Genomic DNA, 57,671 nt, shown 5'->3' with positions numbered 1-57,671 from the left:
GCCGACGTCGTCGAGCGGATCGAGACATTCGCGGAGAGACGAAGCGAAGCGGAGCTCGACCCGGACCAGAGGTGCCCCGACGTGCGCCTGGTCGACGACCTGCAGGTCGACTTCGCCCTCAACCAGCCGCTCTCGCCGTTCGCGCTCGCCGCCTTCGACCTGCTCGACAAGGAGTCGCCGACCTACGCGCTCGACATGGTCTCGGTGGTCGAGGCGACGCTCGACGACCCCAAGCAGATCCTGCGGGCCCAGGAGAACCAGGCCCGCGGCGAGGCCGTGCAGGCCATGAAGGCCGAGGGCATCGAGTACGACGAGCGCATGGAGCTGCTCGAGGACGTGACCTGGCCGAAGCCCCTCGAGGAGCTCCTGGGCGCGGCGTTCGAGTCCTACCGCGCCGGGCACCCGTGGGTCGCCGACCACGAGCTGTCGCCGAAGTCGGTGGTCCGCGACCTCTACGAGCGCGCCATGACCTTCACCGAGTACGTCTCGTACTACAAGATCGCGCGCTCCGAGGGCCTCGTCCTGCGCTACCTCACCGACGCCTTCCGCGCCCTGCGCCAGACGATCCCCGAGGCCGCCCGGACCGAGGACCTCGACGACCTCGTCGCCTGGCTCGGCGAGCTCGTGCGCCAGACGGACTCGTCGCTGCTCGACGAGTGGGAGAACCTCGCCGGGGCGGGCGGGGACGGCACGGCGCTCGACGCCGCGGGCGACGACGCACGCCCCGTCGACCAGGGCCCGCCGCCGGTCACCCGCAACGAGCGCGCGTTCCGCGTGCTGGTGCGCAACGAGATGTTCCGCCGCGTCGAGCTCTTCGCTCGCCGCTCCCCCGCCGACCTCGCCGCGCTGTCGGAGGACGGCCCGGACGCGGCCTTCTGGACCGACGCGATCGAGGGCTACTTCGCCGAGTACGACGAGCTCGGCACCGGCCCCGACGCCCGCGGGCCGGCGTTCTTCCGCCTCACGGTCGACGGGCGGACCTGGCACGTCCGCCAGGTCCTCGACGACCCCGAGGGCGACCACGACTGGGCCATCACCGCCGACGTCGACCTCGACGCCTCCGACGAGCTCGGCGCCGCCGCGGTGCACGTCACCGCCGCAGGCCCCATGACCGCGACCTGAGCAGCCGCGCGATCAGCGACCACCACCTCACACCCCGAGCAGCAGCTCCTCGACCTTCGGCCGCGCCCGCACGGCACCGGGCGGCGTCCCCACGACACGGCGGAAGGCCCGGCTGAACGCCGCCTCCGACCGGTAACCCATCGCCGACGCCACGGCGGCGACGGTGGTGTCGCCGGCGCGCAGGCGGTCGTGGGCGACGAGCATGCGCCAGCGGGTCACGTAGGCCATGACGGGCTCGCCGACCAGCGCGGTGAAGCGCGCGGCGAAGGTCGAGCGCGAGAGGGCGAGCTCCCGCGCGAGGCCCGCGACCGTCCAGTCGCGCGACGGGTCGGCGTGGACGAGGGCGAGCGCGCGGCCGATGTCGGGGTCGGTGAGCGCGCCGAGCCAGCCGCTGCGTGCGGTCGGGTCGTGGGCGAGCCACGCGCGCAGCATCTGGACGACGAGCACGTCGGCGAGCCGGGTGATCACGGCCTCGCCGCCGGGCCGCGTCTCCTCCACCTCGAGCGCGATGAGGCGCAGGGTGTCGTGCAGGCGCGCGGTCAGCGGCGAGACGGGCACGTGGACGACGTCGGGCATCAGCTCCACGAGCCGCTCGGCCATCGGGTGCTCGAGGCGGACCGCGCCGCAGATCATGGTGGTGGGCGCGCCGTCGCCGCCGTGGGTGATCGTGGCGTAGCGGTCCCCGTACCAGGTGTGCGGCAGGTCCATGACGTTCGGCACCGAGGTCCGGGGCGGCGGGTCGACCGACCGCAGCTCGTGGCCCTCGCCCCGGGGCAGGAGCACGACGTCCGACGGCGTCAGCGTGATCTCCTCGCCGCCCACGACGAGCGTCGCGGTCCCCGAGGTCACGACGTGGAACCACAGGCAGCCCGGCGTCGGCGGCAGCACGAGGCCGAAGGGCCCGCGCAGGTCCGAGGCGCAGTAGAACGTCCCGTTCATCCGCAGGACGTGCAGGGCCTCGCCGACGGCGTCGGTGGGGGTCCAGGGCGGGGCGACGGTCGCGGTCACGCCCCCAGCGTCCGGCACGGCGTGCCTGATCGTCCACGCCCCTCGGACGATCGAGCAGGAGAAACGGCGTCGCGGCGATGGTTCGTCCGGCGCGACCGGCCCAGAGTCGGACGCACCGGAACACCGAGCACGAGGAGGGACCACGATGATCACCGTCCTGGGGGCCGGCGGGAACACCGGCGGACGGGTCGCCCGCCGCCTGCGCGAGGCCGGGCAGCCGGTCCGTGCCGTCGGGCGCGACGCCGCCCGTCTCACCGACGTCGTGGGGTTCAGCGCCGAGGCGCGCGTCGGCGACATCACCGACGCCGCGTTCCTCGCCGACGCCTTCCGCGGCGCCGACGCGGCCTACGTCCTCATGCCCCTCGACCCCACCGCCGACGGCTACCGCACCCAGCAGGAGCAGGTGGGCACCGCGATCGCCACCGCGCTGGCGCAGGCCCGCGTCCCGCGGGTCGTCGCGCTGAGCGCGGTGGGGGCCGACGTCGCGCCGCCCACCGGTCGACCTCCGTCCCGCTCCGTCTCCCGCGGCACCGGCTTCCTCGAGACCCTCCACGAGCAGGAGCAGCGGCTCGGGGCGCTGGACGCGCAGGTCACCGTCATCCGCCCGGGGCTGTTCTTCGAGTCGTTCCTGCCCTCGCTCGCCGCGATGCAGGCCGAGGGCGTCCACCACGACACGATCGACCCCGACGTCCCGCTGCCGATGGTCGCGACCGTCGACGTCGGCGACGCCGCGGCGGCGGCCCTGCTCGACCCGGCGGCGGTCGGCGTGCGCGAGGTGCTCGGCCCGGAGGACCTGACGATGGCCGACGCCGTCGCGCGCCTCGGCGCGGTGCTGGGGACGCCGCTGCGCTACGAGCGCGTGCCCGAGGACGTCCTGCGCGCGGCCCTGGTCGACGCCGGCCTGCCCGCGGACGTCGTCGCCGAGAACCTCGCGATGAACGCGGCGTTCAACGACGGCACCGTGCACAGCCTCGTCGGCCGGAGCCCGGCGACGACCACCCCGACGACCATCGAGGCCTGGGCGCGCACGCTCGTGCCCGCGTGACCCGCCGCGTGACCTACCGCCGGCGGGCGCCGCCCTTCTTCGCCCCGAGGGAGGGCGGCGGGACGACGGGGCCGAGGTCGCCGTCGGGGGCCTCGTCGAGGTCGAGGATCACCGGCGCGTGGTCCGACGGGCCGGTGCCCTTGCGGGCCTGGCGGTCGACCCACACCGCGGCGCGGCGCTCGGCGATCGGCCCGCCCGCGAGGACGTGGTCGATGCGCATGCCGCGGTCCTGGTGGAAGGCGCCGCCGCGGTAGTCCCAGTAGGTGAAGACCCGCTGGTCGGGCCACCGGTCGCGCACCGTGTCGTGCAGCCCGGTCTTGAGCAGGGCGGCGAACGCCTCGCGCTCCGGCGGCGTGACGTGGGTGGACTCGGCGAACGCCTCGACCGAGTAGACGTCGGCGTCGGCGGGGGCGATGTTGAAGTCGCCGGCGACGACCGAGACGTCCGGCCCGGCCGCCTCCACCCGGTCGCGCAGGGCGGCGAGCCACTCGAGCTTGTAGGCGTAGTGGGGGTCGGCGGGGTCGCGCCCGTTGGGCACGTACACCGACGTGACGCGCATCCCCCCGCACGTCGCGGTGACGGCGCGCGCCTCCTGGTGGGGGTAGCCGGGGCCGCCGGGCAGCCCCTCCTCCACGTCCGCGAGGCCGACGCGGGAGAGCAGGGCGACACCGTTCCACCGTCCCTCACCGTGGTGGGCGACCTCGTACCCGCGCTCGGCCAGGGGCGCGCCGAACGACTCGGCGAACGCGTCGTCACCGAGCTTGGTCTCCTGCAGGCAGACGACGTCGGGCGCGCGCTCGTCCAGCCAGCCGAGCAGCCGCGGCTCGCGCGCCTTCGCCGAGTTCACGTTCCACGTCGCCAGTCGCACGGTCGCCACGCTAGCCGGGACCACCGACGCCGACCCCGGCCGGAGGGCCGCTTCGCCGTCACCCCGTTGCGGGCTCGTTTCCCGGCCACGTGCGTTCCGTGACGTGTGGCCCGCGTATTAGCGTTCCGACCATGTCAGCGTCGAGCAGCGTGACCGACGAGGACCGGCTGCGGCGCATCGAACAGATCACCGACACGGAGCTGGCGCACCTCGACACCGGCGAGCTGCTCACCGAGCTCCTCGACCGGGTGCGGGCCCTCCTCGAGGCGGACACCGCGGCGGTCCTGCTGCTCGACCCCTCCGGCAAGCACCTCGTGGCGACGGCCGCGCGCGGCATCGAGGAGGAGGTGCGCCAGGGGGTGCGGATCCCCGTCGGGAAGGGGTTCGCGGGGCGGATCGCCGCGGAGGGCAGGCCGGTCGTCATCGACGAGGTCGACCACTCGAACGTCCTCAACCCGATCCTGCGGGAGAAGGACATCCGCTCGCTGCTGGGCGTGCCCCTGATCGCCGAGGGCCGGACGCTCGGCGTCCTGCACGTCGGCACGCTGCGCCCGCGGCTGTTCACCCGCGACGACGCGGACCTGCTGCAGACCGCGGCGGACCGGATCGCGCTGGTCACCCGCACCCACCTCACCGACCTCGACCGCGCCGCGGCGTCGGCCCTGCAGCGCAGCCTCATGCCCGGCGCGCTCCCCCACGTCACGGGCATCGACTTCGCCGCGCGCTACGTCCCCGGCGAGGCGGGCGGGCTCGGGGGCGACTGGTACGACGTCTTCTCGCTGCCCTCGGGCCGGCTCGGCATCGTCATCGGTGACGTCGTGGGACGGGGCCTGCAGGCGGCGGTGGTCATGGGGCGTCTGCGCAGCGCGCTGCGGGCGTTCGCGCTGGAGGAGGACGACCCGGCGGAGGTCCTCGAGCGGCTCGACGGCAACGTCCAGCACTTCGAGGACAACGTGATGGCCACCGTCCTCTACGCGGTGCTCGAGCCGTCCCTCGAACGGGTGTCGCTGTCGACCGCGGGGCACCTGCCGCCGGTGGTGGCCCGCGCCGGCGAGACCGCGACGCTGGTCAACGTGCCGGTGGACCTCCCGGTCGGGGTGTCGGTCGGTCCCCCGCGGCGCACCACGACCATCGAGCTGCCGCCGGACTCGCTGTTCTTCCTCTACACCGACGGGCTCGTCGAGCGCCGCGGACGGTCGCTGGACCAGGGTCTCGAGGCGCTGTGCGAGGTGGTCGACGCCGGCCAGGACCCGGACGCCGTGTGCACCGCCGTGCTGCACCGCATGATCGGCAGCGACTCGGTGGGCGACGACGTCGCGATGCTCGTCGCGCGCCGCGGCGCGACGCCGGCGGTGGTGCCGCTCAACATCACGGTGCCGGCGGTGCCGCGGGTGCTCGCCGACCTGCGCGCCTCGGTGCGCCGCTGGCTCTCCTCGGCCGGGGCGTCGGGCGACGACGTGGTCGACCTCCTCGTCGCCGCCGGTGAGGCCTGCTCCAACGTCGTCGAGCACGCCTACGGGCCGGCCGGCGGCACGCTGACGCTGCAGATGGAGCGTCAGGGTGCCACGGTGGTCGCGAGCGTGCGCGACAACGGCCGGTGGCGCTCGGCGCGGGGCCACGACCGTGGCCGCGGCACGGCGCTGATCCGGCAGTGCACCGACGAGATGGACGTGATCGCCGGTGCCGGCGGCACCACCGTCACCTTCCGACGCCGCATCGCGGGAGACGCACCATGACCACCGCCACCGTCGTCGTCCGGCCCGAGGGCTCCGACGTGCGCATCGCCATCGGTGGCGAGGTCGACCTCGAGAACGCGACCACCGTCGAGGAGCAGCTCGCCGCGGCCATCCCGAACGAGACGAACGCGGTGACCCTCGAGCTCGCGGAGCTCGAGTACCTCGACAGCGCGGGCCTGCGGGTGCTGTTCGCGCTGGCCGCGCGCCTCGAGGTGCTCCAGATCGCCCTGCGCGTGGACGTGCCGCCCGGCTCGCACACCCGCCGCGTGCTCCAGCTCTCGGGCTTCGAGGGTCTGGCCTCCCTCGAGGGCTGAGCCCCTCGCTCAACCCTGCTCAGCCCTGCTCAGCCCTGCTCGGCCTTCCGCCGGACCGTGTCGAGCGTCTGCTCCATGCCGCGCCGGTTGGCCGCGGGCACGTCCCACGCCCGCGCCCGGCCGACGACGTTGGCGATCGGGCTGCGCCGGTCCTGCCAGAACTGCTCGACGCGGGTGCCGCCGTCCTGCGGCGTCAGGCGGAAGCCCCAGCGCGCCACCGACTGGCCCAGGAGCGAGACGTCCCAGCTGATCGCGCGCTGCGGCTCGTACTCGACGACCTCGCCGACGGTCGACCAGCGCATCAGCCCCTTGCGGTTGTGCCCCTTGAACCGCGCGCCGGGCGCCGGGCCGGAGGCGCCGCCGAGCCAGTCGACGCGGTGGCACTCCGGGGAGATGGCCCCGATCCGCGCCGGGTCACCGACGAGGTCCCACACCCGCTCGGGCGGGGCGTCGACGGTGCGCGTGACGACGATGTCGTCGGCCATGGTTCCTCCGGACGGACGAGCGGCGGGACGGTGGCACCGTAGTGGGGCGATCTCGCGCCCGCCGCGCGGCGTCCTCAGGAGTCGGTGTGGAACTCCCGCACCGAGAGGACGGGCCGCCCGCGGGCGAGCGTCACGGGCCCGGTGACCGTGTGCGCTACACCTGCTCGCCGATCGCCGAGGCCACCCGGACGTCGGCGAGGTACTCGGCGATCGAGTGCGCCGCGGTGAGCGGGTTGTCGGTGCGGATGTCCTCGACGCCCCGGCCCCAGCTCGGACCCAGTGGGCAGCCGATCGCGACCGCGTCCGCCACGCACCAGGCGTTGACCCACCGCCCCACGTCCGGCTGACGTGGCCCTCCGGCCAGGAGCCGCTTGTTCACGGAGTCCAGGCCGAGCGGGCTGCCGGCGGTGACGAGCAGCCGGACCTCGACGTCCGGTGGCGTGCGGGTCAGGAGGTCGAGGGCGACCACCGTCCCGAGGCTGTGGGACACCAGCGTCACCGGCCCGGACGTCGGGAAGGTCTCGAGCACGGTGTCGAGGACCTCGCCGCGGACCTGCTCGTCGTCCAGGTAGAGCGCGACGTCGCGGAACCGCAGGGCGATGAACAGGTCGTCGAGCCGGCTCCGGCTCGCGAGGTGCGTGAGCGCGGACTGGACGGTGCCGAGCAGGTCCCCGAACCCCTCGCTCGCGTCCGGCTGGAACCCTGCGCGCGACGCCGCGTCCTCGATCAGCGCGGCGTAGGTGGCCTGCGCCGACGAGCCGGGCGGCGCGGCCTGCTCGGCCGCGGTCACCGCTCCGTCCTCGTTGGCCCCGGCCAGCTCGACCGCCGAGGGGCCGGCGAGGTGCGCGAGCCGGTCGCCGTAGTACGGGAACCAGGCGCGCGCGGGGTCCAGGGGTGGGCGACCGACCGAGCCCAACCCCCGCGTGAGGCCTCCCGCCCAGTCGGCCCGCAGCGCCGCCGGGTCCCGGCCCTGCTGGGCTCGACCGTGCAGGAACACGAGGTGCGGCGGCGTGTCCGGTGTCCCGCGCACTCCCCGGCGTCCGGTGTCCTCGCGGGCCGTCGACGCGACCTCCACCGGCGGTGCGCCGACCATCGCCTCGCTGCCCAGCTCGGCGAGCACCGCCGTCTGCGCCGGCGTGCGCGCCAGGGCCCGGAGTCGCGTGAGGACCACCGAGATGCGGGCGCCCTCGTTGGCCACCCAGTCGACGGCGGCGTCGCCCATCGACCGGGTCCACACGGTGCCGTCGACCGTCAGCCACTGGCCCGCGTCGTTCGTCCGCGGCACGCCGGAGTGGTGGAGCGCGACGACCTCCCACTGGTCGTTGAACACCGGCGACCCGGAGTTGCCCGGCTCGGTGTCGGCCTCGTAGTGCAGGAAGTCCGGGAGCTGGTCGAGGAGCCGGTTGTTGCGGACCGCGATCTCCTTCCGGCGCCCCGAGGGGTGACCGATGACGTTCGCGGCCTCGCCGATGACGATCTTGCCCTGCTGCCGGAGCAGCCTGTTCCACCCGTACCTGTCTCCCGCGACGACGCCCCTCGCGGGCGCGACGGCCACGAGGCTCGCGTCGATCCCGGCGTCGGTGAGGAAGAGCGTGCCCGGGTCGAGGTCGAACGCGGACGGCGTCTCGGGACGACCGTCGGCCCCGAGCTCGAAGTCGAACTCCACGAACGCGCCCGCTGCGGTCGCGACGTCGGGCAGGACGTGGTTGTTCGTCAGGAGCAGGCGCCGGCCGACGAGGAAGCCGGTCCCGGCTCCGCCGTCCGCCAGCGAGATGCGGCCGACCGACTCGGCGGTCGCCGTGCCGCGTCCGAGGAAGAGGCTCGGCTGCAGGTCGTTCTCGGCGATGATCCGCTCGAGGGCGCCCTCCGTGCGCGCGGCCTGCCGGACCGCCCGGCTCCCGACGACGTCGCCGATGAGCCGCTCGGCCCGGGCCTCGATCTGGTCGGGCTGGTCGGCGACCAGCGTCCCGGTCTCCTCCTGCTTGCGCTCCGTCTCCGCGCGGTCCGGCGCGCGGTTCCTGTAGCGCGCGGCGGCGAGGTCCTGCTGCTCGCGGAGGGTGGGGCTCACGGCGCGCCGCCCGGGAAGAGGACCCCGGCGATCTCGAGGAGGTCCTTGATGGTGGACAGCGTGCGCCCGTTCGGCAGGACCGGTGTCCAGGCCGGGTCCACGCGCAGGTAGGACTCCGGGTCCTTCCGGATCTGGCCGATGATCGTCTCGGCGACGATCCGGCTGCCGGCGGTCCCGAGGGCGTTGCCGCCCTCCACCTCCGCCTCCTTGAGGAGGTAGAACCACAGCGGCGTGTCGGTGAGGAAGCCACCGTTCGCGAGCGCCGCGGAGGCGGCCTGGTTGGGGCCGCTGAGGAGCTGCGCGGTCGACAGCGGTTCCGGGATCACGTCGGGCTGCCCGGTGACGTTGAGCTTCTTCCGCAGCTCGCCGACGACGGCCTGGCCGGAGGGGATCGCGAGCTTGTAGCCGCGCAGGAGGTTGCGCATCGCCAGGTTCTTGAGGATGGCGCGGACGGCGAACGAGTCGGCCGGCTCCTGTCCCTCGTTGATCATCGAGAACAGGGCGGGGACCAGACGGGTGTCGATCTTGCGCGCGAACCGGACCCCTCCCGGCGGGGAGGACGGGACGTCGACGAGCCGGTCCCACTCGGCGGGCCAGTTGGCCGGCAGGGTCGGTGCTCCGGCCATGGAGAATCCCGGGTCCTTCGGCTTGCCCGTGAACTGGAAGAGCTGCTCGAACGTCGCTCGGGGCGCTCCCGCGGGCTGCCCGGGCGCCGCGACGCCGAAGTTGCGGTTCCAGTCGTAGGCACCCCGGACCATGCTGTGCCCGAAGCGGAAGGCCGCGACGGAGAACTCCAGCGGCATGAAGACGTCGGCGTCCTGCGGATCGAACAGGGGCACCGGGTTGGAGAGCACCGCGGCGACGGTGCCCGTCTTCGTGATCGTCTCGAGGAAGTCGTGGACGACGAGCCACTGGTAGGTCCAGCGGACCAGTCGGCGGGCCTCGGTGAAGACGTCCTCGTCCGTCGCGGTCGGGTCAGCGGCCTCGACGAGGGACACGACCTCGTTGTGGAAGCGCAGGAACGCGACGTGCAGCTGGGCGACGATGAGGTTCTCGTCGTTCCGGCCGTCGCCGATCCGGGCCACCTTGTGGTTGTCGCGCGGCAGGTCCCGGGCGGTGTCGCCGACCGGCGGCACGGGGGCGAAGGGCGGGGCCCCGTTGAGCGGCGTGGTGAGCCCGAGGACGAAGCGCTTCCCGTCCTGGTACGGGACCGCGTCGGGCTCGGTCGAGCCCGGGCCGTCGCCGTAGAGCGAGTCGAGGTTCAGCGCCGGCTGACGAAGATTCCTCAGTTTCTGCACGACGTCGGTCGGGTGCAGCGCGACGAACTTCTGCGACCCACCCATGTCCCCTCGCGTGATGGCGAGGACGTCGTCCCGGTCGGTGTTCGCCGTGAGGTCGTGGTCGATGAACTGGCCCCAGTAGGTGTAGACGGGGCGGATCGTCGAGTTGACGTCCGGGCCGTCCCCCGGGTCACCGTCGATCATCGCGGCGCCGAGCGCCTTGAGGGCCGAGACCACGGGCTCCGGGTCCTCCGGAGGCAGGTGACCCGACGGGAACGTCGCGGCCAGGTCCGCGAACAGGTAGCCGAACGGCGTTCCCTCCGTGTCCGCGGCCGCGACGTCCTCGAGCAGGCTCACGTCGACGCGCTGATCCCCGTTGACGACCTTGTCGAAGACCTCTTTGGGCAGTGCGTGCCCCCCGTGCCGCAGGTTCCGCACGACCCGCGCCACGCCCTGCTTGTCGGCCATGGTGGCCCCCCTTCCGGTGTGTGGTCGACGATTCCGCTCCGTGCACGGAGTCGGCAGCGGGGAGATCTCCCGCGTCCGCACGACCGGGAACGCGCGACGTGACAGCCCGAGCACCGTGCGCAGGCGCGTCCGTCCGGACCGATCGACCGGTTCCCGCGGCGCGTGACCGGCCGGTCGCGCGGCGTCGCCCCAGGCACGGTGCGTCACACCAGCGGCGTAGAGGACGGTGTCCAGGCACCAGGGAAATCCCCTGCTTCGACCCGAAAGGCGGCACTGCCCGTCACGGAGAGGCGGCATCCTGTGCCACACCCACCACGCCCGCCCCGGTGACACCGCCACGGGGGATCCGATGACCACAGCCGGCGATGACCCGCCGAGACCGCCCTTCGTCGGCCGTGCGGCGGAGATCGACACGCTGGGTGAGATCACGACGGGGCACCGGGCGGAGCGGGTCGCCGTCGTGCGCGGCGAGCCCGGCATCGGGAAGACCGCGCTGCTCGCCAGGATGTGCGCGCGGACGAGGGCCCGCACCGTGCGCATCGCCGGCACCGAGGCCGAGTCCCACCTGCCCTTCGCGGTCCTCGCCGACCTCGTCGCCCCCCTGCGCCCGTGGCTGGCGGCCCTCCCCGAGGTCCAGCGGGAGGCCCTCGAGGTGAGCGTCGCGCTGCGCGCCGGACCGACCCCCGGGCCGCTGGCCGTCCGCGCCGCCGCGCTCGGTCTGCTCGAGGTCGCCGGCGACGCGGACGACGGGCCGCTGCTCGTGGTGGTCGACGACCTGCAGTGGGTGGACCCGGCATCGGAGGAGGTCCTGGCGTTCGTCGCCCGGCGGCTGCGGTCGACCCGGGTCACGCTGCTGCTCGCCACACGCGACGAGCGCCGCACGCTGTCCGGCGCCGTCGAGGTCGACCTCGGCCGGCTGACCCCGGCGGAGAGCCGCGAGCTGCTGTGCCCCGTCGCGGACGACCGCTCCTCCCTCGTCGTGGACCGCCTGGTCGCGGACCTCGCGGGTCACCCGCTCGCGCTGGTGGAGAACGCCGCGCACCTCGACGCCGACGCCCGCCCGCGCGCCCCCCGGGTCGGCCCGGCGCTCGAGGAGCTCTGGAGCTGCGCGCTGACCGCCCTGCCCGCCGGCTCGCGGACGGCGCTGACCGTCCTCGCGGCCGCGGGCACGGCCGAGCGGGAGGAGGTCGACCTCGTCCTCGGCGACCTCGGCCTCCACCAGCACGACCTCGCCCCGGCCGAGCACGCCGGCCTGCTGCGCCGCGACGACGACGGCCGCCCGGTCCTGCGCCACCCGCTCCTGCGTCCGGTCGCCCTCGCCCACGAGCCGGAGGTCACGCGGCACGTCCGCCGCGCCCTCGCCGGGCGCACCGCCGGCCTCCGGCGCGCGTGGCACCTGGCCGCGCGGGTCGAGGGCACCGACGAGGTCGTCGGCGACCAGCTCGCGACCGCCGCACGGTCGGCGGGTGAGCGTGGCGGGCACCGCAGCGCCGGCGAGGCGTGGGCCCGCGCGGCGCAGCTGACCGCGGACCGCGGCCACCGGGCCGGCCGCTTCCTCGCCGCCGCCGAGGAGTTCCTGCTCGCCGGGGCGCTCGACCTCGCCGCCGGGCACGCCGAGGCGGCACTCGCCCTGGCCGACGACGCGACGTCGCGGACCAGGGCGGAGATCGTCCGGGGCCGTGCCACCGCCTGGCTCGGCGATCCCCGGCGCGCCCTCGCCGACCTCGTCCGTGCCGCCGAGCGCCTCGCCGCCGAGGACGCCGAGCACACCGACGCCGCGGCCGCCCTCTACGCGGAGGCGACGACGCCGGCGGCGATGGCCGGGCGGGTGCGGGACATGCTCGTCCTCGCGCGGAAGGGGACCCACCGCCGCGCACCCGAGGTGCAGGCGCTCGTCCTGACCGGCGACGTGCCCGCCGCGCTCGCCATCCTCGACACCCTCGAGCACACCGACGGCACCGCCTGGGACCTGCAGGACCGCGCCCAGCTGGCCCAGGTCGCCGTCGTGACCGAGCGCTACGCCGACGCCGATCGCCGCGTCGACGACCTCCTCGCCCTGGCCCGGCGCCACGGCACCTCGGCGATGCTCGCGTTCGCGCACGCGGTGCGCGCCGAGCTCGACGTGTGGCGCGGGCGCTGGCCGGCAGCCCGCGCGGACGCCGTCGAGGCCGTGGCGTGGGCCGAGGAGCAGGGCGAGTCCGGCACCGCGGCGTTCGCGACGCTGGTCCTCGCCCGCCTGGACGCGCTGACCGGCGACATCGCGCGCAGCCGCGAGGGCGCTCGACGGGTCCTCGCCGAGGTCGGCGCCCACGGGATCGACTGCCTGCAGGTCTACGTGCCGGCGGTGGAGGGCCTCGCCGCGCTCGCGGTGGGTGACACCGAGGAGGCCGTCGCCCACCTCGAGCGCGCGCACCGGCGGGCGTGCGCCGACGGGCTCGGCGCGAGCAACGTCGTCCCCTACGGTCCGGACCTCGTCGAGGCACTGGTCCGGCACGGCGACACCGACCGGGCGCGCGAGGTCCTCGCGTGGTGGGAGGAGCGGGCCGCGTCGGGGCTCGCCTTCCCGGACGCGACCGCCGCGCGCTGCCGCGGGCTCCTCGCCGACGACCCGGACGACGCGGCCACCTGCTTCGCGCGGGCGCGGGCGGCGCACGCCCGCTGCGACCAGCCGTTCGAGAAGGCGCGCACGCTGCTCGCCGAGGCCGAGTGCCTGCGCCGCCTGCGCCGCCCGTCGGTCGCCCGGTCGGCCGCGCGCGAGGCGCACGCGACCTTCGTCGCCCTCGGCGCCCGACCCTGGGCGGACCGCGCCGAGGCCGAGCTGGCCGCCGCCGGGGTGTCGCTCTCCCGCCCCTCGACGACCGAGACCGCGTGGGCCGTGCTGACGCCGCAGGAGTACCAGGTGGCCCGGGTCGTCGCCGAGGGTCGCTCGAACGACGAGGCCGCGGCCGCGCTGTTCGTCTCCCGCAAGACCGTCGAGAACCACCTGACCCGCGTCTACCGCAAGCTCGGGCTGCGCTCGCGCAGTGAGCTCGTCCGCCGGTTCCCCGATGGTGGGTGTGGTCGCGGGGTCCGCACCGAACCGTCCCGCTCCGTTATCGTGACCGATGCAGAAACCGGTGGTACCCGGGCGGCGGTGTCGCCCGGCGCGACGAGGCGTGCCGGTCGATCCCGACCCACGGGAGGTCCGCCGTGACGCTCGAACTCGACGACCTGCGCGTCCGCAGCCTGGGTGAGTGCCGCTACGACTCCCCGTTCGCCGAGATGCTGGCGACCAAGCGTACGTCGCCGCACTACGTGCACGAGGACGATCGGGTCCTCGTCGACGACACCGTCTCGATCCTGCTCTCCCGCGGCGTGTCGATCGACCAGCTGCCGAGCCTGGAGACGGCCGGCCCACGCCGCAAGATCTACTTCGACCCGGCCGCCACGAGCGTCGGCATCGTGACGTGCGGCGGGCTGTGCCCCGGCCTCAACGACGTCATCCGCGGCATCGTCCAGGAGCTCACCGAGCACTACCACGTCGCGCACATCTACGGCTTCCGCAACGGCTACGCAGGCCTGACCCGCCACCAGCGTGACCGGGTGGTCGAGCTCGACCTGCGCGCCGTGCGCGACATCAACAACGACGGCGGCACGATCCTCGGCAGCTCGCGCGGCGACCAGGACCCCGAGGACATGGTCGACACCCTCGTCGACATGGGCATCAGCGTCCTGTTCGTCATCGGTGGCGACGGCAGCATGCGCGGCGCGATGAAGCTGACGCGGGAGATCGAGGCCCGCGGCCTGGACATCTCCGTCATCGGCGTCCCGAAGACGATCGACAACGACCTGCCCTTCACCGACCAGAGCTTCGGCTTCCAGACCGCGTTCGCGCAGGCCACCAAGTTCATCGCGTCGGTGTTCATCGAGTCGCAGGCCGCCGAGAACGGCGTCGGCATCGTCAAGCTCATGGGCCGGCACTCCGGCTTCATCGCCTGCTACGCCGCGCTGTCCAACAACGACGCCGACTTCGTGCTGATCCCCGAGGTGCCGTTCGTGCTCGACGGTCCCGACGGCGTGCTGCGCCGCGTCGAGGACCACGTGCGCCGGCACGGGCAGGTCGTCGTCGTGGTCGCCGAGGGCGCGGGCCAGGAGCTGCTCGAGCAGGAGGGCCGCACCACCGACGCCTCGGGCAACACCAAGCTCGGCGACATCGGGCTGTTCCTCAAGCAGAAGATCACCGAGCACCTCACCGCGGTCGACCTCCCGCCGACGGTGCGCTACCTCGACCCGAGCTACGCGATCCGCAGCGTCGCGGCCAACGCCTACGACAGCGTCTACTGCGTGCGCCTGGCCCACGCCGCCGTGCACGCCGGGATGGCCGGGCGCACCGAGACCGTCGTGGTGCGCTGGCGGCGCCGCTTCGTTCACGTCCCCATGGAGCTGATCACCTCGCACCGCAACCAGGTCGACCCCGACGGCGACCTGTGGATGTCGGTCCTCGAGGCCACGGGGCAGCCCGCGACGTTCGGGGGCTGATCCACCGGTCACGGGGCGTCGTCGCGTTGGTTCCTGTGGGTGATGCCCGCATTGCCTCGGGCCGCGTCGCCGTCGCACACTGTGGTGATGTGCGTCACGGTCCGGCTCGCCGGTCCGTTGCGCGTGGAGCGGGGCTCCCCGCCCGAGCCGCTGCGCATCGGCAGCCCGAAGGAGCGGCGCCTGCTCGCGCTGCTGGCCGCGCGGCGCCCCGCCGTGCTCACCGGCGACCAGCTCGCCGAGGAGCTGTGGGACGGCACCGGACCGCGCCGGCCGACCGCCGGGGTGGCGACGCTCGTCAGCCGCCTGCGCAGCCGCCTCGCCCCCGACGTCCTGCTCGGCGACCGCGGCGGCTACCGCCTCGGCGCCCCGCCGGCCGTCGTCGTGGACCTCGACGAGGCGCGCCGCCTGCTCGACGAGGCCGACCGCCGGCTCGCGGCCGGGGTCCCCGGGGTCGCCGCCGGCGCCACCGCTCGCGCACGGGAGCTGCTGGGCGCCGGCGAGCCGCTGCCCGAGGAGGCCGACGAGCCGTGGGTCGCGATGGCCCGCGACGAGTGGCGGGAGCTGGTGCGGCGCGCCCGGCACGCCGACGCCCGCGCGGCGCTCGCCCTCGGCGACGCGGAGCGCGCCCGCCAGGCCGCCGGCGAGGCCGTCGCCGCCGACCGGTTCGACGAGGCGGCCCACCGCCTGCTCATGCGCGCGCACCGGGACGCCGGCGAGCCGTCCCGCGCCGTCGAGCACTACCACCGGCTGCGCGCCGAGCTCGCGGAGGAGCTCGGCACCGAGCCGGCGGCGGCGACGCAGGCCGAGCACCTCGCGCTGCTCCAGGACCGGCCGCCGGCCGACGTCCCGAGCCCGCGGGCCGCCCCGGACGCCGCGACCACCGCCTCCGGGTGCGTCGGGCGCGCGGCGGAGATCGCCCGGCTCACGCAGCGGTGGGACGCGGCGACGCGGGGCCGGCCGGGTCTGGTGCTGCTCGCGGGCGAGGCGGGGATCGGCAAGACGCGCCTGGCCGACGAGCTCACCGCGCTCGCCGCGGCGACCGGGGGCCGCGTCGCCTCGGCGCGCTGCCACGGCGCCGAGCACTCGCTCTTCCTCCAGCCCCTGGTCGACGCGCTGACGCCCCTGGTGGCGGGCCTGCCCCTCCCCCCGGTCCTCGCGACCCTCTTCCCCGACCCCGTCACCCCGGTGCCCGACGGACCCCCCGACCCGCGCCGGGTCTTCGCCGCGCTCGCGGGCCTGCTCACCGAGGCCACGGCCACCGCGCCCCTGCTGCTCGTGCTCGACGACCTGCACAACGCCGGTCTCGCCACCGTCGAGCTGCTCCACTTCCTCGCGCTGCGGGCGGGCGGGGCGCGGGTCCTCGTGCTGGCGACCGTGCGGGCCGAGGAGGGCGCGGCCGCGCTCGCGCACCTCGACGACGTCGCCGACCGCCTCGACCTCGGGCCGCTCGACCCCGGTGCGGTCGCCGCGCTGGCCGACCGGGTCGGGCGCGCCGACCTCGGGCCGGCGATCCACCGCCGCACCCGCGGGCACCCCCTGTTCGTCGTGGAGGCCCTGCGCGGTCTCGTCGCCGGGGCGGGCGAGGTCCCCGAGTCCCTGCAGGCGGCGGTGCTCGCGCGCGTCCGGCGCCTGGGACCCGAGGTCGAGGAGCTGCTGCGCGCCGGCGCGGTCCTCGGCGCCACCGTCGACCCGGAGGTGGCGGCCGGCCTGCTCGAGCTCGGCGTCCCCGAGATCGTCCGGCGCTGCGAGCGCGCCGCGGGCGCCCGCCTGCTCGTCGCGACCCCGACCGCCTACGAGTTCGCCAACGACCTCCTCCACGAGGTGCTGCACGCGACCACGCCCGCGCCCGTGCGCCGCGTCCACCACCGCCGCGCGGCCGACCTCCTCGCCGCGACCCCGGAGGCCGCCGGCGCGCACGCCGCGGCCGCCGGCGACTGGCCCCGTGCGGCCCGCGCCCTGCTGCTCGCCGGCGAGACCGCCGCGCGCCGGGGCGCCATGGGCGACGCGGAGTCGCTGCACCTGCGGGCGCTCGCCGCGGCCGAGCAGGTCGCCGACCCCGAGATCACCGGCCGCGTGCTGCTCGCCCGGGCCCGCGCCCGCGAGGGCCTCGAGCGCCACGAGGAGGCGTGGAGCGACCTGCGTACCGCCGCCGACGCCGCGCGGGAGGCGGGCGACCGGCGCCTGGAGATGGCGGTCCTGCGCCAGCTCGGCGGCGACGTCCCCGTCGCGCTCGGGGTGCCGACGGCGGAGTGCGTGACGCACCTGCGCACGGGCCTGCGGCGCGCCGTCAGCCTCGGGGACCGCGGCGCCGAGGCCGACCTGCGCGGCCGCCTCGCGATCCTCGCGACCAACGACCTGCGCTTCGGCGAGGCCCTCGAGCAGGGACGCCGGGCCCTCGCGGCCGGGCGCGCCGCCGGCGGCGAGCGGGCGCTGCTCGCCGGGCTCGACGGGCTCAAGACCGCGTACGCCTACGCCGGCATGGTCGACGAGCTCGCCGGGGTGCTCGACGAGCTCGAGCCGCTGGCCCGGCGCCTCGATGCCGGCGTCCTGCAGTGGACGGTGTTCGAGGGGGCGTTCCCGGCGCTCGCCGTGGGCCGCTTCGCCGAGGCGCGGGCGCGGATCGCGGAGGCGTTCGCGGTGGCGCGGCACTCCGGGTACGGCGGGCACGACGCGTGGTTCCTCGCACACCTGGGCTGGGTCGCGCGCCTGGAGGGCGATCTCGACGAGGCGCTCGAGGTCGGGCGGCGCGCCGTCGTGCGCAGCGGCGCGGGCGGGCACCGGTGGTGGACGTCGACCGCCTGCGCGCTGCTGGCCACGACGCTGCGGGCGCGCGGGGACGACGCCGAGGCGTACGCCGTCGCCGCCCGGGGCCTGGAGCTCGCCGGGCGGGACGGGGCGGCGGCCTGCCGGCTGCGCTGCCTGGCCGTGCTCGCCGAGCTCGGGGACGGCGCCGACCGGCCGCCCGCCGACACCGCGCTCCTCGAGGCCGACCGCCTGCTCGCCGGTGTCACCGCCCCGCCGGCGACGGCGTGGGTGCTCGGCGTCGACGCCTACGTGGCGGTCACCCGGGCGTGGCTCGCCCGCGGCCGCGTCGCCCGCGCCGAGGCGACGCTCGCCCCGCTGCGGGCGGCGGTGCGCGCCCACGGGTGGCCGCACCTCGCGGGCGTCCTGGACGGGGCCGAGCCGTGACCGGCCCCGCGCACCACCGGCCGCGACATCGGGCGCAACGACCGGCGCAACGATCCCGCAACGGCCGGCGCGACGGTGTCCGGGCCCGGGGGTCGGCCCCGGGCACCGACACCCCGGAGGGCCGCGCGATGGCCGTGGACATGGACAAGGTGATGGAGCTCGTCGGCCGTGCGGTCGGCGACGTCGGGGCGACACTCGCGGCGGGCAACGTCGTGCTCGGGCACCGGCTGGGCCTGTACAAGGCACTCGCCGAGGGCCCGGCGACGCCGGAGGAGCTGGCCGCGCGGACCGACACCACCCCCCGCTACGTGGCCGAGTGGCTCGCGGGCCAGGCCGCGGGCGGCTACGTGCAGCACGACGACGGGACGTACTCGCTCTCCGAGGAGCAGGCCTTCGCCCTGACCAACCCCGACGGGCCGCTCTACGTGCCCGGCGCGTTCGTGCTGGCCACGGGCATCATCCGCAGCGAGCCCCGCATCACCGACGCCTTCCGCACCGGCGCGGGCGTCGGGTGGCACGAGCACCACGAGGACGTGTTCATCGGCTGCGAGGCGTTCTTCCGCGCCGGCTACATCGCCCACCTCGTCGACGAGTGGCTCCCGGCGCTCGACGGCGTCGTCGAGAAGCTGCAGCGCGGCGCCCGCGTCGCCGACGTCGGCTGCGGACACGGCGCCACGACCGTGCTGATGGCCCAGGCCTTCCCCGCGACGACCGTCATGGGCTCGGACTACCACGACGCCTCGATCGAGATGGCCCGCAAGCGCGCGGCCGACGCCGGGGTGGCCGAGCGCACCGGGTTCGAGGTGGCCGGCGCCCAGCGCTTCTCGGGCGCCGGGTACGACCTCGTCACCACCTTCGACTGCCTCCACGACATGGGCGACCCGCTCGGCGCGGCCCGCCGCATCCGCACCGCGCTCGACGCCGACGGGACGTGGTTGCTCGTCGAGCCCGCGGCCGGCGACACCGTCGCCGACAACCTCACCCCGGTCGGCCGGCTCTACTACGGCGCCTCGACGCTGTGCTGCACCCCCGCGGCCCGGTCGCAGGAGGGCGGGTACAGCCTCGGCGCGCAAGCCGGGCCGGCGGCGCTGCGCCAGGTCGCGACGGACGCCGGGTTCACCCGCTTCCGGCGTGTCACCGGCTCGCCGCTCAACGACGTCTACGAGATCCGGCCCTAGGGAGCGGGGTGCGGGCGAGGGAGCCGGACACCGTCGGCGCGATCGTGCGCGACGGGTTCCGGGTCGGCTACGAGGTGTTCGAGGGGCCCACCGGCGCGCCGGCGATCGTCCTGCTCACGTCGTGGGCGATCGTGCACATGCGCCAGTGGAAGCACCAGGTGCCGTTCCTCGCCCGCGAGTTCCGGGTGATCACCGTGGAGGGCCGCGGCAACGGCGACGCGGACCGGTCGCTCGACCCGGCGGCGTACCGGGACGTCGAGGCCGTGCAGGACGCGCTCGACGTCCTGGACGCCGTCGGGGTGGGGCGCGCGGTCGTCGTGGGGCTGTCCCTCGGCGGCCGGCGCGCCCTGCAGCTCGCCGCCTGGCACCCCGAGCGGGCCCTGGGTGTCGTCGCGATCGCCCCGACCCTGCCCTCGCTCGCGGTCACGTTCGACTTCGACGCCCCCCGCGACCGGTACGAGGGCTGGGAGAAGTTCAACCGCGAGCACTGGGAGACCGACTACCGGGACTTCGTCGAGTTCTTCGCCTCCCAGGTCTTCACCGACCCGCACGCCACGAAGCCGCTCGAGGACTTCGTGGCGTGGGCGCTGGACACCGACGGCCCGACCCTCGCGGCGACCGTGCCCGCGGTCGCCGCGGCGACGTCCGCGGACGCCGAGGTGGTCGGGCGGGCGGTGCGCTGCCCGGTGCTGGTCGTGCACGGGGACGCCGACGCCGTGGTGCCGTGGGCGTTCGGCGCGGCGCTCGCGCGGTGGGCCCGGGGCACGCTGCTCACGCTGCCCGACGGCGGGCACGCGCCCCCGCTGCGCGACCCGGTGCGGGTCAACCTCGCCGTCCGCGACTTCGCGCGCTCGGTCGCGCCCCCGCCGCCCCGGACGACGACCTGGACGCCCGCCCGGGCCCGCCGGCCGCGGGTGCTGGTCGTGAGCTCACCGATCGGGCTCGGCCACGCGCGCCGTGACGTCGCGATCGCCCGGGAGCTCGCCGTCGCCCACCCCGAGCTGGAGATCGACTGGCTGGCCCAGCACCCGGTGACCGCGCTGCTCGACCGGCACGGCCTGCGCCGCCACCCCGCGAGCGCGCTGCTGGCGTCGGAGAGCGCGCACATCGAGGACGAGGCGGGCGAGCACGACCTGCACGCGTTCCGGGCGATCCGGTCGATGGACGAGATCCTCGTCGCCAACTTCCACGTGTTCGCCGATGTCGTCGACGAGGGTCACTACGACCTCGTCGTCGCCGACGAGAGCTGGGAGATCGACCACTTCCTGCACGAGAACCCCGAGCTCAAGCGCGCGCCGTTCGCGTGGCTCACCGACGTCGTGGGCTGGCTGCCGATGCCCGACGGCGGCACGGTCGAGGCGGCGTTGACCGCCGACCAGAACGCCGAGATGGTCGAGCACGTGGCCCGCTACCCGCGGCTGCGCGACCGGTCGGTGTTCGTCGGCGAGCCCGGCGACCTGGTCACCGAGCCCCTCGGCCCCGGCCTGCCGACCGTGCGGGACTGGACCTGCGCGCACTTCGCGTTCAGCGGCTGGGTGTCCACCGCCGGTCCGGTCGGCGACCGCGACGAGCTGCGGGCCGCCCTGGGCTGGGCGCCCGACGAGCGCGTCTGCGTCGTCAGCGTCGGCGGCTCGGGCGTCGGCCGGCCGCTGCTCGAGCGGGTGGCGGCCGCGTACCCGCTGCTGCGCGAGCAGGTCCCCGGCCTGCGCCTGGTCGCGGTCGCCGGGCCCCGCATCGACCCGGCGTCGCTGCGGGTGCCGGCGGGCGTCGAGGTGCGCGGGCACGTCCCCGACCTCGAGCGCGAGCTCACGGCCGGCGACGTCGCGGTCGTCCAGGGCGGGCTGACGACGACGATGGAGCTCGCGATCGCCGGTCGGCCGTTCGTCTACGTCCCGCTCGAGCACCACTTCGAGCAACAGATCCACGTGCCGCACCGGCTCGCGCGGCTCGGCGCCGGGGTCCGGCTCGACTACGCCGACGCCACCCCGGAGACGGTGGCCGCGACCGTCGCCGCGCTCCTCGCCCGGCCGGTCCGCCCGGTCCCGGTGGACCCGGGCGGCGCGCGGCGGGCGGCGGACCTGCTCGGCGAGCTCCTGCCTCGTCGACCTCGGGCCTAGTTGACCTTGACGAGGTCCACGACGAACACGAGGTGGGCGTTCGCCGGGATCACCGGCGGCACGCCGCGGGCGCCGTAGCCCTGGTGCGGCGGGACGACGAGGATGCGCCGGCCGCCCTCGCGCATGCCGGAGATGCCGAGCTTGAAGCCGTCGATGACGCCCGAGAGCGGGAACTCGACGGGGGCGCCGCCGCGGGTCCACGACGAGTCGAACTCGCCGCCGTCCGACACGCGGATGCCCTGGTACTGGACCTGCACGGTGTCGCGCGGCCCGGCCTCGGCGCCGCCGCCGACGACGAGGTCGGTGATGTCGAGGTCGTTCGGCAGGGTGTCGGGGGTGACCGACGCGCCGGGCGCGCGGGTCAGGTCGTCGGTGTTGTCCACGGTGACCGCCATGCCCGAGACCCTACGGACGGCCGGGTCCGGCGTCGGTGGGGGCCGTCGCGGCCGCCAGCTCCTCGTCCTCGCGCGGGTCGTGGTCGCGGCCGAGCGCGAGGCCGATCGCGGACAGCACGCAGGCGAACGCGACGTACGCCGCCGCGGCCGCCCACCCCAGCTCGGCCTGCAGCGAGGTGAGCAGCAGCGGGGCCAGCGCGCCGCCCAGCACGCCGGCGACGGTGTAGCCCAGCGACGAGCCGGTGGAGCGCAGCCGCGGGCTGAACTGCTCGGTGATGAACGCGGCCTGCGGCCCGTACGCCGCGGCGTGCAGGGCGAGGCCGACGACGACCCCGAGCACGAGCAGCACGAACGACCCGGCGCCGACCAGCGGGAACAGCACGAACACCCAGACGCCGATGCCGATGACCGCGGCCGCCGACACCGCCCGCCGGTTCCACCGGTCGGACAGGGCCCCGAACGCCGGCACCAGCCCCAGCTGCAGCGCCGACCCGACGAGGACCGCCGAGAGCACCGCGGCGCGCTCGAAGCCGGCGGTGCGGGTGGCGTAGGTCAGGACGTAGACCGTGAGCAGCGAGTAGGCGACGTCGGGCCCGAGGCGGGAGAGGATCGCCGCGATCAGCCCGCGGGGCTGGGTGCGCAGCACCTCGCCGATCGGGCTGGCCGAGGTCTCCCCCGAGTCCTGGAGCGCCCGGAACACCGGGGTGTCCTCCAGCGTGATCCGGATCCACAGCCCGAACGCGACGAGCACCGCCGAGAGCAGGAACGCGACCCGCCAGCCCCAGGACAGCAGCTGCTCGCTGGTCAGCGTCGCGGCGAGGACGGCGAACACGCCGTTGGCCAGGAGGTTGCCCGCCGGCGGGCCGATCTGCGCCGCCGACGACCAGAAGCCGCGCCGGCGCGGATCGCCGAACTCGCCGGAGAGCAGCACGGCGCTCCCCCACTCGCCGCCGACCCCGACGCCCTGGGCGAACCGCAGGATCACCAGCACGATCGGCGCGGTGACGCCGATCGTGGCGTAGGTCGGGAGCAGGCCGATGAGGACGGTCGCGACGCCGATGAGCAGCAACGTCGTCACGAGCACGCGCTTGCGCCCGAGCGTGTCGCCGAGCCGCCCGAACACGAACCCGCCGACCGGGCGTGACACGTAGCCCACCGCGAAGGTGGTGAACGCGAGCAGCACCCCGGTCAGCGGGTCGTTGCCGGGGAAGAACAGCTGCGGGAAGACCAGCGCCGACGCCGTGCCGTAGACGGCGAAGTCGTAGTACTCCAGCGACGTCCCGGACAGCGACGCGACGAACGCCTTGCGCCTGGCGGCCATGCCCTACCGTTTCCCCCGTCCGGGGGCAGATCAGTCCTTCGGCCGCAGCCCCAGCACCGACCGCGCCTTGGCCCCGACGGTCTCCTTGATCCCGTTGGCGATGATGTCGAGCACGTCGCTGTCCCCGGACAGCTGGGAGCGGGCGGTGTTGAGCGCCTGCTGGATCGTCACGCGCGGCGGCACGAGCGGGATGTCCTTGTCGACCTTCGCGTCGACGACGAACGGCCGGTCGGCCGCGAGCGCGCGGTCCCACACCGGGCCGATGTGCCCGCGCTCGCGCAGCTCCATCCCGTCGAGCCCGAGCAGCATCGCCCACTGCGCGTAGGGCACGTCGGGGATCGCCTGGGACTGCGGGTCGGGGGCCTCGCCGAGCATCCCGCGCGTCTCCCACGACACGTAGGACAGGTCGTCGTTGGACAGGACGAGCACGACGAACCGCGGGTCGCTCCAGTCCCGCCAGTACCGCTGCACGGTGACCAGCTCGTTGATCCCGTTCATCTGCATCGCGCCGTCCCCGATCAGCGCGATCACCGGCCGGTCGGGGTGCGCGTTCTTCGCCGCGATCGCGTAGGGCATCCCGCCGCCCATCGACAGCAGCGTCCCCGACAGCGACCCGTACTGGCTGCCGTGCAGGGTGATGTCGCGGGCGTACCAGGACGTGGCGGTGCCGCAGTCGACGGCGAGCAGGGCGTCGTCGGGCAGGCGGTCGGACAGCTCGCGCACGACGAGCTCGGGGTTGAGCGCGCTGGTGTGGGCGTGGGCGCGCTGGACCGAGTAGTCGTCCCAGGCGCGGGTCCAGCGCTCCACCTGGCCGCGCCAGGAGCCGTCGGTGCGCCCGCGCAGGCGCGCGCGGAGCGCGGTCAGGGTCGCGGCGGCGTCACCGGTGAGGTTGACCTCGGTCTCGTAGCGGATGCCGCAGCGGGCGCCGTCGACGTCGATCTGCACCGCCCGCGCCTGCCCGGGCGCCGGGTAGTACTCGGTGTAGGGCATGGTCGAGCCGACGATGAGCAGCGTGTCGCACTCGCGCATGAGGTGCCACGACGCGGTCGTCCCGAGCAGCCCGATCGCCCCGGTGACCCACGGCGAGCGCTCGTCGACGACGCCCTTGCCGAGCAGCGCCGTCGCCATCCCCGCGCCGAGGGCGTTGGCGACCTCGGTGAGCTCCGCGGACGCGCCCAGCGCGCCGGCGCCCGCGAGGATCGCGACCTTCTCCCCGGCGTTGAGCACCTCGGCAGCGGCGTCGAGGGCGGCCTCCGGCGGCGCCGCGATCGTCGAGGAGGGCACGGCGGAGGTGTGGTAGTAGCCGTGGGCGTCCGGCGGCTCGACGACGGCGTCCTGCTCGAGGACGTCCGAGGGCAGGACGATCGCCGACACCGTGCGGTCGGCGAGGGCCGTGCGGCACGCGCGGTCGACCACGTGCCGGACCTGGCTCGGGTCCTTGACCTCGGCGAGGTAGCCCGCGACGTCCGAGAGCAGCGCGCCCAGGTCGATCTCCTGGTAGTAGCCGCCGCCCTGGGCGGTCTGCGCGGTGTGCCCGACGAGCGCGACGACGGGCTGGTGGTCGAGCTTCGCGTCGTAGAGGCCGTTGAGGGCGTGGACGGCGCCGGGCCCGCTGGTGACCGCGCAGCAGCCGATGGGCGAGCCGCCGTACTTGACGTCCGCGCAGGCGGCGAAGGCGGCGGTCTCCTCGTGGCGGACCTGGACGAACTCCGCGTCGTCCCGGGCGGGCAGGGCCGTGAAGATCCCGCCGATCCCGTCCCCCGGGTAGCCGTAGAAGCGGTGGACACCCCAGGCGGCGAGGCGGTCGAGCACGTGCGCGGCGACGTTCTTCGGTGCACTCACCCCGCAGGGCTCCCCGGGACGGCCGCCGGTCATGTGGGCGTCGAGGGCAGCCGTGCCGCCGGGGTCGGGTCGACCCGCACGCGGCTCGGCAGCGCGAGCACGGCGCCGTCGAGCGGGCCGACCTCGTCGAGCCCCTCGGTCTTGGTGGTCACGAGCATCAGCTCGCCGGTGAAGGTGACGCTGGTCGGCTGGCGGGCCGGGAGCGGCACCGTGCCGAGCAGACCGCCGTCGGGGGCGAAGGCGGCGACGCAGCCGCCGCCGTGCATCGCCGCCCACAGCCGCCCGTCGCGGTCGACGACCAGCCCGTCGGGGTTGCCCGGCAGCTCGTGGGTGCGGGCGAAGGGCCGGCGGCCGGACAGCGCCCCGGTGGCCGGGTCGAGGTCGAACGCGTCGATGGCGTCGTGCGGGGTGTCCGCGAGGAACATCGTCCGCCCGCCGTCGGCGAACGCCGGGCCGTTGGGCACCGTGAGCCCGTCGACGGCCGTGGTCACCGCGCCGTCGGGGCCGACGCGGTGCAGCGAGCCGGCGGCCTCGGTCTGGTCCCACGCCATGATCCCGACCCAGAACGCGCCGGCGGGGTCGCACACGGCGTCGTTGACGCGCCGCGGCGGGCCGGGTGCCGTGCCGGGGTGGGCGAGCCACGCGGGTCGCCCGTCGGCGTCGAGGACGGCGACGCCGGTGCCGGTGGCGGCGAGCCAGGTGCCGGGGCGGTCCGCGAGGGGCGCCACGGCCCCCAGCGGGCCGTCGACGCGCAGCACCTCGACCAGCGAGGACGCGTCGTCGCCGACACGCAGGAGCCGGCCGGCGAGCAGGTCGACGAGGACGACCGTGCCGTCGGCGAGCAGCCGCAGCCCCTCGCCGAGCTCGAGCCGGCCGTCGCCGGCGGGCCGGACGTGGCCGGCGTCGACGAGCTCGTCGGGACCCGCCACGTCACATGTCCAGCGGCGGCAGCGGGCGCAGCGGGCCGTCGAGGGGCTCGGGCGGCGTGCCGTCGGCGCCGAAGGGCGAACCGCCGAGCTCCTCACGGTGGTGGGGCTCCAGCCAGACCGACGGCTCGGGGCCGAGCGGGACGATCTGCGTGGGATTGATGCTGGTGTGCACCTGGTGGTAGTGCCGCTTGATGTGGTCGAAGTCGACCGTGTCCCCGAACCCCGGGGTCTGGTAGAGGTCGCGGGCGTAGGGCCAGAGGTTGGCGAACTCCGCGAGCTTCTGCCGGTTGCACTTGAAGTGGCCGTGGTAGACGGCGTCGAAGCGCACCAGCGTCGTGAACAGGCGGATGTCGGCCTCGGTGATGTGGTCGCCGACCAGGTAGCGCTGGTCCTCCAGCCGCTCGTCGAGCTCGTCGAGGCGGGCGAAGAGCGCCGCGTAGGCCTCCTCGTAGCGCGCCTGCTTCGTCGCGAACCCCGCCTTGTAGACGCCGTTGTTGACGTCGTGGAAGACGCCCTCGTTGACCGCGTCGATCTCCTCGCGCAGCCCCTCGGGGTAGAGCGTCGGCGCGCCGGGCCGCTGGTACTTCGCCCACTCGATCCCGAGGTCGATGGTGATCTGCGGGTAGTCGTTGGTGACGAGCAGCCCCGTCGACTCCTCGACCAGCGCCGGGACGCTGACGCCGTTCTCCGTGCCGTGGTCCGGGTCGCGGGCCAGGTAGGCCTCCTCGAGGTACCGGTAGCCCAGCACGGGGTCGGCGCCGTCCTCGTCGAGGGTGAAGCGCCACGACCGGTCGTCCTGCAGCGGGTCGACGATCGCCAGCGAGATCGCGTCCTCGAGGCCCATGAGGCGCCGGACGATGAGCGAGCGGTGCGCCCACGGGCAGGCGAGCGAGACCACGAGCCGGTAGCGATCGGGCTCGGCGGGCCACTGATCGTCGCCGGAGGGCTCGGCGACGATCCGGTCGGCGAACCGGGGACCCTGCCGGCGGAACGAGCCGCTGCTGTCGGCGTAGGGGCTGTTGCCCACGGGGGCGTCGGTGGGGGTGCTCACGAGCCCTCGGGTGCCCCGGCGCGGCCCGGCGGCAACGTCCGGGCGCGCTGCGGGTGACGCCGCCGCAGCAACCACCACTCCGCGATGAGCAGGTTGACGATCCAGCTCGTCCACACCGACGCCGGTCCCGCATCCATGATCAGCTCCGGGTTGCCGGGATCGATCAGCCAGAGCACGACGACGTAGACCGCGATCCAGAACCGGTTGACGATGATCGAGAAGGTCAGCGCGACGCTGCGGATCATCCAGGCCCGGTGGTCGGCGTACCGGCGCTGCCGCGCGGCACGCCAGCCGGCGATCGAGGTCCCGAGCCAGAGCACCGCCAGGAAGGTGTTCCCCACCGAGGACGCGAACCCCGTGGTGCTCATCGGCGCGACGCCCAGCACCGCGATCCCGCCGGGCAGCACGCCGCCGAGCAGGTAGACGCGTCCCGAGATCCGGTGGACCCGCGGGTGGCGACGCCGCAGCCACGGCCACATCTGCAGGCAGGCCGTCACCAGCGCGACCGAGCCGCAGACGATGTGCGTCCACAGCAGGGGGTAGTGCAGCGCGTCGTCCGGACGGATCGGGACGCGGGACTGCGCGGGATCGAGGCCCAGGTAGGCCGGCAGCTCGAGCACGAGGAACACCGCGACCACGAGCGCGGCCACCACGAGCCCGATCCGGACGCGGCGCGGGTCGGTGGTGGTGCGCGGGCGGCGGCGCGCGCCGGCGTCGGGGGGTGGGTCGGCGTCGTGGACGGTCGTCATGTGCGTAAGCCTTACGCAGCTCGCGTATTCGTGTCTACCCTCCTCCTCGTGCGACGATCCCTCCCGTGCCCGAGCCCGTCACCGACCCCCGCTGGGCCCCGCCGCCGCCCCCGACGGCCCGCCGGCCGTTGACCCGCGCCGCGATCGTCGACGCCGCCGTGGCCCTGGCCGACGCCGAGGGGCTCGAGGCGGTGTCCATGCCGCGCCTGGCCCGCACGCTGGACGCGGCGCCGATGTCGCTCTACCGGCACGTGCCGCACAAGGACGCGCTGGTCGACCTCATGCTCGACGCGGCGATCGGTGACCCGCCGCCGAGCGCCGGCCCGTGGCGGGACGCCCTGACCGCCTGGGCGCGGGGCAACCGGGCGGTCTTCCGTGACCACCCGTGGACGCTGCCGCTGGTGAGCGGCCCGCGGCGGATGGGCCCGGCCGAGTGCGCGTGGGGCGAGGCGGCCCTGCGCATCGGTGTGGACGCCGGGTTCCCGCTGACCGAGGCCATCGCCGTGGTGCACCTGGTCAACAGCTACGTGCGCGGGGCGTCCGTCCCCCTCGACGACCGGGCGCCCTCCGTGTCCGATCTGCACGCCTCCGGTCGCGCCGGCGAGTTCCCCCTGTTCCTGAGCCTGCTCGAGGCCACGGTCGACGAGCCCCCGGACGCGGCGGCGCGGATGTTCGACGACGGCCTCGCCCGCATCCTCGACGGCGTCGAGCGACACCGGGACGCGCTCACGCGCTGATCCGTCGGACGATCGGCACGGACAACGCCGATCTCCTGCCTGATCGTCCGGGGTCGTCGCCGCCTGATCGACGCGGTGTGCGCTGGTCGACGCGGGGGTGACCGGGCCCGCACGGGGCCCGCCACCCCGGAGGAACGTCATGGGCCGCACCGTCAGCGCCACCATCACCCTCTCCCTCGACGGCTTCGCCGCCGGCCCGGGCGGGGACATGTCCTGGCTCGTCGAGACCGCCCTGCACGAGCAGTGCGCGTCGGGCTTCGCCGGCTGGTACCGCGGCGTCGACACCGTCCTGCTCGGCCGCACCAACGACGAGGGCTTCCACGGCTTCTGGCCCGCCGTGGCCGACGACCCCGCCGACGACCCCGCCGCCGACCCCCGCAGCCGCGCGTTCTCCCGCTGGTTCGACGCCGTCGAGAAGGTCGTCGTGTCCCGCACGCTCGACGAGGCGACCACCGGCGCGGTCGTGTCCGTGCTGCGCCGGCACTGACCACGACGACCGGAGGAGGGAGCAGAGAACGATGAGCAGGATCGTGCTGTGCATGTGGATGTCCGTCGACGGGTTCATCGCAGGCCCGGACGACGGGCCCGAGCAGGGCCTCGGGGTCGGCGGTGAGCGGCTGCACGACTTCCTCGCCTTCGACGACGGGGGCGACCACCCGACGTCCGCGCGGACACGCGACGAGGTCGGGGCGACGGTCATGGCCGAGCTGATGGGCTCCGGCGCGGTGCTCACCGGCCGGCGCACCTTCGACTTCGCGGGCGGGTGGGGCGGCGACCACCACGACGGGGTCCCGATCTTCGTGCTGACCCGCTCGGCGCCCGCCGCACCCGCGACCGGGCACGCCCGCTACGTCACCGACGTGCGCGAGGCGGCGGCGCTCGCGAGGGAGGCCGCCGGCGACCGGGACGTGCTGCTCCACGGCGCGTCGGCCGCCCGGGCCTGCCTGGCGGCCGGGGTGCTCGACGAGATGGCGCTGCAGGTGGTGCCGGTGCTGCTCGGGCAGGGGCGGCGGCTCTTCGGTGACGGTCCGGACGAGCTGCCAGGACACGTCGAGCTCGAGCTGCTGCGCACGCTCGACGGGCCCGGGATGGTGCACCTGCGCTACCGCGTGCTGGGGGGTGGGTCGTGATGGCGATCCGCCTCGACATGAGCGTCTCGCTGGACGGGTTCGTCGCCGGACCCGACGACCGGCCCGACCAGCCGCTGGGCGACGGGGGCTTCCGCCTGTTCAACTGGCTCGACCACCGGCACGACCCGGGACCCTCGGGCGCGGTGTACGCGGAGGCGATGGCCACCCGCGCCGTGCTGTCGGGCCGGCGCACCTACGAGCTCGCGGGTCGCTGGGGCGGCGACCACCACGACGGCGTGCCGATCGTCGTGCTCACCCACGCCGTGCCCGACGACCCGCCGCCCGGCAGCGTCGTCCACGCCACCGACGTCGCCGAGGCCGCCGCCCGGGCCCGCGCGGCGGCCGGGGACGGCGACGTGCTGGTCCACGGGGCGGGCGCCGCCCAGGCGCTGCTGCGCGCCGGGGAGATCGACGAGATCGAGCTGCACCTCGTGCCCGTCCTGCTCGGCCGGGGCCGGCGGCTGTTCGACCACCTCCCGGCGCGGCACGTCGAGCTGGAGCTGGTCCGCCGTCTCGAGGGCACGCCCACCACGTCCCGCGCGCACCGGGTGACGCACCTGCGCTACCGGGTCCGCCGGGCTGTCGATTTCCCCGTCCCGTCCGCGACGACAAGATGAGGGCCCCACCGCGGGGCCCCGGGAGTCCGAGGAGACGACGATGGGCCGTTACCTGATCCTGCTCTACGAGGACGAGGCGTCCTGGGCCGCGGTCGGCCAGGAGGAGACCGCGGCGATCCTCGCCGCGCACCGCCGCTTCGGCGAGGCGCACGGCGACGTGCTGCGCGGCGGGGGCTGGCTGCACCCGACGGCCACGGCGACGGCGGTCCGCGGGCCCGGCGGCGGCGGCAACGCCGACGCCCCGGGCTTCGCGGCCGGCGAGGACGCGCTGGTCACCGACGGGCCGTACGTGGAGACCAAGGAGGCGCTCGGCGGGTTCTACCTGGTCGAGGTGCCCGACCTGGACAGCGCGCTGGCGCTGGCCCGGGAGGTCCCCGCGCCGTTCGGCGGCGTCGAGGTGCGGCCGCTGCGGGAGACGTGACGCCGCGATGAGCCCCGACCCCGCCGGGGCCGTCGCCGACGCGCACCGTCGCGAGTGGGCCGGGGTGCTCGCCGCGACGGTGCGCGTCACGCGCGACCTCGACCTCGCCGAGGAGTGCGTGCAGGAGGCCTACGCCCAGGCGCTCACCGCGTGGCGCGACGGCGTGCCGGCCCGGCCCGGGGCGTGGCTGACCACCGCGGCACGGCGGCGCGCGCTCGACGCGCACCGCCGGGCCGCGGTGGCCCAGCGGGCGCTCCCGCTGCTGGTGGTCGACGAGGTCGCCCCGGAGCCGTGGGGCGCACCGCCGGACGACCTGCTCGCGCTCCTGTTCACCTGTTGCCACCCGGCGCTGACCGCCGAGGCGCGGGTCGCCCTGACGCTGCGGCTGCTCGGCGGCCTGACCACGCCGGAGATCGCGCGGGCCTTCCTCGTCACCGAGCCGACGATGGCCGCCCGCCTCACCCGCGCCAAGAAGAAGATCGCGGCGGCCGGCGTGCCGTTCCGCGTGCCGGGGCCCGACGAGCTGCCCCGGCGGCTGGCCGGCGTGCTCACGGTGGTCCACCTCGTGCTCACCACCGGGCACACCGCCCCCACCGGCGCCGCGCTCGTCCGCCACGACCTCCTCGACCGCGCCCACGACCTCGCGCGTCTGCTGCGCTCGCGCTTCCCCGACGACGCCGACGTCGCCGGCCTGCTCGCCCTCGTCCTGCTCACCGACGCCCGGCGGGCGGCGCGCACCGACCCCGCGGGCGGGCTCGTCCTGCTCGCCGACCAGGACCGCGCGCTCTGGGACCCCGGGATGATCGCCGAGGGGCGTGCGCTGGTGCTGGAGGCGCTGCCCGCCCGCCCGGTGAGCCGGTACGCGGTGCTCGCCGCGATCGCCGCCGTCCACGCCGACGCCCCCACGTTCGCCGACACCGACTGGCCGGAGATCGTCGGGCTCTACGACGTCCTCGCCGCGCGGTGGCCGTCCCCGGTCGTCGCGCTCAACCGGGCGGTCGCGGTGGGGTTCGCCGACGGGCCCGAGGCGGGGCTCGCGGCGCTCGACGCCCTGGGCGACGACCCCCGCCTCGCGACCTACGGCTACCTGGCCGCGGCGCGCGGGGAGCTCCTGCGCCGGGCGGGCCGGGACGCCGAGGCGCGGACGGCGCTCGAGGAGGCCGCGCTGCTCACGGCCAACGACGTCGAGCGGGAGCTCCTCACCGACCGGCTGGCCGCGCTCGAGGGCTGACCGGTCAGCCCGTCACGACGAACCGCACGCGCGGGGCGACGACCGGTCGAGCCGTCGCGTCCCGGTGCCCTCGGGTGCGAGCATCGGGGTGTGACCAAGGCCGTCCAGGACATGATGGTCGCGGTCGAGCGCACCCGGGACGCCTTCGCCGCGGCGGTGCGTGAGGGCGACGTCGACGCCGCCCTCGCGCTCGTCACCGACGACGTCGCGCTGTCGACGCTCCCGGCCGGCACCGGTGCCCGCGGGACCGAGGCGCTGCGCCGCCACCTCGCGCAGGACGTGCTCCCCCACCGTCCCGCCGACCTCACGACGACCCGGATCTCGCGCACGGGTGACCGCTGGCGGGTGGTCGACGAGGAGCGCGTCGCGTTCACCCACGACCGCGAGCTGCCCTGGCTGCTGCCCGGCGTCGCGCCCACGGGCCGGCACGTCGAGGTGCTGGCGATCACGGTCGTGGCCGTGCGCAAGCAGCGGATCGCCGAGCACCGCACCCTCTGGGACCACCAGGGGTTGCTGACCGGTCTCGGCCTGTCCTGACACACCCGGGTGTCGTCGAGGCCGATCGGGGGCACAATCCCACGGCGTCCCCACCGTCGCGGACCCACGAGGGCGGTCTCGACGGTCGAGCTCCGCTCGTCTCCGCCGACCAGGAGGGCGTTCCCATGAGCGAGAGCAACGGCCCCGCGCGGGCCGACCGCGTCTCCACCGAGGGCAGCGTCGCGTCGGAGTCGGAGCACTCCGCGCTGCGCGCCGACATCCGCCGGCTGTCCACCCTGCTCGGGCGCACGGTGGCCGCGCAGCACGGCGACGACATGCTCGAGCTGATCGAGAAGGTGCGCCGGCTGGTGCGGGAGGTCCCTGAGCGTGGCGACACCGCGATCCGCGACCTGTTCGGCGACCTCGACCCGGGCACGGCCGTGGTCCTCGGCCGGGCGTTCGCGACCTACTTCCACCTGGCGAACCTCGCCGAGCAGCTGCACCGGTCGCAGGAGCGCGCCGCCGAGCACGCCGCGGGGCGTGGGCCGCTGCACACGCTGGTCGACCGGCTCGCCGCCGACGCCGACCCCGACGAGCTCTCGACGGCCCTCTCGCGCCTCGAGCTCGAGCCGGTGTTCACCGCGCACCCGACCGAGGCCCAGCGGCAGTCGGTGCTGGGCAAGCTCCGCGCGGTCGCGAGCGTCCTGGCCGACGACCTGCCCGAGGAGGTCGAGGAGACCCGGCTGCACCGGCTGGTGGACCTCATCTGGCAGACCGACGAGATCCGGCCCGAGCGCCCGACGGTGCTCGACGAGGCGCGGTCGGTGGCCTACTACCTCGAGCAGCTGGGGCGGCGCACGGTGCCCGAGGTGCTCACCGAGCTCGACGACGAGCTCGGCCGGGTCGGCCTGCATCTGCCCGAGGGCTCGCGGCCGCTGGTCCTCGGCTGCTGGGTCGGCGGCGATCGCGACGGCAACCCGAACGTCACCGCCGACCTGACGCTCGAGACCATGCGGATCTACGGCGAGCGCGGCGTGCGCATCCAGACCGACCTGCTCGAGGACCTGGTCCAGGAGCTGTCGGTGTCGACGCGGCTGGTCGGGGTCTCGGAGGACCTGCGCCGCAGCCTCGCCCGCGACCGCCGCGCGCTGCCCGAGGTCTACGACCGGTTCGTGCGGCTCAACGCCGAGGAGCCCTACCGGCTCAAGTGCTCGTACATCCACGCGCGCCTGCAGAACACCGCCCGCCGCTACGCCGAGGGCACCCCGCACGTGCCGGGCCGCGACTACCTCGGGTCCGCGGAGTACCTGCGCGACCTCGAGGTCATGGACGCCTCGCTGCGCTCCCACCAGGGCGAGCGCATCGCCGACGGGGGGCTGCGCGACGTCATGCGCACGGCCAACGCCGTCGGGCTGCACCTCGCGAGCGTCGACGTCCGCGAGCACACGACCTTCCACCACACGGCGCTGGCGGCCCTCTTCGACCGCCTCGGCGAGCTCGACACCCCGTACGGCGAGCTCGACCACGACGGGCGCCGCGAGGTGCTCTCGAAGGAGCTCGCGGGGCGCCGGGCGCTGACCCCGCGCCGCGACCGGCAGCTCGACGACTCGGTGACCGAGACCCTCGAGGTCTTCGACACCATCCGCACCGTCCAGGAGACGTACGGCGAGGAGGCCCTGCACACCTACGTCATCTCGATGGCGCAGAACGTCGACGACATCCTCGCCGTCGCCGTGCTGGCCCGGGAGGCGGGGCTGGTCGAGCTGACCGCCGACGGGGCGGTGTCCTCGCTCGACGTCGTGCCGCTGTTCGAGACCGCGACCGAGCTGAAGATCTCCGGGGACCTGCTCGACGGCATGCTCTCCGACCCGTCGTACCGGGCGCTCGTGGCGGCCCGCGGCGACGTGCAGGAGATGATGCTGGGCTACTCGGACTCCAACAAGGGCGCCGGGCTCACCACCTCGCAGTGGTCGATCCACCAGGCCCAGCGCCAGCTGCGCGACGTCGCCGCCAAGCACGGGGTGCGCCTGCGCCTGTTCCACGGCCGCGGCGGCTCGGTCGGGCGCGGCGGCGGGCCGGCCGGCGAGGCGATCGCGGCGCAGCCGCACGGCGTCGTCGACGCGGTCATGAAGGTCACCGAGCAGGGCGAGGTCATCTCCGACAAGTACTCGCTGCCCGCCCTCGCCAAGGACAACCTCGAGATCATGCTCGCGGCGGTGCTCGACGCGACGCTGCTCCACCAGACCTCGCGGGTGGAGGCGGCGACGCTCAAGCGCTGGGACGAGGCGATGGACGTCGTCTCCGACGCCGCGCAGGCCGCCTACGACCGGCTGATCTCCCACGAGGGCCTGCCGGACTTCTTCACCCAGGCCACGCCCGTCGACGAGCTGTCGATGCTCAACGTCGGCTCGCGGCCCGGCAAGCGCCCGGGGGCCGGCGGGAAGGCGTCGCTGGACGACCTGCGCGCGATCCCGTGGGTCTTCGGCTGGACCCAGACGCGCATGATCGTGCCGGGGTGGTTCGGCCTGGGCAGCGGGCTCAAGGCCGCGCACGAGGCCGGCTACTCCGACGTGCTTGACGAGATGCGCGACTGGGCGTTCTTCGCGAACCTCCTGTCGAACGTCGAGATGACGCTCGCGAAGACCGACATGCGCATCGCCGGGTTCTACGTCGCCGAGCTCGTCGACCCGGAGCTGCAGCAGATCTTCGAGATCATCAAGGACGAGCACCGGCTGACCGAGCGCGAGGTCCTCAAGTTCTCGCCCGGCCACGAGCTGCTCGGCGGCAACCCGCTGCTGCGTCGCACCCTCGACATCCGCGAGGGCTACCTCGAGCCGCTGCACCACCTGCAGGTCCACACGCTCGCCCAGCGGCGCCAGGTCGACGACCCGGACCCGGACCTGCAGCGGGCGCTCCTGCTGACCGTCAACGGCATCTCGGCGGGCATGCGCAACACCGGGTGAACGGTTTGGTCGCGGGTCGGGCGCGGGAACGAGCCGGCGTGACCGCCCGCACGCTCGACCCGACGCCCGGATGTCCGAAGCGGATGGTCTTCGGGCCGTGCGGGGGCGTGCGCAGCGACGGGTCGTGCGAGCTCGACGCCGCGCTGCCGTGCCCGTGGTGCGGGCCCGACGCGGCGGTGCGGCCGTGGCCGACCCGCCCGCCCACCGGCCCGGTCCCGGTCCGCCCGCCGCGGGTCCTGACCGACCTCAGCGTCCCGCCCTACGACCTCGCCGCGCTGCGCGACATCCTCGGGCTGCTCGTCCCGGTGTCCGACGCCCTGCTCGTCGGCGAGCACCACCACCGCCCCGACTTCCCGCCGACGATGCTCGCCGCGGAGATCCTCGCCGTCGGCGGGAGCCCGTGGATCACCCTGACCTGCCGCGACCGCAACCGCGTCGTGCTCGAGCAGGAGCTGGCGGGGCTCGCCGCGCTCGGCGTCGGCGGCGTCCTCTGCGTCACGGGGGACGGGCGCGGGCAGGACGTGCGGCCCGAGGTGACGCAGGTCTTCGACCTCGACAGCACGCGCCTCGCCCACCTCGCCGCCGCCGCGGGCGTGCCGGCCGCCGTCGCCGTCGCCCCGGCCGCCCCGCCCGCGGACCTGCGACCGGCCGCGCTCGCGGAGAAGCAGCGCGCCGGGGCGTCGATGGCCGTCGCCAACCACGTCGGCTCCCCCGCCGCGCTGGCCGCCTTCCTCGACGCCGCGCGGGACGCCGGCGCCGACCTGCCGGTGATCGCCGGCGTCGCCGTCTACACCGACGAGCGCTCCGCCGCGGTCCTCGCCGCCTTCCCCGGCCTCGCGCTCGACACCGACGCCGTGGCCGCCGTGCTCGCCGCCCCCGACCCGCGCGAGGCGGGGATCGCCGCCGCGGTGGCGGAGGCCGAGGCGCTGCTGGCGGTGCCGGGCGTCGTCGGCGTCAACCTGTCCGGCCTGGCGTCCGCCGACGGCTGGCGCGCAGGCGCGGAGGTCAAGGCGGAGGTCGCCGCGCGGATCGGGAACACCCCGGCGTGACCTCCGAGACCAGACCCGGACCAGCCCCCGAGAGCAACCCCGACACCGATCCCGACACGCCCATGGAGGCCGAGTTCGACACGGTCGCCGCCTGGACCGAGGGCGCCGTGCGGGTCCTCGGCCGCGACCACGCGATCCCCGCCGCGTGCCGCGGCAGCGGCTCCCCCGCCGACCTCGCGTGGCTGGCCCAGGGGCTCGACGTGCGCGGTGACCAGCGCTTCCTCGACGCCGGCGCCGGGCTCGGCGGACCCGCCGCGTGGCTCGCCGACGACCGCGGCGACGCCTGGCACGGCCGGCCGGTGCTCACCGAGCCGATGGTCCACGCCGCCGCCTCGGCGCGGCGGCTGTTCGGGTTCCCGACCGCCGCCGCCGTCTCGGAGGCGCTGCCGCTGCCGACCGACGGCGTCGACGCCGCCTGGTCGCTCGGGGTCCTCTGCGTCACGCCGTCGCGGGCGGACATGCTCGGCGAGCTCCGCCGGGTCCTCGTGACCGGCGGGCGGCTCGGGCTGCTCGTCCTGGTCCACGGCGGTGCGCCCCTGCCCGAGCAGCCGGAGGGCAACGACTTCCCCACCCACGCCGAGCTCCACGACCAGCTCGCCCGCACCGGCTTCCGCGTCGACGACGAGGTCGAGGCCGACCGCCTGCCCGGCGCGCCGCCGTCGTGGACCGAGCGCGCCGACCGCGTCGAGGAGCACCTGCGCCGTCACCACGGCGACCACCCGGCGTGGCGCCAGGCCCAGGAGCAGGAGCAGGTCATGGGCCGGTTGCTGCGCGAGCGCCACGTCGTCACCACGCTGCTGCGCACGACGGCGGTGTGAGCCGGGGCCCGGCGCGTCGGGACGCGACGCGCCGGGTGGTCCCGGCGGGCGGGCCACCCGTGGTCCCGCTGCGGCAGGCGGCACGCCCGGTCGGGCGACACACGCGTGGGCGGACCATCCGTCGCGGAATCGGTTCAGCTCGGCGCGGACCGGCGCGTGGCGCTCGTCGGGGCGACGCCCCGACGCTCTACTGGTGCCCGAGCGACCCGGTCCGGGCGCCGCACCCGTGGCGCCACGACCGGCGGGAGGAGAACAGGTGACCTACGACGCGGTCAGTGCCTACACGGTGCTGTTCGGGGACGGCGAGTCCCCGGCGACCGTCAGCGTGCACGGCTCGGCCGAGGAGGCCTGGAGCGCCCTCGACGTGCTCGTCCGCGGCCGGTCCCGGCGCTGGCGGGCCCGGGCGGTCGCGGTCGACGAGGACCGCGTGACCGAGCTCGCCGAGCGCTGGCGCCGGGCCGACCCCGACCGCCGCTACTGGCAGGTCGCCCCCCACCGCCTCCGTGTCACCGTGCCGGCCATCGCCGCCCGCCGCGTGCCCCGCCCCGCGTAGGGGTCAGGGCTTCAGGACCCGGGCCTGCTCGACCTCGGCGGCGCTCATCGTGCGGAAGTCGACGCGCAGCCGACCGAGCCGCCGCGTCTCGCACCGGTGGATCGCGGGCAGGAAGCCCGCCCGCTCGCAGCCTTTGAGACTCGCGATGTTGTCGACCCCGACGAACGTGAGGACGCGGCGGGCGCCGAGGTCGGCCGCCTTCTCCGCGATCATCGACATGCCGGCGCTCATGATCCGACGGCCCTGGTGGCGCGTCGGCGTGAACGCGCCCTCGAGCAGCGCCTCGTCCGCGCGGAGCTCGGGGAAGATCCCGTGGAAGAAGTCGCGGATCGCGTCGTTCTCGCCCGACCCGAACAGCCACTGCACGTAGCACGGGTCGTCGTCGGGGTCGACCGCCACGTACGGCGTCCCGATCCCGCGCTCGAGCAGCCGGACGCGCGTGTGGCGCTCCCAGCGCTCCGCCTCGTCGACCTCGGCGTGCTCGTCGAGGATCCGGGGGACGTCGGCGTCCGTGAGCCGACGGACGGAGATCGGGATCTTGGCGAGCGGCGTCTCGTGGGGCGCCGTCAGGTCCCGCGCGAGCCCGTAGGCGTGCGTCGTCGACGACGCCCGCCGCGCGAGCCGCCTCGCGGTGTCCCGGTAGGTGCCCGACGCGACGGTGTACCGCGCGGCCCGGGCGTAGCGCGCCGCCGCGGCACCGATTCCCTGGACGTCCATGTCCCTGGCTCCTCCCGGTGAGTGGCGGGGGCGGACCCTACCCGGTCGAGGTGCCTGCCCACCCGACACGGTGCGTCACGTCGAGCAGGCTCGTGCGCGAGGCACACACCGGGTGACGGACCCCGGACCTCGGACGACGGAGGTGGGTCATGGTCACGACGTCGGTGCGCCGCCACCTCCGCGAGCTGCGCGCGGCGTTGCGGGTCGTGGTCAGCGTGGTCGCCACGTTGCTGCTGGTCGCGGTCCGCGCCGGGCGACCGCGGGGAGGACCGGCGACGCCCGTCGCCCGCGCCCGCTCCCTGGTCGTCCTCGTGCACGGCTTCGGCGCGGGCCCAGGCTGCTTCGACGCGGTGGTCCCGGCGCTGGGCGGGCCGGGCGTCGCCGTCGTGGCCCACCGCTACTCCTGGACCGGGCGGGTCGGGACGCTGGGTGAGCAGCTCGCCGACGAGGTCACCGACCTGGTCCGCCGCAGCGGGGCGCGGTCGGTGACGCTCGTCGGGCACAGCCTGGGCGGGGTGATCGTGGCCGCGAGCCTGCCGCGGCTGGACGGGGTCGTGACCCGCGTCGTCACCGTCGCCGCCCCGCTGGGTGGCACGCGGTGGGCGCGCCTCTTCCCGGTCGGCGCGGTGCGCGACCTGCGCCCCGGCTCCCCCGCCCTGCGGACGATCGCCGACGCGCCCCGCCGACCCGCGTCCTGGACCGCGGTGGCCTCGCGCGCCGACGTCGTCGTGGCGGTCGACAGCGCGACGCCCCGGGCCGCCCGGGCGGTCGTCGTCGACGGCGTCGGGCACTGCGGGCTCCTGCGCGACGCGGACGTCATCGCCCGCCTCGCGGCCCTCGCCCGTCACGGCCGCTCGGGTCGGGCCCGGACCCGGGCCGTCGTCCTCCCCGACCGCCCCGTCGCGGCGCGCCCGGCCCTCGCGCTGGCCGCCTGACGGGACGACCCCGCCGCCGCGAACGGGGAGTTCGTGCGCCTAGAAGCAGCGAACAGCGCGTTCGCTACGACTCGCCGGCCGCTACGACTCGCCGGGGCCGCTCAGGCCATCGCGCGGTCGGTGGGGTTGATCGGGCGCGGGAGGACATCGCGGCCGGTGAGGTGCTTGTCCACTCCGGCGGCGGCGGAGCGGCCCTCCGCGATGGCCCAGACGATGAGCGACTGCCCGCGCCCGGCGTCGCCCGCGGCGAAGACGCCGGGCACCGAGGTCTGGTAATCGCGGTCGCGGCGGACGTTGCCGCGCTCGTCGTAGTCGACGCCGAGGCTGTCGAGCAGCCCCTCCTTTTGCGGGCCGAGGAAACCCATGGCGAGGAAGACGAGCTGGGCGGGGAGCTCCCGCTCGCTGCCCTCCACCGGCACGAACTTCCCGTCGACGCGCTCGACGTCGACGAGGCGCAGCGCGCGCAGCTCGCCGTCCTCGTCGCCCAGGAACTCCTCGGTGTTCACCGAGAACAGGCGCTCGCCGCCCTCCTCGTGCGCCGAGGAGACGCGGAAGATCATCGGGTAGGTCGGCCACGGGTTGGTGGCGGGCCGCTCCGACGGCGGGACCGGCATGATCTCGAGCTGGGTGACCGAGCGCGCGCCCTGCCGGTGGGCGGTGCCGACGCAGTCCGCGCCGGTGTCGCCGCCGCCGATGACGACGACGTCCTTGCCCTCGGCGTCGATGAACGAGCGCTCGTAGTCGCCCTGCTGGACCTTGTTCGACGGCGGCAGGTACTCCATCGCCTGGTGGATCCCGCGCAGCTCACGGCCGGTGATGGGCAGGTCCCGCCACGCCGTGGCGCCGACCGAGAGCACGACCGCGTCGTGGTCGGCGCGCAGCTTCTCGACCGTGAGGTCGGTGTCGGCCGGGCCGCCGACCTCGACGCCCGCGAAGAAGCGCGTCCCCTCGGCCACCATCTGCTCCAGACGGCGGTCGAGGCGCTTCTTCTCCATCTTGAACTCGGGGATGCCGTAGCGCAGGAGCCCACCGATGCGGTCGGCGCGCTCGTAGACGGTGACGTCGTGCCCGGCGCGCGTGAGCTGCTGGGCCGCGGCGAGCCCCGCGGGCCCCGACCCGATGACGGCGACCGACTTGCCGGTCTTCGACTCGGGCAGCACGGGGCGCACGAAGCCCTCGTCCCACGCCCGGTCGATGATCTCGATCTCGACCTGCTTGATCGTCACCGGGTCGGAGTTGATCCCGAGCACGCACGCGGCCTCGCACGGGGCGGGGCACAGCGTCCCGGTGAACTCCGGGAAGTTGTTGGTGGCGTGCAGGCGCTCGATGGCCTCGGCCCAGTCGTCGCGCCAGACCAGGTCGTTCCACTCGGGGATCATGTTCCCGAGCGGGCAGCCCTGGTGGCAGAACGGGATGCCGCAGTCCATGCAGCGCCCGGCCTGCTTGCGCAGGGTGGCCGGGTTGAGCTCCTCGTAGACCTCGTGCCAGTCCTTGATGCGGATGTCGACGGGCCGGCGCCGCGGGAGCTCCCGGCCGGTGGTCATGAATCCCCGGGGGTCAGCCACGAGCGGCCTCCATGATCGCTTCGTTGACGTCGCGGCCGTCGCGCTCGGCGTCCGCGGTGGCCTCCAGGACCCGCTTGAAGTCCGTCGGCATCACCTTGGTGAAGCGCGGGACCGCGGCGTCCCAGTCGGTGAGCAGGTCGTGGGCCACGGCGGAGTCGGTGGCGGCGTAGTGCTTCTCCACCAGACTGCGCAGCTCCTCGACGTCGTCGGGGCCGACGACCTCGAGCTCGACCATCTGGTGGTTGACCCGGCCCTCGGTCAGGTCGAGCACGTAGGCGATGCCGCCGGACATGCCCGCCGCGAAGTTGCGGCCGGTCGGGCCGAGGATGACCGCGCGCCCGCCGGTCATGTACTCGCAGCCGTGGTCGCCGACGCCCTCGACGACCGCGACGGCGCCGGAGTTCCGGACGCAGAAGCGCTCGCCGACCTTGCCGCGCAGGAACGCCTCGCCGGCGGTGGCGCCGTAGAGGATGACGTTGCCGGCGACGATGTTCTGCTCGGCGACGAACGGGGCCTGCGGGTGCGGGCGCACCGAGAGCCGCCCGCCCGAGAGGCCCTTGCCGAAGTAGTCGTTGGTGTCGCCGATGAGCCGCATCGTCACGCCGCGGGGCAGGAAGGCGCCGAACGACTGCCCGCCCGAGCCGGTGAACGTGATGTCGATGGTGTCGTCGGGCAGGCCCTTGCCGCCCCAGCGCCGGGTGACCTCGGAGCCGAGCATCGTGCCGACGGTGCGGTTGACGTTGCGCACCGGCAGCTCGAGGCGCACCGGGGTGCCGTCGGCGATCGCGCCCTCGGCGAGCTGGATCAGCGTGTGGTCCAGCGCCTTCTCCAGGCCGTGGTCCTGCGCTTTCGTCTGGTGCAGCGACTGCTCGACGAACGTGGCCGGCGGCTGCTGGCGGTGGAGGATCGCCGAGAGGTCCAGGCCCTCGGCCTTCCAGTGCGACTCCGCGGCGCGGGTGTCGAGGACCTCGGTGTGCCCGATGGCCTCCTCGATCGACCGGAAGCCCAGCGCCGCCAGGTGCTCGCGCACCTCCTGGGCGACGAACTCCATGAACGCCACGACGTACTCGGCCTTGCCGTCGAACTTCTGGCGCAATACGGGGTTCTGGGTCGCGACGCCGACCGGGCAGGTGTCGAGGTGGCAGACGCGCATCATGATGCAGCCGCTGACCACCAGCGGGGCGGTGGCGAAGCCGAACTCCTCGGCGCCCAGCAGCGCGGCGATGATGACGTCGCGGCCGGTCTTGAGCTGCCCGTCGGTCTGCACGACGATCCGGTCGCGCAGGCCGTTGGCGATGAGCGTCTGCTGGGTCTCGGCGAGGCCGAGCTCCCAGGGCCCGCCCGCGTGCTTGATCGAGCTCAGCGGCGACGCCCCGGTGCCGCCGTCGTGACCGGAGATGAGGACGACGTCGGCGTGCGCCTTGGACACGCCCGCCGCGACCGTGCCGACCCCGACCTGCGAGACCAGCTTGACGTGCACGCGCGCCCGCGGGTTGGCGTTCTTGAGGTCGTGGATGAGCTGGGCGATGTCCTCGATCGAGTAGATGTCGTGGTGCGGCGGCGGCGAGATCAGCCCGACGCCCGGCGTCGAGTACCGAGTCTTCGCGATCCAGGGGTAGACCTTGTGGCCGGGCAGCTGCCCGCCCTCGCCGGGCTTGGCACCCTGCGCGATCTTGATCTGGATGTCGTCGGAGTTGACCAGGTACTCGCTCGTGACGCCGAAGCGCCCGGACGCGACCTGCTTGACCGCCGAGCGGCGCGAGTCCCCGTTCGGGTCGCGGGTGAAGCGGCCCGGGTCCTCGCCGCCCTCGCCGGTGTTCGAGCGCCCGCCGAGGCGGTTCATCGCGATGGCGAGCACCTCGTGCATCTCCTGCGAGATCGACCCGTAGGAGATGGCGCCGGTGTTGAAGCGCTTGACGATCTCGGAGACCGGCTCGACCTCGTCGATCGGGACCGGCGTGCGCTCGCCCTCCTTGAACCCGAAGAGGCCGCGCAGCGTCAGCAGGCTCGAGCTCTGCTCGTCGACCGCCCGCGTGTACTCCTTGAACGTGTCGTAGTTCTGGGTGCGGGTGGAGTGCTGCAGCTTGAACACGGTGTGCGGGTTGAAGACGTGCAGCTCGCCCTCACGGCGCCACTGGTACTCGCCGCCCACCATGAGCTCGCGGTGGTCGGCCTTGACGCCGTCGGCGGGCCAGGCCTGGCGGTGGCGCCGGGCGACCTCCTCGGCGAGCACGTCGTAGCCCACGCCGCCGAGGCGCGAGGTGGTGCCGGCGAAGCAGTCGCCGACGACCTCGGTGCCGAGGCCGATCGCCTCGAACACCTGCGCGCCCATGTAGGACGCGACGGTCGAGATGCCCATCTTGCTCATCACCTTGCGCACGCCCTTGGCCAGCGCCTCGACGACGTTGCGCGTCGCGGTGCCGGAGGTGACGCCGGTGATGACGCCGCGGTCGATGAGGTCGTCGACCGAGTCGAGCGCCAGGTAGGGGTTCACCGCGCTCGCGCCGTAGCCGAGCAGCAGCGCGACGTGGTGGGTCTCGCGGACGTCGCCGGCCTCGACGACGAGGTCGAGGCGCGTGCGGGTCTTCTCGCGGACCAGGTGGTGGTGCACCGCGCCGGTGAGCAGCAGCGACGGGATCGGCGCGTGCTCGGCGTCGGAGTGGCGGTCCGACAGGATGATGACGCGCGCGCCGTCGGCGACGGCCCGGGAGATCTCCTCGCGGATCTCGGTCAGCCGGGCACGCAGCGCGTCCCCGCCGCCGGCGACCTCGTAGAGCCCGGAGACCAGGTAGGGCGCGAAGCCGGGCATGTCGCCGTCGTCGTTGATCCCGGCGATCTGGGCGAGCTCGTCGTCGTCGATCACGGGCAGGGGCAGCACGACGCGCCGGCAGGACGCCGGTGAGGCGTCGAGCAGGTTGGTCTCCGACCCGAGCTGCACCTGCAACGAGGTGACGAGCTCCTCGCGGTAGGCGTCGAGCGGCGGGTTGGTGACCTGGGCGAACAGCTGGACGAAGTAGTCGAACAGCAGGCGGCTGCGGGCCGAGAACGGCGCGAGCGGCGCGTCGTTGCCCATCGACCCGGTGGCCTCGGCCCCGCTCTGGGCCATCGGGCGCAGGAGCAGCGAGACCTCCTCGCCCGTGTAGCCGAAGGTCTGCTGGCGGCGCACCAGCACCTGGCGGTCGAACCGGTCGCGCTCGCGCGACGGCAGGTCGGCGAGCTCGACCATCCCGGCGTGCAGCCACTCGTCGTAGGGGTGCTCGGCGGCGAGCTCGCCCTTGATCTCGTCGTCGTCGACGATGCGGCGCCCGACGGTGTCGACGAGGAACATGCGGCCGGGCTCCAGGCGCCCCTTGCGCACGACCGTCGCCGGGTCGATGTCCAGGACGCCGACCTCGGAGCCGAGCACGACCAGGCCGTCCTCGGTGACCCAGTAGCGGGCGGGGCGCAGGCCGTTGCGGTCGAGCACCGCGCCGATCACCGAGCCGTCGGTGAACGCCGCGAGCGCGGGGCCGTCCCAGGCCTCCATCAGCGTGGAGTGGTAGCGGTAGAAGGCGCGGCGGGCCGGGTCCATCTCGGCGTGGTTCTCCCACGCCTCGGGGATCATCATCAGCACCGCGTGCGGCAGCGTGCGCCCGCCGAGGTGCAGCAGCTCGAGCACCTCGTCGAAGCTGGCCGAGTCGCTGGCGTCGGGGGTGACGATGGGGAAGAGGCGGTCGAGCTCCTGCTCCCCGAACGCGTCGGTGGCGAGCATCGACTCACGGGCCCGCATCCAGTTGCGGTTGCCCTGCAGCGTGTTGATCTCGCCGTTGTGGGCGAGGTAGCGGTACGGGTGCGCCAGGCTCCACGCCGGGAACGTGTTGGTGGAGAAGCGGCTGTGCACCAGCGCGATCGAGCTGGTGGTGCGCTCGTCGGCGAGGTCGGCGAAGAACGGCTCGAGCTGCTCCTCGGCGAGCATGCCCTTGTAGACGACGGTGCGCCCGGACAGGCTCGGGAAGTAGGTCTCGACGCCCGCGGCCCGCGTCTCGTGCTCGACCCGCTTGCGCACCGCGAAGGCGCGCCGCTCCAGGGTCATGACGACGCCCGCGTCGTCGTCGCCCGCGTTGGGGGTGTCGACGACGTGGTGGACGTCGTCCGGCAGGCCGAGGAAGAGCTGGCGGAACCGCGGCATGACCTCGCGGGCCGTGCGCCCGATGCCGGCGCGGTCGGGGTCGACGGGCAGCTCGCGCCAGGCCAGGACCTCGAGGCCCTCCTCGGCGGCGATGCGCGCGACGATCTCCTCGACGGCCGCGGGGTCGGCGTCGGCGGGCAGGAAGGCGTTGCCGACGGCGTAGCGGCCGGCGGCGGGGAGCTCGACGCCCGCCTCGGCGAGCACCGGGCGGTAGAGCCCGTCGGGCACCTGGATGAGGATTCCCGCGCCATCGCCGGTTTCGGGCTCGGCGCCGCGGGCACCCCGGTGCTCGAGATTGATCAGTGCCGTGAGCCCGCGACTGACGGTGCGGTGGTCACGGCGTCCGGCGATGTCGGCGACGAACGAGACGCCGCAGGCGTCGTGCTCGTACGCGGGGTCGTAGAGGCCCTCGCTCTGACGGCGGTCCACGTGCGCCTCCGATCGTCGTCCGTGCAGGTGGTGGTCGCCGGGGGCCCGGCGGTGGTGGTCGTGGGGACCGGGGAGCGCGGTGGCGCTCGTCCCGGGGCAGGCCCCGGCGCACCGGTCGTGGTGTCCGTGGTGGACGACCGGAGGGGCAATGCGACGTTAACCTCCGCGGCCGTCGCCGCGCACCGCCCCGACACGTCCGAAAGAGTGCTGATCGCCATAGCCCGGCAACCCCTCGACGGGGTCGTCGGGGCCGGTTCAGCGGCGCGTGTGTCTGCGCGACCCCCGGGGTTCGCCGTAGGGGTCGCGGCCGGGCAGCCCGGCCGCGGCGACGTCGCCCGACGAGCGAGGAGTGCTCATGACCGATCCCGACACGCCGACAGTCTGACCGACGACACACCGTGTGACCAGAGTGCAGACCCCAGGCCGTACCGCGGGGTAGCCACCCTCCGGGGCGCGCGGAGGTGTCCGCCGGCCGGCACGGGGTACCCGCGCCCTCGAACGCCTGTTCGATCCATCGTTCCCCGAGGAGTGCTCCCGTGAGCGACCCGACCCCCGACCCGCACGCCGTCGAGACCACCGGCGACTCCCCCGCCGGCTCGTCGGCGGAGAAGGACAACAGCAACTGGGTCACCGGCGACGAGCCGATGACCGGCCCGCAGGCCAGCTACCTCGAGACCCTCGCCCACCAGGCCGGCGAGGAACCCCCGACCGACCTGACGAAGGCCCAGGCCTCGGACGAGATCGAGCGTCTCCAGGGCGCGGTGACGCCGGGCGGCTCCTCCGGAGACGGGGACGGGGACGGGGACGGGGGCGGCACCCCCGACCTGTCCCGCCAGGAGCGCCCGACCGACCAGTGGGTCACCGGCGACGAGCCGATGACCGGGCCGCAGGCCAGCTACCTCGAGACGCTCGCCCAGCAGGCGGGCGAGGAGCCGCCGACCGGGCTGAACAAGTCGCAGGCGTCGCGGGCGATCGACGAGCTGCGGCAGAAGACCAGCCGGTGAGGCTGGTCTGGCCTCCCGACCGGGAGGGCGAGCTGGACCGCGCAGCCCTCGCGGAGGTCTACGCCTATCCCGCGGACCGCGACCGGCCGTGGGTGCGCGTCAACTTCGTGGCGAGCGCCGACGGGGCCGTCGCGGTCGGCGGGGTCTCCGGGGGTCTGCAGGCCCCCGGGGACAAGGAGGTCTTCGGGCTGCTGCGCGAGCTCGCCGACGTCGTGCTGGTGGGGTCGGGGACGGTGCGCGCCGAGGGCTACCGGGGCGCGCGGACGAACCCCGACCTGCGGGCGCGGCGGCGCGGCCGGGGTCAGGCCGCGGTGCCCCCGGTCGCCGTCGTCAGCACCCGCGGCGACCTCGACCCCTCGTCGGCACTGTTCACGGACACGACGGTGGCGCCGCTGGTGCTGACCGCCGCGGTGCACGCGCCGCGGGTCCGGGACGACCTGGGCGGGGTCGCCGCCGAGGTCGTCCCGGTCAGCGGCGACGACCCGGGCAGCACCGACCCGGGCGCCGTCGTCGACGCCCTCGCCGCGCGCGGCCTGACCCGCGTGCTCTGCGAGGGGGGCCCGGCGCTGTTCGGCTCGCTCCTGGCCGCGGAGCGGGTCGACGAGCTCTGCCTCTCCCTCGCCCCGCAGCTCGCCGGCGGCGGCGGCGCCGACCGGATCGTCACCGGTCCCGCCCTCGACGCCCCCCGACCGCTGCACCTCGCCGGCGTCGTCGCCCACGACGACGGGCTGCTCCTGCGCTACCGCACGGCCTGACGGCCCCCGCAGGCGAGATCCACGTCACGAACGTGGTCTTTTCGGGTGACGCCGCATGACGAGTCGGCGCCCCGCGTGTCCCACGGGTATCGGATCGGCAACCGGGCCGACCCGGGCAGAAGCATCGCTGACATCCGCGAGCGCACAGGGAGCGCCCCACCATGACGCAGAGCCCCAGCACCGGCACCGAGGCCTCGACCGGAGGGACCCAGTCGACGAGCGGGCGGACCGGTGGCAACAGCACTCCGGCCCGTCTCGCCGACGACACGGGGCAGGGCAAGACCACCATCGCCTCCGGCGTGGTGCAGAAGATCGCCGGCATCGCCGCCCGCGACGTCTCGGGCGTGTACTCGATGGGCGGCGGGGTCTCGCGCGCCTTCGGCGCGATCCGCGAGCGCATCCCCGGCGGCAGCGGCACCTCGCAGGCCGCCGGCGTGCAGGTCGAGGTGGGCGAGAAGCAGGCCGCCATCGACCTCGACATCGTCGTGGAGTACGGCGCCGGGATCGTCGAGCTGGCCCGCGCGGTCCGCCGCAACGTCATCGCCGCCGTCGAACAGATGACCGGCCTCGAGGTCATCGAGGTCAACATCGCCGTCAACGACATCCACATGCCGGGTGACGACACCGACGACGAGCAGCCGGCGACCCAGCCGACGACGCGCGTCGAGTGAGCACGTCCGACCCGTCGTCCGCGGCGGCCCGGGCCCGGCCGGCGGGGACCGCCGTGAGCCCGGGGTCACCGGACGCCCCGGGCCTCGGCCCGCTGCCGGAACGGATCGCCGAGGCGCTGCTCGCCCACCCCGCGGTGGCGGCGCTCTCGGGCGGCCCGTTCGGCACGCTCGCGACGTACCTGCCCGGGCGCCGGCTGCCCGGGATCGTCCTCGGGGAGGCGGGCGAGCCCGACCGGATCGCGGTGGTCCTGCGCTTCGGCGCCCCGGTCGGCCCCACGGCCACCGAGCTGCGCCGGATCGTCGCCGCGGCGTCGGGCAACCGGCGCGTCGACGTCACCGTCACCGACCTGGAGGTCCCCGAGTGACCGGGCCGGCGACGGAGGCGGAGTGGCGTGCGGCGCTGCGCGCGTTCGTCCGCACGCACCACCCCGACGTCGGCGGCGACCCGGACGCGTTCCGCGAGGGCCTGGCGGCCCTCCGGGCGACCGGGCCCACGGCCGGCGCGCCCGGCCCGTGGCCGGCCGCGGACGACCCCCGGCTCGACGCGCCGGTGGTCGCCGTCAGCGACGGCCACCTCGCCCGGCTCGGGCGGCTCGGACGCCGCCTGGCCCGCCGGTACGACCCCCGCCGCGGGTCCGCCCGCGTGCTCTAGCTCTTCCGTCCCGCCCACCGCGGGGCGACATCCATCGTGGAGGTAGTGGTCATGAGCGCCACCCGTGCCGGCATGTTCGTCGGCCTCATCCTGGGCGTGGCGGCCGCCGCCGGCGGTCTGCAGGGCTTCTTCATCGCCCTGGTGCTCGGTGTCCTGGGCTTCGTCGTGGGCCGCGTGCTCGACGGCGAGCTCGACGTCAACCAGTTCGTCGGGCGCGGCCGCGACCGATGAGCTCCTCGACCGACGCCACCGACGAGACCGCGCCCACGCCGGCTCCGTCGATGGTCACCCTCACCCCGCGCACCGACCCCGGGCGGGAGGACGCCGCCGAGCGCGGGCGTCTCGACGTGGCGCTGTCGGTGGTCCGCAAGATCGCGGAGTACGCCGCGGACCACACCGCGGGCACGGTGCGCACCCAGCGCCGCCTGGCCGGGCTGGACCTCGGCGAGGCCGGGACCAGCGCCAAGGTCTCGGGCTACGGCGAGCAGGTCGACCTGCGTCTGGAGGTCCCGCTGGCCTACCCGGCGCGGATCGCCGACAGCGCCGCCGCGGTGCGCGACCACGTCCGCGAGCGCGTGCAGGCGCTCACGCCCTACCGCGTGCGCTCGCTCGACATCGGCGTGTCCGCGCTGACCGACCCCGCCCTCCGGGCCACGCCCCGGACCCCTGCCTCCCGGACGGAGTGACAAGTGCGCCTGCTCCTGCGCGTGCTCGCACCGCTGCTCGCGCTCCTGCTGGCCGTCGTCGGCCTCGGCATCGTCGTCGAGACGGTGACGCTGTGGGTGGCGCCGGGCTCCAGCCCGCTCGTGGTGCCGTGGCCCTCGTGGCAGGCGGCCGTCGAGGGCCTGACCTGGCAGTCCGGGTCGGTGCGGGCGGTGGCGGTCATCGTCGGCGTCGGCGGGCTGTTCGTGCTGCTCACCGGGCTCGTCGCCCGCCGCCACGACGTCTACCTCGCCGACCCGGTCCCCGAGGTCACCGTGACGACGTCGCCCCGCTCGCTCGCCCGCGCGGTGGGCCACGAGGTCCGCTCGCACGACGACGTCATCTCCGCGTCGGTGGTCGCGTCCGCGAAGAAGATCACGGTCAAGGCCGCGACGCTCGACCCCGCCGAGGACGTCCGCGCGTCGCTGCGCGAGCGCGTCGACCAGACGCTCCTGCGCCTCCCGCTCGCGCAGCGCCCGCGGGTCGCGGTGTCGGTCACCACCACGAAGGGGGTCAAGTGAGCCGCCGCTCGCGGCGCGCCGTCGCCCGCTCCGCCGGGCGCGACCGCGTCCTCACCACGCTGCTGGGTCTCGTCCTCGTCGCCGCCTCGGTGCTCGCGCTGCTGGTCAGCTACGGGGTGTTCGGGACCTTCCGTGCCCAGCGCCCGATCATCGACCCGCTGCTCGTGACCTGGATCGGGACGCACGTCGCCGCCACGCGCTGGATCGCGATCGGGATCGGCGTGGTGCTCTTCTTCGTCGGCATCGCGTGGGTGGTGCGCTCGCTGCGCCCCGAGCCGCGGCCCGACGTGTCGCTCTCGGAGCTGCCGGGCGAGCGGCTCGTCGTCGAGCACGCGGCCGTCGCCGACGCCGTGCGCCAGGACGCCGAGACCATCGAGGGCGTGAGCCGCGCCCGCGTGCGCCTCGTCGGCACCTCGCTCAAGCCCGCGCTGCGGATCGCGCTGACCCTGGTCGAGGGCACCGACGTCCGCGACGTCTGGGCCGACCTCGACGGGCGAGTGCTCGCCCGCGCCCGCGAGGCCTTCGCCGTCTCGGCCCTGCCGACGGCCGTGCGCCTGGAGCTCGACGCCACCTCGGCGCCGACGCCGGCGCGGGTGGAGTAGGGGGTCACCGAGCGATGAGCACCTCGGCCAGGTCGAACCGCACCGGCCGGTCGAGCTGCTCGAAGGTGCACGACGCCGGATCGCGGTCCGGGCGCCAGCGCTTGAACTGCGCGGTGTGCCGGAAGCGCACGCCCTCCATGTGGTCGTACTTGACCTCCACGACGAGCTCCGGGCGCAGCGGCACGAACGAAAGGTCCTTCTGCGCGTTCCACCGGCTGTGCTCGGCGTCGCGGGGCGTGCGCGTGCCCTCCTCCTGGGCCGCCCACGCCCACGGGTGGCCCTCGAACGACGTGACCAGCGGCTGGAGCTCGGCGAAGAGCTCCTTGCGCCTCGCCATCGGGAACGCGCCGATGACGCCGACGCTCTGCAGCGTGCCGTCCTCGGTGTAGAGGCCGAGCAGCAGCGAGCCCAGCGCGTCCGGCCCCGACTTGTGCACCCGGTAGCCGGCGACGACGCAGTCGGCGGTGCGCTCGTGCTTGATCTTGCTCATGACCCGCTTGTCGGGCTGATAGGTCAGGTCCGCCTTCTTCGCGATCAGCCCGTCGAGCCCCGCGCCCTCGAAGCGGTCGAACCAGTCGCGGGCGGTCTCCACGTCCTCGGTCATCGGCGTGAGGTGCAGGTCGGGGCGCTCGAGACCACCGACGACCTCGGCGAGGCGCTCGCGGCGCTCGGTGAAGGGCCGGCCGGTGAGGTCGTCGTCGCCGAGGGCCAGCAGGTCGAACGCGACGAAGTGCGCCGGGGTCTCGACCGAGAGCTTCTTCACCCGCGAGGCCGCGGGGTGCACCCGCTGGAGCAGCGCCTCGAAGTCCAGGCCGGTCCCCTCGGCGTCGACCACGACGATCTCGCCGTCGATGACGCAGCGCGGCGGCAGCGCCGCCTGCACGGCCTCGACCAGCTCAGGGAAGTAGCGGGTCATCGGCTTCTCGTTGCGGCTGCCGATCTCGACCTCGTCGCCGTCGCGGAACACGACCGACCGGAAGCCGTCCCACTTGGGTTCGTACCGCTGGCCCGCGGGGATCTCCGCGACGGCCTTGGCCAGCATGGGGGCGACGGGCGGCATGACGGGCAGGTGCACGGGCAGCATTGTTCCGCCCCCTCACGCCCACGCCACCCGTGCCCGTCAGACTCCGGGACACACGATCCCCGCGCGATGAGAGGTGCTGCGTGCCGCGACCCGTCAGCAGGGCCGCCGTCCTCGTGCTGGGCGTCGTCCTGGTCCTGGGTCTCGGGGCCTGCGCGGTCGGGCCCTCGCAGCGGCCGCCGGTCGCGACGCTGGTCGACGAGCCGGCCACCCCGGAGCCCGCACCCGAGACCGGAGTGCCCGGGCCCGCGCCGTCGCTGCTGCCGCCGCTGCTGCCCTCCCCCACCGCGCCCGCCGGGTTCTCCGACTGCACCGCGGAGATCCGCGGGACGCTCGCCCCCGCCGACCTGGGCGGGCGCGACCTGCGCTTCGGCTGCCAGAGCGTGCCGGTCGGCGGCGGCGGTTCGTCGCGGGCGGAGATCGGGGTCCTGCAGGTGACGGTCGGGCCGGTGCCGCCCGGCGGGCCGATCCCGATCGTCGTGGTCGGCGAGGCGGGCGGCCCGTCGGGCAGCGACCGCGCCGTGCGCCTCGCCGCGACCGCGCCCGAGACCCTGCTCGCCGGCGCCGCGCTCTACGGCGTCGACCTGCGCGGCACCGGCAACTCCGAGCCGGTGGACTGCATCACCCCCTCGGTGCGCGAGGCGCTCGTCGACGCCGATCCGCTGGCCGCCGACCCGGTCGCCCTCGGCCCGCTGCGCGACGCCGCCGCCTCCGCGGCCAGCACCTGCACCCAGGTGCTCGAGAACGCGCTCACCGACTTCCGCACCGGCGTCGAGGCCGAGGACCTCGAGGAGGTCCGCGCGGCCCTCGGCGTGGAGCGGATGCACGTGGTGGGCGTCGGTGAGGGCGCGGGCGTGCTCGCGGCCTGGGCACGCCGGCACCCGTCGTCGGTGGGGCGCACGGTGCTCGACGGGGTCGCCGACCCCACCACCACGTTCTCCCAGCGCGCCCGCGAACGCGCGGCGGCGGCCCGCGACGCGCTCACCGGGTTCGCGGCCAACTGCACGGCGCGCCCCGACTGCCCGCTCGGCCCGGACCCGACGAGCACGGTCACCGGCATCCTCACCAACCTGCGCGCGGCGCCCCTGGCCGCGTCCGGCGGCCGGCAGGTCACCGACGGCACCGCCACCCGCGCGCTCGTCACCGGCCTCGCCGAGCCGGCGCTCTGGCCCGAGCTCGCCACGGCGATCGCGGCCGCGGGCGAGGGCGATCCCAACGGCGTCCTCGGCCTGCTCGCCCCCGCCGAGGCCGACGGCGGCGGCTTCGACGCGTCGGTACTGCTGACCTGCAACGACACCGTCGAGCGGCCCACGCTCGACCAGGTCGCCGCCGACACGGCCCGGGCCCGGGCGGCCGAGCCGCTGTTCGGTGCGTACTTCGCGCACGACGCGCTGCTGTGCAGCTCGTGGCCGGTGCCGGTCGACGTGCCCGAGCCGGGCGGCGCCGCCGGCCCGCCGTCACTGGTCGTCGGGACGCGCGGTGACCCGTTCACCCCGCTCGCCGGCAGCGAGCGCGTCGCGACCCAGCTGGGGTCGGCGAGCCTCGTCACCTGGCTCGGCGCGGGCCACGGCGCCTACCCCGCCACGCCGTGCATCCGGAGCGCCGTCGGCGGCTACCTGCGCGACGGTGTGCTGCCCCAGCAGGGGACGGTCTGCCCGCCGTGATCTCCGCCGCGCCCGGTGCCCGGTGCGTCCGGAGCGCCCCGCGACGCCGGGCTGGTTAGCCTGCCCCCGTGCAGCTCCCCCGCCTCGTCGACGCCGCGCTGGACCGCCTGGTCGTGCCCGGTTACTCCCGTCTGGGGTACGCCGCTCGGCGTGCGGGCTGGCGCACGCTGCCGTCCGGGTGCCTGGCCGGGCGGACCATCCTCGTGACCGGCGCGGCCGGCGGCCTGGGTGCCGCCACCGCCCGCGGGCTCGTGGGTCTCGGCGCGCGGGTCGAGCTCGTCGTGCGTGACCAGGCCCGCGGCGAGCGCACGGCCGCGGCACTGCGTGAGGCGCACCCGGGCGCGGCGGTCGAGGTCGCCGAGTGCGACGTGTCCTCGCTGGCCGACGTGCGCCGCTACGCCGCCGAGGTCCGCGACCGGGAGGCCGCGGTCCACGGCCTGGTGCACAACGCGGGCGTCATGCCCCCGGAGCGCACCGAGACCGCGGAGGGCCACGAGCTCGCGCTCGCGACGCACGTCCTGGGCCCGTTCCTCCTGACCCGCGAGCTGCGCCCGGCGCTGCGGGCGGGGGCGAGCCCGACGGCGCCCGCGCGCGTCGTGTTCGTCTCCTCCGGCGGCATGTACACGGCGTCGCTGCCCACCGACGACCCCGAGTTCCGCGTCGGCACCTACTCCGGCGGCGCGGCCTACGCGCGCACCAAGCGGATGCAGGTGGTGCTCGCCGAGCTGCTCGCCGACGACCTCGCGGGCGACGGCGTCGTCGTCCACAGCATGCACCCGGGCTGGGCCGACACCCCCGGTGTCGCCGGCTCGATGCCGGGCTTCCGCCGCGTCACGGGACCCCTGCTGCGCACCGACGACCAGGGCGCCGACACCGCCGTCTGGCTGCAGGCCGCGGCCGAGCCGGGGCACAGCACCGGGGTGTTCTGGCACGACCGGGCCCCCCGACCCACCCACTACCTGCCGCGGGGCGCCGAGACGCCGCAGGCCCGCGCGGCCCTGTGGACGCTGTGCGTCGACGCGACGGCCGGGTCGGCACGGTGAGCCGGTCGACCTGGCCGCGGCGCGGTCTCGACGAGGTCCACACGGCGGCCCCGGCCGATGCCGCCCTCCTGACCCCCGCCCGTCGGGAGCTCCAGGCGACGACGCGGGCGTTCGCGATGGAGGAGGTCCTGCCCGTCGCCGACGAGCTCGACCCGCGCCGCGAGGACATCCCGTCGTCCCTGCTCGACCGCATGGCCGAGCTCGGGCACTTCGGCATCCTCGTCGACGCCGAGCACGGCGGGCTGGGGCTCGGGGTGGTCGAGTACTGCCTGGTCTCCGAGGAGCTCGCCCGCGCCTGGATGAGCGTCGGCAGCATCATCGCCCGCGGCAACGGGACCGGCTGCGCCTCGCCCGACCCGTCACGGCGCGCCGAGCTGCTGCGGGCGAGTGCCGCGGGCCGTTGGGTGGGAGCCATCGCGTTCTCCGAGCCGCACGCCGGGTCCGACCTCGCCGGCGTGGAGTGCACGGCGCGGCGGGACGGCTCCGAATGGGTCGTGGAGGGGACGAAGCGCTGGGTGGGGCACGCGCTCTCGGCGGACTTCCTGCACCTCCTGGCCCGAACCCGCCCGCCCCGCGAGGGCGAGAGCCGCTCGGACGGCCTCGAGCTGTTCCTCGTGCCCAAGGAGCGCGGGAGCTTCCCCGACGGGGTCGTCGGCACGCCCATCGACAAGATCGGCTACTTCGGCCTGACGACCTGGCAGCTGGAGTTCGACGGCCTGCGCCTGCCCGCGGACGCGTTGCAGGACACGGGGCAGTCCGAGGGCCAGGGCTTCAAGGACAGCCTGCGCTGGCTCGGCACCGCGCGGGTGCAGACGGCGGCGCGGGCGGTGGGGCTCGCGCGCGGGGCGCTGGAGGACGCGGTGGCCTACAGCCGCCGCCGCGAGCAGTTCGGCCACCCGATCGCCGACCAGCAGGCCCTGCGCCACAAGCTCGCCGACATGGCCGCCGCCGTCGACGCCGCCCGCACGCTGTGGTGGCACGCGGCCTGGCTGCTCGACGAGGGTGCGCCCGGCGGGGACGTCGCCGCGTCGTCGGCCAAGCTCTTCGCCTCCGAGACGGCGGAGCAGGTCACCAGCGACGCGCTGCAGATCTTCGGCGGCAACGGCTACACGACGGAGCACTCGGTGGAGCGCTACTGGCGCGACGCCCGCCTGACGACGATCTTCGAGGGCACCTCGGAGATCCAGAGGAAGATCATCTCCGACGCCCTGCTCGCGTGACCCGGCCGTCCGGGGGAGATCCGTTCACCCGGACGCGGACCAGCAGGTTCGCCCGGTCGTCGCCCCCCATCGAGGGGTGTCCCCCGCCGTTCACCCGTCGATCGTGCGAAACAAACCGCTCGCGATGTTGGCGGTCGACCTCACGGTGGAAGGGACGCCACGGTGGGCAAGCCAGGCCCGGTGACGGGAGGTGACCGCGCGGTCGCCGACGGTCTCAGGAGCACGGGTCGAACCGGGGGGCGGGGAGTCATGACGGATGCGGTGGAGTTCGCGCGGGCGGTGCACCCGGCGCGGGCCGACGAGTCACAGCGGATGCGACACGAGGCGCGGGACTGGCTGGCCGGCCTCGACATCGACCAGGACGCGCGCGAGCGGGTGCTGATCGCGGTGTCGGAGGCCGTCGAGAACGCCGTCGAGCACGCCTATCCCGGCGACGCCGACGGCACGGTGGAGCTCACCCTGTGGTGCGAGGCGGACTCGGTGAACGTCCGCGTCACGGACAACGGACGGTGGGCCGACGCCGCGGCGCCGGCCACGCCGGGGTCGCACGCGACGCGCGGGCGCGGGTTCGTGCTGATGCAGCGCAGCGTGGACAGCGTCGCGGTCCGGCACACCTCGCGGGGCACGACCGTCGCCCTGCGCCAGCAGCGGGGCGGGGCGCCGGCGGCGGACTGACCGCCGGTGCGGGTCGGGGCGGCGGGCGCCTCAGCGCCCGCCGGTGAGGCCGGCCAGCACCTGGTCGAAGAAGCCGAGCAGCTCCGCCCGCAGGGCCGGGTGCTGCTCGGGGGGCGCCTGGCCGAGCAGCTGCCCGGCGCTCGACAGCATCCCGAGCACGAGGGTCGGGTAGGACGCGCCGGGCCGGGTGACGAGGTTGCCCTCGCGCGCCAGCCCGTCGAGGACCCGGGCGATGAAGGCGAGGGCGTAGTCGACCTCGCACTCCCGCCAGCGCTCCCAGCCCAGCGCCAGGGGGCCGTCGCGGAAGACGATGCGCCCGTAGGTCGGCTCGCTGCAGGCCTCGAGGAACGTGGTCAGCGCGGCCCGGGCGCCGACGAGGTGGTCCGGCGCGGCGTCGAGGGCGGTGCGCAGGCGCTCGTGCACCTCGGCCTCGCGAGCGGAGAACACGGCCTCGAACAGCGCCGCCTTGCCGGCGAAGTGGTGGTACACCGCGCCCTTGGTCATGCCGGCGACCGCGGCGACGTCGTCGATGGAGGTCTCGGCGAACCCGCGCTCGGCGAACAGCGCGGTCGCCGCCTCGACCAGCCCGGCCCGGGTCGCGGCCGTGGCCTCGGCGCGGGGGGAGGTCAGGCGGGGCACGACCGAAGGGTACGGACGGAGGCGTCCCGGGCCTACGGTGCAGGGGTGTCCGACGAACCCGTGCTGCGCGTGCTCGGCCGCGTGTCCTCGCCGCTCGTCGACCGGTCGCAGGCGCCGTGCCAGGGCGACGAGGGCGGGCCCGAGGCCGTCGTCACGCTCGAGCCGGACCTCGCCCCGGCGGTGCGCGACCTCGCCGTCGGGCAGGAGATCCTGCTGATCACGTGGCTCGACCGCGCCGACCGCTCGGTGCTGCGCGTCCACCCGCGCAACGACCCGCAGCAGCCCGAGACCGGCATCTTCGCCACCCGCTCCCCCGACCGCCCGAACCCGCTCGGCCTGCACCCCGTGCGCGTGCTGGCCGTCGACGGCACGGTGCTGCGGGTGTCGGACCTCGAGGCCATCGACGGCACCCCCGTCGTCGACATCAAGCCCGTCCTCGGGCCCGTCGGCGAGCGTTGTCACGACTCCGGGAGCAGCGCCTCCCGGTAGTGGGCTGTGTGTGTCAGCGGTGCGTCCTCGCTGGCGTTCGACGCCAGGATCGCCACATCCTCGTCGGCGCTACACGCCGGGAGCCGCCGGCAGCGCTCTGGCGACGGGACGCGGTCGCATTCGCGGGCCCGTAACCAGCGGCAAGATCGTCGGGGAGTGTCGGGGGTCGGGGCTAGCGTCCTGGTCATGGGCATCGCGGACCTCGACACCGGTGGGTTGCCGGTCGAGGTCCTCGACGCGATCGACCCGGCCGGGCTGGCCGGCGCCGAGGTCGTGGACTTCGCCCGCGACTGCTTCCGGGCCCGCAACCGCGCCACCGCCCGCTTGCTGACCGCGCTGCACGAGGCCGGCCGCACCGAGGAAGGGCAGAAGGGTCGCCGGGCGCTGCTCGACGAGTTCTCCGGCGACGAGGCCGCCGCCGCCCTGGGCTGGTCGCGGGCGATGGCCTGCCGCTGGCTGG

At 75.2% G+C, this 57,671-nt stretch carries 52 protein-coding genes (1 of these 52 running past the window's edge); 36 read left to right on the top strand and 16 right to left on the bottom strand.

Translation table 11 applies throughout. The features are described 5' to 3' along the window. Window positions 1-1,122, top strand: partial view of a DEAD/DEAH box helicase gene (locus PGB27_RS27195; protein ID WP_408630131.1) — the final stretch only. The gene continues 1,458 nt to the left of window position 1, outside the view; 1,122 of the gene's 2,580 nt are visible here — the last part of the coding sequence; its start codon lies beyond the left edge, outside the window; its stop codon occupies window positions 1,120-1,122. A gap of 27 nt (window positions 1,123-1,149) precedes the next feature. On the opposite strand, the gene PGB27_RS27190 is transcribed toward PGB27_RS27195, so the two are convergent. Next, window positions 1,150-2,130 (bottom strand): AraC family transcriptional regulator, encoded by a 981-nt coding sequence (locus tag PGB27_RS27190; protein WP_274203579.1) that lies wholly within the window; start codon window positions 2,128-2,130, stop codon window positions 1,150-1,152. Between the two features lie 145 nt (window positions 2,131-2,275). Here PGB27_RS27190 and PGB27_RS27185 point away from each other — a divergent pair, with 145 nt between their 5' ends. Continuing rightward, window positions 2,276-3,175, top strand: coding sequence for an NmrA family NAD(P)-binding protein (locus tag PGB27_RS27185; protein WP_274203578.1), 900 nt, complete (start codon window positions 2,276-2,278; stop codon window positions 3,173-3,175). 13 nt (window positions 3,176-3,188) lie between these two features. Here the strand turns inward: PGB27_RS27185 and PGB27_RS27180 are convergent, their stop codons facing one another. Next, a complete protein-coding gene (locus PGB27_RS27180) occupies window positions 3,189-4,043 on the bottom strand; it encodes an exodeoxyribonuclease III (protein ID WP_274203577.1) in 855 nt (284 codons plus the stop codon). A gap of 131 nt (window positions 4,044-4,174) precedes the next feature. Here PGB27_RS27180 and PGB27_RS27175 point away from each other — a divergent pair, with 131 nt between their 5' ends. Then, complete coding sequence (locus tag PGB27_RS27175) at window positions 4,175-5,779, top strand: ATP-binding SpoIIE family protein phosphatase (RefSeq protein WP_274203576.1); 1,605 nt, start codon at window positions 4,175-4,177, stop codon at window positions 5,777-5,779. Then, a complete protein-coding gene (locus tag PGB27_RS27170; protein ID WP_274203575.1) occupies window positions 5,776-6,093 on the top strand; it encodes an STAS domain-containing protein in 318 nt (105 codons plus the stop codon). The genes PGB27_RS27175 and PGB27_RS27170 overlap by 4 nt, the downstream gene beginning before the upstream one ends. 29 nt (window positions 6,094-6,122) lie before the next feature. Here the strand turns inward: PGB27_RS27170 and PGB27_RS27165 are convergent, their stop codons facing one another. From PGB27_RS27165 to PGB27_RS27155, 3 genes are all read right to left on the bottom strand, one after another. Beyond that, complete coding sequence (locus tag PGB27_RS27165; protein ID WP_274203574.1) at window positions 6,123-6,578, bottom strand: SRPBCC family protein; 456 nt, start codon at window positions 6,576-6,578, stop codon at window positions 6,123-6,125. A gap of 154 nt (window positions 6,579-6,732) precedes the next feature. Then, on the bottom strand, window positions 6,733-8,646 hold the full coding sequence (locus PGB27_RS27160; RefSeq protein WP_274203573.1) for a S1 family peptidase: 1,914 nt from the start codon (window positions 8,644-8,646) through the stop codon (window positions 6,733-6,735). Further along, entirely contained in the window at window positions 8,643-10,394 is a 1,752-nt protein-coding gene (locus PGB27_RS27155; RefSeq protein WP_274203572.1) for a peroxidase family protein, read from the bottom strand. The genes PGB27_RS27160 and PGB27_RS27155 overlap by 4 nt, the downstream gene beginning before the upstream one ends. 349 nt (window positions 10,395-10,743) lie before the next feature. Between PGB27_RS27155 and PGB27_RS27150 the strand changes: the two genes are divergently transcribed. The 5 genes from PGB27_RS27150 to PGB27_RS27130 all read left to right on the top strand — a co-directional run bounded on the left by PGB27_RS27150 (window position 10,744) and on the right by PGB27_RS27130 (window position 21,396). Then, window positions 10,744-13,587, top strand: coding sequence for an AAA family ATPase (locus PGB27_RS27150; protein WP_274203571.1), 2,844 nt, complete (start codon window positions 10,744-10,746; stop codon window positions 13,585-13,587). Then, window positions 13,584-14,912 carry an ATP-dependent 6-phosphofructokinase gene (locus PGB27_RS27145; protein ID WP_274203570.1) on the top strand — a complete coding sequence of 443 codons (1,329 nt, stop codon included), beginning with the start codon at window positions 13,584-13,586 and terminating at the stop codon, window positions 14,910-14,912. The genes PGB27_RS27150 and PGB27_RS27145 overlap by 4 nt, the downstream gene beginning before the upstream one ends. A gap of 87 nt (window positions 14,913-14,999) precedes the next feature. After that, entirely contained in the window at window positions 15,000-18,101 is a 3,102-nt protein-coding gene (locus tag PGB27_RS27140) for an ATP-binding protein (protein WP_274203569.1), read from the top strand. A 128-nt stretch (window positions 18,102-18,229) separates the two neighbouring features. Beyond that, window positions 18,230-19,279 (top strand): class I SAM-dependent methyltransferase, encoded by a 1,050-nt coding sequence (locus PGB27_RS27135; protein WP_332843879.1) that lies wholly within the window; start codon window positions 18,230-18,232, stop codon window positions 19,277-19,279. A gap of 8 nt (window positions 19,280-19,287) precedes the next feature. Next, window positions 19,288-21,396, top strand: coding sequence for an alpha/beta hydrolase (locus tag PGB27_RS27130; protein WP_274203568.1), 2,109 nt, complete (start codon window positions 19,288-19,290; stop codon window positions 21,394-21,396). On the opposite strand, the gene PGB27_RS27125 is transcribed toward PGB27_RS27130, so the two are convergent. From PGB27_RS27125 to PGB27_RS27100, 6 genes are read right to left on the bottom strand one after another with little or no spacing between them, the layout of a single operon-like run. Further along, window positions 21,393-21,791: an FKBP-type peptidyl-prolyl cis-trans isomerase gene (locus tag PGB27_RS27125; protein ID WP_274203567.1), complete on the bottom strand. Its 399-nt coding sequence runs from the start codon at window positions 21,789-21,791 to the stop codon at window positions 21,393-21,395. The two genes, PGB27_RS27130 and PGB27_RS27125, sit on opposite strands and share 4 nt — an antisense overlap. Window positions 21,792-21,801: 10 nt before the next feature. After that, a complete protein-coding gene (locus PGB27_RS27120; protein WP_274203566.1) occupies window positions 21,802-23,112 on the bottom strand; it encodes an MFS transporter in 1,311 nt (436 codons plus the stop codon). A gap of 30 nt (window positions 23,113-23,142) precedes the next feature. Further along, window positions 23,143-24,987 carry a thiamine pyrophosphate-requiring protein gene (locus PGB27_RS27115; protein WP_408630130.1) on the bottom strand — a complete coding sequence of 615 codons (1,845 nt, stop codon included), beginning with the start codon at window positions 24,985-24,987 and terminating at the stop codon, window positions 23,143-23,145. After that, complete coding sequence (locus PGB27_RS27110) at window positions 24,984-25,883, bottom strand: SMP-30/gluconolactonase/LRE family protein (protein WP_274203564.1); 900 nt, start codon at window positions 25,881-25,883, stop codon at window positions 24,984-24,986. The genes PGB27_RS27115 and PGB27_RS27110 overlap by 4 nt, the downstream gene beginning before the upstream one ends. 1 nt (window position 25,884) lies before the next feature. Continuing rightward, window positions 25,885-26,934: a glutathione S-transferase family protein gene (locus PGB27_RS27105; protein ID WP_408630129.1), complete on the bottom strand. Its 1,050-nt coding sequence runs from the start codon at window positions 26,932-26,934 to the stop codon at window positions 25,885-25,887. After that, window positions 26,931-27,683 carry a DUF2306 domain-containing protein gene (locus PGB27_RS27100; protein ID WP_274203563.1) on the bottom strand — a complete coding sequence of 251 codons (753 nt, stop codon included), beginning with the start codon at window positions 27,681-27,683 and terminating at the stop codon, window positions 26,931-26,933. The genes PGB27_RS27105 and PGB27_RS27100 overlap by 4 nt, the downstream gene beginning before the upstream one ends. Window positions 27,684-27,748: 65 nt before the next feature. Between PGB27_RS27100 and PGB27_RS27095 the strand changes: the two genes are divergently transcribed. The 11 genes from PGB27_RS27095 (at window position 27,749) to PGB27_RS27045 (ending at window position 37,679) form a co-directional block, all read left to right on the top strand. Further along, window positions 27,749-28,420, top strand: coding sequence for a TetR/AcrR family transcriptional regulator (locus tag PGB27_RS27095; RefSeq protein WP_274203562.1), 672 nt, complete (start codon window positions 27,749-27,751; stop codon window positions 28,418-28,420). Window positions 28,421-28,559: 139 nt separating this feature from the next. After that, on the top strand, window positions 28,560-28,907 hold the full coding sequence (locus PGB27_RS27090; RefSeq protein WP_274203561.1) for a dihydrofolate reductase family protein: 348 nt from the start codon (window positions 28,560-28,562) through the stop codon (window positions 28,905-28,907). Window positions 28,908-28,938: 31 nt separating this feature from the next. Further along, on the top strand, window positions 28,939-29,550 hold the full coding sequence (locus PGB27_RS27085; protein WP_274203560.1) for a dihydrofolate reductase family protein: 612 nt from the start codon (window positions 28,939-28,941) through the stop codon (window positions 29,548-29,550). Next, window positions 29,550-30,167 (top strand): dihydrofolate reductase family protein, encoded by a 618-nt coding sequence (locus tag PGB27_RS27080; protein ID WP_274203559.1) that lies wholly within the window; start codon window positions 29,550-29,552, stop codon window positions 30,165-30,167. Before PGB27_RS27085 ends, PGB27_RS27080 begins: the two co-directional genes overlap by 1 nt. 40 nt (window positions 30,168-30,207) lie before the next feature. Continuing rightward, window positions 30,208-30,588 carry a YciI family protein gene (locus PGB27_RS27075; protein ID WP_274203558.1) on the top strand — a complete coding sequence of 127 codons (381 nt, stop codon included), beginning with the start codon at window positions 30,208-30,210 and terminating at the stop codon, window positions 30,586-30,588. A gap of 7 nt (window positions 30,589-30,595) precedes the next feature. Next, window positions 30,596-31,819, top strand: a complete 1,224-nt coding sequence (locus tag PGB27_RS27070) for an RNA polymerase sigma factor (protein WP_274203557.1) — start codon at window positions 30,596-30,598, stop codon at window positions 31,817-31,819. A gap of 90 nt (window positions 31,820-31,909) precedes the next feature. Continuing rightward, on the top strand, window positions 31,910-32,356 hold the full coding sequence (locus PGB27_RS27065; protein WP_274203556.1) for an ester cyclase: 447 nt from the start codon (window positions 31,910-31,912) through the stop codon (window positions 32,354-32,356). A 125-nt stretch (window positions 32,357-32,481) separates the two neighbouring features. Beyond that, window positions 32,482-35,259 (top strand): phosphoenolpyruvate carboxylase, encoded by a 2,778-nt coding sequence (ppc, locus tag PGB27_RS27060; protein ID WP_274203555.1) that lies wholly within the window; start codon window positions 32,482-32,484, stop codon window positions 35,257-35,259. Between the two features lie 38 nt (window positions 35,260-35,297). After that, complete coding sequence (locus PGB27_RS27055) at window positions 35,298-36,308, top strand: methylenetetrahydrofolate reductase C-terminal domain-containing protein (protein ID WP_274203554.1); 1,011 nt, start codon at window positions 35,298-35,300, stop codon at window positions 36,306-36,308. Then, on the top strand, window positions 36,305-37,126 hold the full coding sequence (locus PGB27_RS27050; RefSeq protein ID WP_274203553.1) for a class I SAM-dependent methyltransferase: 822 nt from the start codon (window positions 36,305-36,307) through the stop codon (window positions 37,124-37,126). The genes PGB27_RS27055 and PGB27_RS27050 overlap by 4 nt, the downstream gene beginning before the upstream one ends. Before the next feature lie 256 nt (window positions 37,127-37,382). Next, entirely contained in the window at window positions 37,383-37,679 is a 297-nt protein-coding gene (locus tag PGB27_RS27045; protein WP_274203552.1) for a hypothetical protein, read from the top strand. Between the two features lie 3 nt (window positions 37,680-37,682). Here PGB27_RS27045 and PGB27_RS27040 read toward each other — a convergent pair whose 3' ends face one another. Beyond that, window positions 37,683-38,396 (bottom strand): GNAT family N-acetyltransferase, encoded by a 714-nt coding sequence (locus PGB27_RS27040; protein WP_274203551.1) that lies wholly within the window; start codon window positions 38,394-38,396, stop codon window positions 37,683-37,685. Window positions 38,397-38,545: 149 nt separating this feature from the next. Here PGB27_RS27040 and PGB27_RS27035 point away from each other — a divergent pair, with 149 nt between their 5' ends. Further along, window positions 38,546-39,331, top strand: coding sequence for an alpha/beta fold hydrolase (locus PGB27_RS27035; RefSeq protein ID WP_274203550.1), 786 nt, complete (start codon window positions 38,546-38,548; stop codon window positions 39,329-39,331). 101 nt (window positions 39,332-39,432) lie between these two features. Here the strand turns inward: PGB27_RS27035 and PGB27_RS27030 are convergent, their stop codons facing one another. Together PGB27_RS27030 and gltB are read right to left on the bottom strand one after the other, a co-directional pair. Further along, window positions 39,433-40,896: a glutamate synthase subunit beta gene (locus PGB27_RS27030; RefSeq protein WP_274203549.1), complete on the bottom strand. Its 1,464-nt coding sequence runs from the start codon at window positions 40,894-40,896 to the stop codon at window positions 39,433-39,435. After that, complete coding sequence (gltB, locus tag PGB27_RS27025; protein WP_274203548.1) at window positions 40,889-45,493, bottom strand: glutamate synthase large subunit; 4,605 nt, start codon at window positions 45,491-45,493, stop codon at window positions 40,889-40,891. Before gltB ends, PGB27_RS27030 begins: the two co-directional genes overlap by 8 nt. A 536-nt stretch (window positions 45,494-46,029) precedes the next feature. Here gltB and PGB27_RS29380 point away from each other — a divergent pair. The 9 genes from PGB27_RS29380 (at window position 46,030) to PGB27_RS26975 (ending at window position 50,400) form a co-directional block, all read left to right on the top strand. Further along, window positions 46,030-46,497 (top strand): DUF3072 domain-containing protein, encoded by a 468-nt coding sequence (locus PGB27_RS29380; protein ID WP_332843878.1) that lies wholly within the window; start codon window positions 46,030-46,032, stop codon window positions 46,495-46,497. Then, the gene (locus PGB27_RS27010; protein ID WP_274203547.1) at window positions 46,494-47,252 is read left to right on the top strand and encodes a pyrimidine reductase family protein; all 759 of its coding nucleotides are present in this window, start codon (window positions 46,494-46,496) and stop codon (window positions 47,250-47,252) included. Before PGB27_RS29380 ends, PGB27_RS27010 begins: the two co-directional genes overlap by 4 nt. A gap of 161 nt (window positions 47,253-47,413) precedes the next feature. Further along, window positions 47,414-47,923: an Asp23/Gls24 family envelope stress response protein gene (locus PGB27_RS27005; protein ID WP_274203546.1), complete on the top strand. Its 510-nt coding sequence runs from the start codon at window positions 47,414-47,416 to the stop codon at window positions 47,921-47,923. Between the two features lie 53 nt (window positions 47,924-47,976). Continuing rightward, window positions 47,977-48,288 carry a hypothetical protein gene (locus PGB27_RS27000; protein ID WP_274203545.1) on the top strand — a complete coding sequence of 104 codons (312 nt, stop codon included), beginning with the start codon at window positions 47,977-47,979 and terminating at the stop codon, window positions 48,286-48,288. After that, window positions 48,285-48,575 carry a hypothetical protein gene (locus PGB27_RS26995; RefSeq protein ID WP_274203544.1) on the top strand — a complete coding sequence of 97 codons (291 nt, stop codon included), beginning with the start codon at window positions 48,285-48,287 and terminating at the stop codon, window positions 48,573-48,575. The genes PGB27_RS27000 and PGB27_RS26995 overlap by 4 nt, the downstream gene beginning before the upstream one ends. 51 nt (window positions 48,576-48,626) lie before the next feature. Further along, on the top strand, window positions 48,627-48,806 hold the full coding sequence (locus PGB27_RS26990; protein WP_274197018.1) for a hypothetical protein: 180 nt from the start codon (window positions 48,627-48,629) through the stop codon (window positions 48,804-48,806). Continuing rightward, window positions 48,803-49,261, top strand: a complete 459-nt coding sequence (locus PGB27_RS26985) for an Asp23/Gls24 family envelope stress response protein (RefSeq protein ID WP_274203543.1) — start codon at window positions 48,803-48,805, stop codon at window positions 49,259-49,261. Before PGB27_RS26990 ends, PGB27_RS26985 begins: the two co-directional genes overlap by 4 nt. Before the next feature lie 3 nt (window positions 49,262-49,264). Next, window positions 49,265-49,798, top strand: a complete 534-nt coding sequence (locus PGB27_RS26980) for a DUF6286 domain-containing protein (RefSeq protein WP_274203542.1) — start codon at window positions 49,265-49,267, stop codon at window positions 49,796-49,798. Then, window positions 49,795-50,400: an Asp23/Gls24 family envelope stress response protein gene (locus tag PGB27_RS26975; RefSeq protein WP_274203541.1), complete on the top strand. Its 606-nt coding sequence runs from the start codon at window positions 49,795-49,797 to the stop codon at window positions 50,398-50,400. Before PGB27_RS26980 ends, PGB27_RS26975 begins: the two co-directional genes overlap by 4 nt. 4 nt (window positions 50,401-50,404) lie before the next feature. Here PGB27_RS26975 and PGB27_RS26970 read toward each other — a convergent pair whose 3' ends face one another. Next, window positions 50,405-51,475 carry an ATP-dependent DNA ligase gene (locus tag PGB27_RS26970; protein ID WP_274203540.1) on the bottom strand — a complete coding sequence of 357 codons (1,071 nt, stop codon included), beginning with the start codon at window positions 51,473-51,475 and terminating at the stop codon, window positions 50,405-50,407. 89 nt (window positions 51,476-51,564) lie between these two features. On the opposite strand from PGB27_RS26970, the gene PGB27_RS26965 reads away from it, so the two are divergent. The 4 genes from PGB27_RS26965 (at window position 51,565) to PGB27_RS26950 (ending at window position 56,083) form a co-directional block, all read left to right on the top strand. Then, window positions 51,565-53,145, top strand: a complete 1,581-nt coding sequence (locus PGB27_RS26965) for an alpha/beta hydrolase (RefSeq protein ID WP_274203539.1) — start codon at window positions 51,565-51,567, stop codon at window positions 53,143-53,145. 68 nt (window positions 53,146-53,213) lie between these two features. Then, window positions 53,214-54,188 (top strand): SDR family NAD(P)-dependent oxidoreductase, encoded by a 975-nt coding sequence (locus tag PGB27_RS26960; protein WP_274203538.1) that lies wholly within the window; start codon window positions 53,214-53,216, stop codon window positions 54,186-54,188. Further along, window positions 54,185-55,408: an acyl-CoA dehydrogenase family protein gene (locus tag PGB27_RS26955; RefSeq protein ID WP_274203537.1), complete on the top strand. Its 1,224-nt coding sequence runs from the start codon at window positions 54,185-54,187 to the stop codon at window positions 55,406-55,408. Before PGB27_RS26960 ends, PGB27_RS26955 begins: the two co-directional genes overlap by 4 nt. Window positions 55,409-55,657: 249 nt before the next feature. Further along, on the top strand, window positions 55,658-56,083 hold the full coding sequence (locus PGB27_RS26950; protein ID WP_274203536.1) for an ATP-binding protein: 426 nt from the start codon (window positions 55,658-55,660) through the stop codon (window positions 56,081-56,083). Between the two features lie 30 nt (window positions 56,084-56,113). On the opposite strand, the gene PGB27_RS26945 is transcribed toward PGB27_RS26950, so the two are convergent. Beyond that, complete coding sequence (locus PGB27_RS26945) at window positions 56,114-56,722, bottom strand: TetR/AcrR family transcriptional regulator (RefSeq protein ID WP_274203535.1); 609 nt, start codon at window positions 56,720-56,722, stop codon at window positions 56,114-56,116. A gap of 45 nt (window positions 56,723-56,767) precedes the next feature. Here PGB27_RS26945 and tsaA point away from each other — a divergent pair, with 45 nt between their 5' ends. Further along, on the top strand, window positions 56,768-57,211 hold the full coding sequence (gene tsaA, locus PGB27_RS26940) for a tRNA (N6-threonylcarbamoyladenosine(37)-N6)-methyltransferase TrmO (protein ID WP_274203534.1): 444 nt from the start codon (window positions 56,768-56,770) through the stop codon (window positions 57,209-57,211). A gap of 186 nt (window positions 57,212-57,397) precedes the next feature. After that, on the top strand, window positions 57,398-57,671 hold a 274-nt coding region (locus PGB27_RS26935), incomplete at its 3' end, for a hypothetical protein (RefSeq protein WP_274203533.1).

Origin of the sequence: Actinomycetospora lemnae (assembly GCF_028737315.1) — a bacterium.
GTDB lineage: Bacteria > Actinomycetota > Actinomycetes > Mycobacteriales > Pseudonocardiaceae > Actinomycetospora > Actinomycetospora lemnae.
This window is presented reverse-complemented; position numbering and strand designations above follow the sequence as displayed.

Bases quoted from the DNA above. Each gene is read 5' to 3' on its own strand.
- PGB27_RS27175 (WP_274203576.1), top strand. From the start codon at position 4,175: ATGTCAGCGTCGAGCAGCGTGACCGACGAGGACCGGCTGCGGCGCATC.
- PGB27_RS26985 (WP_274203543.1), top strand. From the start codon at position 48,803: ATGAGCTCCTCGACCGACGCCACCGACGAGACCGCGCCCACGCCGGCT.
- PGB27_RS27070 (WP_274203557.1), top strand. From the start codon at position 30,596: ATGAGCCCCGACCCCGCCGGGGCCGTCGCCGACGCGCACCGTCGCGAG.
- PGB27_RS27115 (WP_408630130.1), bottom strand. From the start codon at position 24,987: ATGACCGGCGGCCGTCCCGGGGAGCCCTGCGGGGTGAGTGCACCGAAG.
- PGB27_RS27005 (WP_274203546.1), top strand. From the start codon at position 47,414: ATGACGCAGAGCCCCAGCACCGGCACCGAGGCCTCGACCGGAGGGACC.
- PGB27_RS27120 (WP_274203566.1), bottom strand. From the start codon at position 23,112: ATGGCCGCCAGGCGCAAGGCGTTCGTCGCGTCGCTGTCCGGGACGTCG.
- PGB27_RS27135 (WP_332843879.1), top strand. From the start codon at position 18,230: ATGGCCGTGGACATGGACAAGGTGATGGAGCTCGTCGGCCGTGCGGTC.
- PGB27_RS26990 (WP_274197018.1), top strand. From the start codon at position 48,627: ATGAGCGCCACCCGTGCCGGCATGTTCGTCGGCCTCATCCTGGGCGTG.
- PGB27_RS27090 (WP_274203561.1), top strand. From the start codon at position 28,560: ATGGGCCGCACCGTCAGCGCCACCATCACCCTCTCCCTCGACGGCTTC.
- PGB27_RS26950 (WP_274203536.1), top strand. From the start codon at position 55,658: ATGACGGATGCGGTGGAGTTCGCGCGGGCGGTGCACCCGGCGCGGGCC.
- PGB27_RS27150 (WP_274203571.1), top strand. From the start codon at position 10,744: ATGACCACAGCCGGCGATGACCCGCCGAGACCGCCCTTCGTCGGCCGT.
- PGB27_RS27075 (WP_274203558.1), top strand. From the start codon at position 30,208: ATGGGCCGTTACCTGATCCTGCTCTACGAGGACGAGGCGTCCTGGGCC.
- PGB27_RS27125 (WP_274203567.1), bottom strand. From the start codon at position 21,791: ATGGCGGTCACCGTGGACAACACCGACGACCTGACCCGCGCGCCCGGC.
- PGB27_RS27080 (WP_274203559.1), top strand. From the start codon at position 29,550: ATGGCGATCCGCCTCGACATGAGCGTCTCGCTGGACGGGTTCGTCGCC.
- PGB27_RS27170 (WP_274203575.1), top strand. From the start codon at position 5,776: ATGACCACCGCCACCGTCGTCGTCCGGCCCGAGGGCTCCGACGTGCGC.
- PGB27_RS27035 (WP_274203550.1), top strand. From the start codon at position 38,546: ATGGTCACGACGTCGGTGCGCCGCCACCTCCGCGAGCTGCGCGCGGCG.
- PGB27_RS27040 (WP_274203551.1), bottom strand. From the start codon at position 38,396: ATGGACGTCCAGGGAATCGGTGCCGCGGCGGCGCGCTACGCCCGGGCC.
- PGB27_RS27100 (WP_274203563.1), bottom strand. From the start codon at position 27,683: ATGACGACCGTCCACGACGCCGACCCACCCCCCGACGCCGGCGCGCGC.
- PGB27_RS27085 (WP_274203560.1), top strand. From the start codon at position 28,939: ATGAGCAGGATCGTGCTGTGCATGTGGATGTCCGTCGACGGGTTCATC.
- PGB27_RS27155 (WP_274203572.1), bottom strand. From the start codon at position 10,394: ATGGCCGACAAGCAGGGCGTGGCGCGGGTCGTGCGGAACCTGCGGCAC.
- PGB27_RS27185 (WP_274203578.1), top strand. From the start codon at position 2,276: ATGATCACCGTCCTGGGGGCCGGCGGGAACACCGGCGGACGGGTCGCC.
- PGB27_RS27140 (WP_274203569.1), top strand. From the start codon at position 15,000: ATGTGCGTCACGGTCCGGCTCGCCGGTCCGTTGCGCGTGGAGCGGGGC.
- ppc (WP_274203555.1), top strand. From the start codon at position 32,482: ATGAGCGAGAGCAACGGCCCCGCGCGGGCCGACCGCGTCTCCACCGAG.
- PGB27_RS27165 (WP_274203574.1), bottom strand. From the start codon at position 6,578: ATGGCCGACGACATCGTCGTCACGCGCACCGTCGACGCCCCGCCCGAG.